Origin of the sequence: Solibacillus sp. FSL W8-0372 (assembly GCF_037969735.1) — a bacterium.
In the GTDB taxonomy this organism is placed as follows: domain Bacteria; phylum Bacillota; class Bacilli; order Bacillales_A; family Planococcaceae; genus Solibacillus; species Solibacillus faecavium.
The window spans coordinates 2287388-2345058 of the sequence record NZ_CP150204.1 but is presented as its reverse complement, the minus strand read 5'-3'; the positions used below and the strand labels follow the sequence as shown (position 1 = coordinate 2345058).

The following is a 57671-nucleotide window of genomic DNA, read 5'->3' as shown; positions in this document are numbered from 1 at the left end:
AAACCACTAAATCTAGAAAATCAATTTGCAATTTTCTCTGATATGCCGGGAATTCAAGGGGCAGACTTTTCAGAGGCATCATTTAATCATAAAGGTCAAACTTATACATTAAGTCATGTAGTGGAATCTATGCCGATGTTTTTATGGAGCTATTTTGTCATTGTCGTGCCGGATGAAGTAGTAGAAGGTATGGAAATAAGTCAAACAGCGGTAGCCATTACTCTAGAAGAAGGACCATTTGATGCACAAAAACTTCAAGATGCATTAAGTTATAGTTATAAAATAGAAGAAAACAATTACTCTATTTTATCGAGTGACTACCGGGTTAAAGAGCAGCGTCGATTATATGCTGCAGCATTCTCATCTATCTTTATAGTCGGGGCATTATACTTAGCGGTCGTCTTTATTTTACTGGCTATGGCTATTTTAGCACTAAAAATATTATCGAATCTACGTGATGATGAGAAAAAGTATAGACTGCTCAATCGATTGGGCGTAAATGAGGAGTTACAGCGAAAGACATTAGCGAAGCAAATTTTTGTGTTCTTTACGTTTCCGATAGTCGTTCCAATCTGCTTATCCATACCAATTACAATCATTCTTAATCAATTTATTGATCTGGCTGGATTTAGCGCAATGCTGAATTTTAATATAGTATCCGTTTCAATAGTAGTAGTTATAGGGATGATATACTTCCTTTATTTTATGGTTACTTTCGGACTGACGAAAAAATATGTTATCCAAAGGCGGTAGGAAAGCTAAAAGGAATGCAAATTAATATTAAAGTCGATTTTTCACAACTTCTTGTGATGAAAATCGGCTTTTTTATTATGTAAAATAAAAAACTTAGCCATTGTAAAGGTTTTGTAAATGAGATTTACGGAAAATTCATCTCATTTTCAAAAAAAGAGGCTCTTTACATCTAATTTAATAGAAATATTAACGCTATTTAACTGTAATTTAACCATTAATTTCAGAACTATCTGAAATATGGCTTCTTACTGATGTATAAATTGCCCGATTCAACCACAATTATAAAAAGTTAAGGCTAATAGAACTATTAATACAAAATATTCAGATTTTATTGAAAAGTTTTACAAAAATATGCATTACTCTCTTCATAATTTACAGAAGGTTTACATGATTCACATATGTTATTAATTTTATAAAGGTATTGTTAAGGCAGATAGAAAAAATGCAAGTTGATGGAGGATTGAAGTATGTTGAAAAAAACATGTTACTTCATTGGGTTAACAATTCTAATGGTAGTATTAGCAGCCTGCAATAGAGAAGAAACATCGGAATCAAATTCCGGCAGTGAAGATTTAATCACAATTTCAGGTTCCACATCGGTTGGACCTTTAGCTGAAAAGTTAGCAGAGAAATATGAAGATAATGAAAATGTAAAAATAGAAATTAACCAAATTGGTTCATCAGCAGGTATTACAAATGCAATTAAGGATGTTTCACAAATCGGTATGTCATCGCGTGATCTTAAACAGGAAGAAATAGATTCGGGTATTGAGGAACTAATCATTGCCTATGATGGGATTGTAGTTGTTGCACATCCTTCCAATCCTGTAAAAGATTTAACGATGGAACAAGTAAAGCAGATTTTCACAGGGGAAATTACGAACTGGAAAGAACTTGGCGGTAAAGATTTAGAGATTGTAGTCGTGTCGCGTGAGGATGGTTCTGGTTCGCGTGATGCGTTCCAGGAAATCGTAGGCTATAAATCAGGTCAGTTAATTCGCAATGCAATTGTTGCAAGCGGCAATGGCAATATTAAAACAACAGTCGCAACAAATAAACACGCTGTTGGATTTATATCATTCGAATACATTGATGAAACGGTTTCAGCTATGGATATTAATGGGGTAAAAGCAGAAGCAGGCAATGTATTAGATGGGGACTATCAATTATCCCGACCATTCTTATTCGTTCATAAAGAAGACGTTCCAGAAGCAGCAACGAAGTTTATGGATTATATATTAAGTGCAGATGGACAGAAAATTGTGGAAGCTGCTGGAGCAATTCCATTAACGAAATAATCAGTGCTGGAGGATAAATTTGTGAATATACAAGACAAAAATGAACTAGAACAGCAAATTAGTAAAGGCAATAAACGAAAATATTTTTTGGAAAGTCTTTCATCAAAAATTTTCCTGGCATGTGCGCTTTTATCAGTTGTCAGCCTACTACTAATTGTAGGGTTTGTATTTTATAAAGGCTCAAACCCGTTTATAACGGGCGGCTACAGTTTCTTTGATTTCCTTTTTGGCAATGATTGGGTGCCTTCGGAAGATAAATTCGGTATTTTCCCAATGATTGTTGCATCAATTTATGCAACAATTGGAGCGCTTATCATTGGTGTACCGATTGGATTACTGACAGCAATTTTTTTAGCGGAAATAGCGCCGAAATCAGTAGCAAAAATCGTATCACCGGCGATTCAGCTTTTAGCAGGTATTCCATCTGTATTGTACGGGATATTCGGATTGGCAATTATCGTACCTTTTTTACAGAACAATTTAGGGTTAGCACGTGGGCAAAGTTTAATTGCAGTAATTCTAGTACTAGCGATCATGATGCTGCCAACAATCGTAACAGTAGCAGAAACAGCTATTCGCGCAGTACCAAAAACATATAGAGAAGGTTCGTTGGCACTTGGTGTTTCGCAAATCGGGACAATCTTTAAAGTAGTCGTTCCAGCTGCAAAATCAGGGATTATGGCGGCAATCGTACTAGGATTAGGCCGAGCATTAGGAGAAACAATGGCCGTAATTTTAGTGGCGGGGAACTCACTCATTATTCCGACAAGCTTAACAGATAGTGTGCGTCCATTAACGACAAACATCGCGCTTGAAATGGGCTATGCAGCAGGGACTCACCAGGAGATGCTGTTTGCTACAGGGATTGTTTTATTCTCATTCATTTTAATTTTAAATTTTGTATTAGCTCGTATAACAGCGAAGGGAGCTCAGTAACATGCGACAATTTAAAGATAATATGCTCCGTGGATTACTTTGGGGTTCCGCATTCGTTTCGGTAGCTGTCCTAGTTATAATCGTGGGCTATATATTCTATAAAGGTTTTTCATACATCAGCTTTGATTTTATATTCGGTGATTATTCACCAACAGGTGGCGGCGGTATTTTCCCGATGATCGTCACAACAATATTAACAATTTTAATTTCATTAGCCATTGCAACACCAATCGGAATTTTAGCGGCTGTTTACTTACAAGAGTACGCAAAACAAGGTCGTCTAGTCCGCATCATTCGTTTTGCAACGGAAAGTTTAACAGGGATACCATCCATTATTTATGGTCTATTCGGTGCCGTATTCTTTGTAGCGATTTTAAAGCTAGGAATGTCTATTATCGCAGCATCACTAACTTTAACAATCATCGTATTACCAGTTGTTATCCGAACAACTGAAGAAGCATTAAAGACAGTACCGACAACATATCGTGAAGGTTCACTTGCATTAGGAACGACAAAATTGCAGACACTAATTAAAATAATCCTACCAAGTGCAATGCCAGGTATTTTATCAGGTATTATCCTGTCAATTGGTCGTATCGTAGGGGAATCGGCGGCAATTTTCTTAACGGCTGGTACAGTAGCGGCAATGCCAACTAGTATATTCTCATCTGCCCGTACATTAACTGTACATTCATTTTTAGTTACGCAGGAGGCTGGCGATATCGGTCTTGCAGCTGCTGTTGGTATCGTATTAATCGTCATTATTTTAGTGCTGAATTTATCGGCAACGTATATTTCAAAAAAATTAAACAAAGCAGATTATTAAAAGGAGCTAAATTAACATGACTATGATCGTATCAGAGGCATCAATCTTCAATTCAACAACAACTGCAACGACGGACGAATTTGCCACGAAAATACAAGTAAATGACTTAAATTTATTTTACGGTGAAAAACAGGCATTATACAATGTCAATTTAGATATAAAAGAAAAGGAAGTAACAGCATTAATCGGTCCATCTGGTTGTGGTAAGTCAACATTTTTGCGCACTTTAAATCGTATGAATGACCTGATTGACGGTGTACGTGTAATCGGTAATATTCATATTGATGGTGAAAATGTATATGAATCGAATGATGTTATAAAACTGCGTACAAAAGTAGGGATGGTGTTCCAAAAGTCGAATCTATTCCCAATGAGCATTTATGATAATGTAGCCTATGGTCCACGTATGCAAGGGATTAAAAATAAAAAAATTCTAAATGAAATAGTTGAGGAATCTTTACGCGGTGCTGCCATTTGGGACGAAGTAAAAGACCGTTTAAAATCTTCTGCTTTAGGATTATCCGGAGGTCAGCAACAACGTATATGTATAGCTCGTGCTATCGCAATGAAGCCGGATGTAATATTAATGGATGAACCAACTTCAGCGCTTGATCCAATTTCTACATTAAAAGTAGAAGAATTAATCACGCAAATGAAAAAAGATTATACAATTGTTATTGTAACGCACAACATGCAGCAAGCAGCACGTATTAGTGATAAAACAGCGTTCTTCTTAAATGGCGAGGTTGTTGAATATGATGATACAAATGTGATTTTCTCGACACCAAAAGATGAGCGTACAGAAGACTATGTAACAGGACGATTCGGATAAGAGGGGGATTTACGGATGATTCGCGAAAATTTCGAAAAGAACATGCTCGAGTTACAAAATAAGATGGGTGAAATGGTTGACTTGACGGTTGCAGCAATGGAAAAAGCGTTTAAAGCCTTAGAAGAACAGGACATGGTATTAGCGTTAGCAGTTATTGAAGAAGATTCGTCCATAGATGACCTGGAAAATGAGATCAATCAAATGGCAATTTGGCTGATGGCGAAAGAACAGCCTGTAGCTCGTGACTTACGTCGTATTATTAGTATGATTAAAATGTCTTCCAACATCGAGCGTATAGCGGATTTTGCCGTAAATACAGCAAAAGCGACGATCAGAATTAGCAAAACCGATTCTATATTGGCAAAAACATCCTTAGTTGAAATGAAAAATATCTCAATGGATATGCTGAAAAAATCGATGACTGCTTTCATAGAGGAAGATATTGCTTTAGCAAAAGCAGTAGGTGAGCTTGATGATAAAGTCGATCAGAAGAACCACGAAAATTATGCAGTACTGACAGATTATTTAAAAGAAAGTCCACAGGATATAGAGCAAACACTGCAGTTGCTTTTCATTAATCGCTTTGTTGAGCGTGCAGCAGATCATATTACAAATATGGCGGAATCAACAGCGTACTTTATTAAAGGGCAGTTATTTGACCTAAATTAACTAGAGAAGCGGGGAATCATTAATGACGAAAAAAATATTAGTCGTTGAAGATGACGAAAATTTAGTGAATTTACTGCGTATTTATTTAGTAAAGGACGGCTATGAAGTTCATTGCGTTAAAAATGGGAAAAATATTATGCAAGTTATTAAAGCGTTTGAACCGGATGCGATTTTGCTGGATTGGATGCTTCCCGATATTGAAGGGATCGAATTATGCCGTCAAATTCGTTTCGAGCACGATTTTCCGATCATTATGATAAGTGCCCGTACAGATGAGTTGGATATTGTGCTTGCCCTTGAGATTGGTGCAACGGAATACATTCGTAAACCGTTTGGGTTCCGTGAAATGCTCACTCGTCTTCGGATCCATTTAAAACGTCATGAAAAAGAAATTCGGCAACAGGAGCGTATATCAGAACTATTAATTGGGCCGTTCCGTGTCGATTTAGTAACCTTTAAAGTATTTAAAGATGAAGTAGAGATTCCATTAACGAAGCGTGAATTTAAATTGCTGCTGCATTTACTCGAGCAGCCTGGAAATATTAAATCACGTGAAGAAATCATTGATATACTGGACTTTACTAAAGGTGATCGGCGTACAGTCGATGTACATATCCGAAGACTACGAGAAAAAATTGAAGAACAGCCAAGCTCCCCTAAATGGATAAAAACGAAAAGCGGAATTGGATATTACTTTAATTCCCCGACAAAGGAAGTCTCTTACAACTAGTAGGAGACTATTTTTATGAGTATTCGTCATTGGTTTAAATTTAAATTGGGAAAATGCATCATTTCTTTTACAAATGAGTGAACCTCGATTTATACTAAGTGGAGAAGGTAAATGAGGAGGTATGAATATGTCTGAGCAAGAGAAAAAGAAATTAAGCTTACAGGAACTTGTGAAACAACAATTAGAAGCTAAGAAAAACAATGCCAATAACGGCAAGGGCAATTTAAAAGGTGACACTTCAACGAAAAAGATGAAAAGTCAACAAACGAAAAAAACGAGCAACACACGTCGTAAAATGGGCGTATAATTAGGCAATTTGAAACCCTGTGCAATCGAAAAATTGCATGGGGTTTTATTTTTGTAATTTTTTACATAGAAACAAAGTGATGGCTCATCACCATAACATGGGGTTGCTTTTCTAATAAAATTCCACTTGATTGGTGGGCTGCGGCAAGACAGCGATAAAGCCACGTGATACATGTCTTTATCACTGCCTTTATTACCGTTTGCGAGGCCCACCAATCCCAAAATTTTGCCCTCGTTATAAAGTGAAGTAAAAACTACCTAACCATGCCGCTTGCGCTATCGCGAGGCGGCAGAACGCACTTCATTAGAAAATCTTATTTTTCCAATTTTGTCACCGCCAACTTATAGTGGTGAATCAAAGTGATTCCAAATTGTATGTCACTCGTCTTTATAGAGGAAGGAGGCTGATTTTTTGCGACGTGAAGTTTTTGAGGACAATTACGAAGCTGTTTATAAATACATACGTTATTTAACAAATGATCAAGAGTTAACACATGATCTTTTGCAAGAAACCTTTTACCGTTTTTATCATAAAAATTATACCGAGTATGAACGTACATATTTGCTGAAAATCGCACGAAATCTTGTATATGATCATTACCGCAGGAAAAAAATTATTGGATTTTTTCAATTAAATTCAGAACCTATTGCAAAGGAAGGTTTACCAGAAGAAATCATTGAGCGCAATGCAGAAATCGAAAAGCTCTATGGCGCGTTACAAAAAATTAAATGGAACTATCGGGAAGTAGTTATCCTTCGCTATATCGAAGAATATTCGGTAAAAGAGACGGCGATGATTTTAAACTGTAGTGAAGTAAAGGTGAAAAATAATACGGCGCGCGGTTTAAAGGTATTGCGTGAATTGTTGGGAGGGGAAAAAGATGTTTGAAGAGAAGCATTTAAAAACCTTACGCAATATTAAAGTAGATGAGGAAAAAAAACAGGCTGATCTTAACAAGATAATAAGGCGCAGCAAGCAAAAGGTTGTTGATTGGCGTATATTTGCATTAATCGTCAGCATTGTAGGTATTACAATGTTTTTAATTGCAACTACTCCTCTCGATAATCAAACGGCAACAACTACTAATGATAGCCAACTAATTTCTGTTTATACAGTAAATGGAAAGGGGAATCCGAAATCCGCACTGCAGTTACATGTAAATCGGGTGACAAATGAGAAAGCATTGGATGAGATTTGGAAAGTATACAATCAACTACAAATAACTGATAAACCGGATGCAACTTCGGTAATTTATTCTTCTTACCGGTTTAATTTCAGCGACGATACATCTAAGCTGTATTATCAACATTTGGATTCTCGAAATATCTACTATGAAGATGCTTCAACAGGACAGTATTATAAATTGGAAGATGGTTCGGGTATACCGCTTATTCACTATGATCAACCGACTACCATCCACACAGTAGCGTTTTATTCACTGTTTGTTTTATTAATCGGTAGTTATGCATACGCTGATCGCCAAATGCGTGATAAATCGGATCCAAAAAGAAAGTTACCTAAGCATTCCCATACAGGACAAAGTGTGCTGACGTTATTCTATTTATTAAGCTTGCTTATCCTCCTGTTTATCACACCCCATATTCATTTTATGTGGATTGTCGGCAGCAGTCTTGCTGTAGCCGGCATCAATATTTTGATTGAAAATAAATACGGGAAAAATAATTGGCGCAAACTATCATTTTTATTGATAGGCCTTCTTGTTCCCGTTTATTTATATTCAATATTTATATTAAATTAATGGATTTGGTTTCAGAATACTTTGACAATAAATCTATTCCTTCGTACGATAATAGTAAGTAATAATGAAGAGGTGAAAAGATGTCCACAATTGAAAAAGCAAGATTACTAGATCAACAGGATCCACTTCGGAAATATGCCGATGAGTTTTATAAAAAAGAAGGTCAAATCTATTTAGACGGCAATTCACTAGGACTGCTTTCAAAGCGTGCAGAACTATCGGTACTGACCCTGCTTGACTCATGGAAGTATTACGGAATTGATGGCTGGACGAGTGGGGAGCATCCGTGGTTTTATTTGTCTGAAAAGCTCGGTGAATACTGTGCACCACTTGTTGGCGCAAAAAGTGAGGAAGTCGTATTAACCGGTTCAACTACGACGAACTTACACCAGCTACTTGCTACATTTTTCAAACCTACCGAGAAGCGGAATAAAATTTTGGCAGATGAGCTGAATTTCCCGTCTGACTTATATGCGATTGCCAGTCAAATTGCGCTACATAATTTACCGGAAAGCCATATGAAGCTCGTAAAAAGTGAGAATGGGCAAACAATTACAACTGAAGCAATTATTGAAGCAATGACTGATGATGTAGCAGTCGCTGTTTTACCGGCTGTGTTATATCGCAGTGGGCAAGTGCTGGATTTACAGGCAATTACGAAAGCGGCTCACGAACGAGACATTATCGTTGGCTTTGATTTATGCCATTCAATCGGCTCGATTCCACATCAGCTTCATGAAATTGGTGCAGACTTTGCATTTTGGTGCAATTATAAGCATTTAAATGGGGGCCCGGGATCAGTTGCAGGTTTGTTTGTCCATGAAAAGCACTTTGGTACAGCACCTGGTTTAGCCGGCTGGTTCGGCTCGGCAAAGGAAAAACAATTTGATTTAACGACAACGATTTCGACAGCGCCTCATGCAGGGGCTTACCAAATTGGGACACCTCATATATTAAGTCTGGCGCCTATTGAAGGTGCACTTTCTATTTTTGCAGAAGTAGGTATTGATGCTGTACGTGAAAAGTCGCTTGCTTTAACAGAATATATGATGGAATGTATTATGCACGAAATGCCAAATACATTTACATTCGGTAACCCGCTTGATGAAACACGAGGGGGACATCTGTTTTTAGTGCATGACGAGGCTGCTAGGATTTGTAAAGCTTTAAAGGGAAATGGAGTCGTACCGGATTTCCGTGCACCAAATGGTATCCGCCTGGCACCTGTTGCGCTATATAATTCCTTTGAAGAAGTTTGGCGGGCAGTACAAATTTTAAAAGATATTGTGATTAATAAAACTTATGAGAATCATGAGAATAAGCGAGATATTATTGCATAAGGAGTGGTTCAATGGAAAAGCGTTCGATTTCGGATTTACAGCAAAAATTAAACAGTGAAAAGGACATTCATACGGATTTTCGCGAGGATATGACATATGGCGAGTACTTAAGCTTAGACGCTATTTTAAACAATCAAAACCGCCTGTCCAATCACCACGATGAAATGCTATTTATCATTATTCATCAAGTAAGCGAGCTTTGGATGAAGCTGATTATTCATGAAATGCAAGGTGCGATTCAAGCAATTGAACGTGGTGAAATGCAGCCGGCTTTTAAAATGCTGGCAAGAGTTTCAAAAATCCAAATGCAAATTATTCAGGCATGGGATGTGCTAGCGACAATGACACCTGCAGAATATTTGCAGTTCCGAGATGATCTTGGAAAAGCATCCGGTTTCCAAAGCTATCAATATCGTTTAATAGAGTTTTCGCTTGGATATAAAACACCTCATATTCTTAAAATTTATGAGAAAGAAAAAGATGTTTTGGCCAGATTAAAAGAAGCGTATAGTGCACCGAGTATTTATGACGTTTCTATCAAAGCATTGGCAAAAGCTGGGTTACCAGTTAATGAGGCTTTGCTAAATCGAGATTTTTCGGTAGTATATAGTGGTGACGATTCTGTTGCTGCTGCATGGAAAACCGTCTATGAAAATACCGATAAGTACTGGGATTTATACCAGCTCGGCGAAAAGCTGGTTGATATAGAAGATTCATTGCAGCAATGGCGATTCCGTCATATGAAAACGGTCGAGCGTATTATTGGCTTTAAAGTAGGCACGGGTGGATCATCCGGAGTCAATTATTTGCGTCAAGTTCTTGATCATCGTTTTTTCCCTGAGTTATGGGATTTACGAACAGTGTTATAGTTTAGTTAAGCTTAGTTTAGTATGAGTGGAGTGAGGTCAATGGAGAAGAGTAAAGGACAGTGGTCAAGCAAGTTAGGATTTGTATTAGCGTCAGCGGGCGCAGCGATAGGGCTTGGGGCGATATGGAAGATGCCCTACGTAGCCGGTCAAAGTGGAGGCGGCGCATTCTTTTTAATTTTTGTAGTACTAACATTAATAATTGGTTTACCGATGCTTTTATCAGAATATATTATCGGGCGTGCCGCGCAAAAAGAAGCGGTTACTGCGTATAAAGTTCTTTCGCCAAACCCAAAAGTTTGGGCATGGATCGGAAAGCTCGGTATATTAGGATGTTTCCTGTTATTATCGTTTTATAGTGTTGTAGGTGGCTGGATTTTTGTATATAGTGGCGTCTCAGTAGTTGGTAATGTTATTGAGCCGACATTGGATCCAGGAGCATTTTTTGGACAAGTAACAGGTACACCATGGATTGCACTTTTAGGACTAGCATTATTCACAATTGCCAATGTAATCATTATCGCACTAGGTGTACAGAACGGAATTGAAAAAGCGAATAAGTTTATGATGCCGCTTTTATTTATTATGTTCTTTATTTTGGTAATTAGAGCTGTTACGCTTGATGGCGCGATGGAAGGAATCAAGTTTTTCTTGTATCCGGACTTTTCGAACATCACAGGTGAATCGATACTATATGCTTTAGGGCAATCATTTTTTGCGCTCGCAGTTGGATTTTCTTGTTTAGTTACATATAGTTCTTATTTAAAGAAAGATGTGAGCTTACCAAATTCAGCGGGGTCAGTTGTAGGGTTGAGTATTTTTGTTTCATTTTTAGCAGGTTTGGCCATTTTCCCGGTCGTCTTTGCTTTTGATATGGAAGTAGCAAGCGGACCGCCATTATTATTTATGGTATTGCCGGCTGCATTCTCACAGATGCCATTTGGAGAAGTGTTCCTTGCGATGTTTTTAATATTATTTTTATTTGCGACGTTAACTTCATCCTTCAGTATGTATGAAATTATAGTAGCAGCAGTAATCGAGAAGTGGAATATTACCCGCGCTCAAATTACGATGATTATTGGTGTACTTGTTTTTATCGCTTCAATTCCATCGACACTGACATACAGTACACTAGGTGATGTATCAATATTTGGCCGAAGTATTTTTGATTTTACTGATTTTGTTGTGTCAAATGTAATTTTACCGGTCGGCAATTTACTAATAGCAATTTTTATTATGCATATTATGGATAAAAATATTGTTAAAAGTGAGTTGTTACAGGGGAGTAAAATGGGGGAAGGCTTTTACAGAACCTATCGAATTCTAATGACCTTTGTAGTACCGGCAGTAATTGTGCTCGTTCTCGGTTATTTAGTATTTCAGTATTAGAGGTGATGCTATGTGGATTGATATTACACAAACGATGAAAAAAGGGATGCCGAACTGGCCGGGGGATACGCCGTTTTCGTTTGAAGTTGGGTATACAAAGCAGCAGACGGGCTCGGTCAATATTGGGAGAATAACAACTTCCTTGCATACCGGTACACATGTAGATGCGCCTTTTCATTTTAATAGTGAGGCTGAGACAATCGAACAATTAGACATCAATACTTATATTGGCGATTGTTATATTGTATCTTGTGTCGGAGAAGAAGTCATTACAGTTGAAATGCTATCATCCATTGATTTTCTTGGAGCAAAGCGTGTGCTGTTGAAAATGGTGAGTCAATCTTCCGAACAATTTCCGGAAAAGATACCAGTTATTTCTCCAGATGCAGCATCCTTTTTAAAGGAGCGCGGTGTTATTTTACTCGGTGTGGATAATCCTTCTGTTGATCCTTTAGATAGTAAGGAAGTATCAGCCCATCATGCACTCTATGAAAATGGAATACATATTTTAGAGGGGCTGGATTTAAGTGAAGTAACGCCCGGGCTCTATGATTTAATTGCATTACCGTTAAAAATAGAAGGCGCTGACGGGTCACCGGTACGGGCTGTAATACGGAAGAAATGATAATAGAGAGAAGCACACGAAAAAAATCGTCGTGCTTCTTTTTGTTTTGTTGAAAATATTGAATTTCTAATAAATCCATTAAATGTAAAAATATTGATTGAATTTTGAAGTTGTGAATTGTAAAATATTCCTACAAGACAATAATGGCATAGTCTTAAAATCCTAGGGGGATGAAAATTGAAAAAGAGCGTCGATAAGTTAAATTGGATTCATCAGTTAAATTGTTTTATAACAATAATTTTAGTTATATTAATAGTGTCTCCGCTTATTTATAAAAATGGATTAAATCATTCCATCCCATTCCTTATAGCGGGAGGCAGTGTGATTTTAATATCGTCGGTAACATATTTTTTAAACATATCTTACTTTGCAAAAGGATTAATATTCTCGCTACTCCCGGCAATAGTGACTATTCTATTATTTTACCTGGATGGATTCGCTATCAATAAACACTATATTTTATTTATAACATTTATTATGGCCGCCATGTATTTCAATGAGCGACTAATACTAACATTTTGGAGTATTACAACTAGTCTATATTTGTTGTTGTACATCATTGCGCCCGTGAAGTTATTAGGAGACAATGCAAGCATTCCAATTTTTATAACAGTTTTCTCTATTGTTAATGGTATCAATTATATGCTTTACCGATTAACTAAGTGGGGCAATAAATTAGTGAAGGATGCACAGGCAAAAGAAAAAGAAGCAAATGCACTATTAGAAAATTTAACATCGATCATGCATAAAATTGATGATGGTTCCGTGCAATTAGCACAAAATATTATACATGTGAATGAAAATGTACATACATTGAATGTAGCAAGTGAAACGATGTTACAGTCTTCGGATCAGATGGCAGCCGCTATTCATAGCGAGGCAGAAATGATTCAGAAAATCAATGAACAAATGGTTTTGTCCCATCAAAATATGCAAAATACAAAACAATCATCTGAATTGACTGTAGAGGAATCAACTAAAGTACAAGTCGCTATAGAACATAGTTGGAAGCAAGTGCATGAAGTAGCGAATGGTATGGATACGCTAAGTGAATCCATTGACTTGACGACAATAACGATTGACGATATGCAGGAAAGTCTGTCAAAAGTAAATGAACTACTAAACGGTATTAAAGCAATTGCAGACCAAACAAACTTATTATCTTTGAATGCCTCTATAGAAGCTGCAAGAGCAGGTGAACATGGGAAGGGGTTTGCGGTTGTAGCAGATGAAGTGAAAAAGTTGGCCGGTGAAAGTGCGGAAATCGCCATGAACATTACAGAGGTAACAAAGCAACTTCTTCAGCGCGCGACGACTGCTCGGTTAAAAGCATATGAGGGGAAGGATGCAGTGCATTCAAGTGTGGAAACTTTAAATCACATTTCAGTATCGTTTAATGGGATGAAGCAATCTTTTGATGAAATTCAAAAGAAATTAACTGAGGATATGCAGACTATTACAAATACAAACGGTATGGTCGCAGAAGCCATGAGTCAAATAGAAAGTTTATCTGCCATATCGGAAGAAAATGCAGCAATGACGCAGGAAATCGCTACTTCTATTCATGAAGAACATGAAATGATGAAAGCCATTTCAAAAGCTAGTCAAGAACTACAGCAATTACAACAGGATTTAATTGAAATTACAAAACAACGATAAGCAAATAGAGAGGCTGGGACAGAATCCAAAACCATCATTTTTCTCTGAGAGAAAAATGTGGTTTTTTGCTGTGCACAAAATTGATTTCCATTCCGGGGACGCTTTCCACGGGCGTGGCCTGAGCCTGTAGTCTCAGGCGTCACGCAATTCCCGTAGGAGTCGCCCCTTCATTCCAATCAATTTTATAAAGTATCCGTTTCTTAATAAGATATTTCTCCTTATTTAATGGAATATTCCCTTATGTCTCAGCCACTTTAATTTTGCTCCTATTTAAGGCATTCGGACAAAGTACAATTATTCAACTTCTATTGCAATCGTATCACTAACATCCCCATTACTGAACCGAGCCAAGCCTGTGATAATATATAAACCTTTTTCGCTTGGTGCATTAAAACGGGCGGTCGTTGCAATTTCCTCATAATTATGGCCTTCTAGCCACTGCTGAATTGAAATACTTGTCATACGCTTATCGTACTTGAATTCAATCTCTTCATTCGGTTGGACTTTTATATAAGACATATCCGATCCTTGTACCATTTCGTGTGGCGCGGCACTATCAACACATGTAGCATCCCCAGCAGAATGCCAGCAGTAGCTTCCACGCACCGAATCAATTATCTGATCATTTGTCACTACTGTTGCAGTAGGAATTTCAATTACTTCATTTTGCGCCAAGAAAAAGCGACCGATAATAATTACAATAATAATACCGATAATTACAAATAAACGATTTACATTTTTCAATGTGTTGTTCCCCTCCATTGCAGCTACAGTAATACAGGTTAAAATTAAAAGCTATGCAAAACAGTTTCCTGTAGTTGCATAGCTTTGCAATTACTTTTAAAATCACGATTCTATAGATTTGACATGCCTCTGTCTACATTTTACTAAAAACTAAAATATAAGTCTATTGCATTCGTGCTATAAGATTACATAACTTTACAATTATTCACTCAATCCTAACAAAGCATTAATAGTTACTGTGTAACCTCTTATAAAGAGGTGGTTTTTTATGGACAAGCAGGAACTAATATTAAAAGATTATTTACTTGAAACAATTTCGGATACTAGGCTATATATTGAATTCAAATTACCGAGTGAGTATCAGTTAGTAGAACAATTTCAGATGTCTCGAATTAAAGTGAGGAACGTATATACATTACTGGAGAAAATGGGTCTTGTTTACTCCAAAAAAGGTGTTGGCAGATTTATTAAACAGAAGCAAAAACCGCTGGATGTTGTGATGTCCGGTAATATCAGCTTCAGTAAAAAAATGAAAAATCAAACAGCCAACTATAAATCGAAGCTTACAAAATTTGAGCGTGTGGCACAAAATCATGCCATCTATACGAAGATTGATATTGGACAGGAGCCACTTTATTTAGTGGAACGATTACGTTATATAGATGATGAACCAGCAGCCATTCATCGCTCATATGTTGTCATTAGCAATATGCCGGAAATAAAGAAAATTGATAGCCGGTTAACATCAATGTACCAGTTTTATCAACGTTTTGGTGTGAAGGAGTTTCGGAGTACGTTTTCTCAGCTCTCCGTGCAATATGTAAATGAAATTGAACGGAATATGCTGAATTGTGAGGTGCTGGTACCTATAGTTAAGGTGGAATCCGACAACTGGGATGCAGAACGAAATGTGTTGCTGGAATATACTGAAATCATTTACCGTACAGACCTTTTCTATTTTCAAATATAGTGACAATACAAATTAACCCCCGGCATTTTTATGCTGGGGGCTTTCTGTTTTCTTAATAGTTTACGGGCTTGTTAGGGTTCTACATACCCACCTGGCGCCAGTTATGTAAAGCGTATTTACACTACTTTTACGAAACCTTGACACTACGCAACTTGGCAACAAGTTAAGGTGTAGTTAGAGAGGGGCGATCAAATTGAATAGAGCAGAACGTACAAAGCTATTAATCGAAGTTGGAAGAAAACAAGCTTTGGAAATGGCTGATCAAATTGCAAACACATATGAAATCGTTGAAGTACAGCCACCACGAGAAGGCCTTGTGATGGTGAAATTAAGGGAATCTGCCCAACAGTCTTTATTCTACATAGGGGAGGTACTTGTTACAGAGACGAAAGTAAAAATCCGAAATGTATTTGGAACAGGAATAGTCCGTGAAATGGAACCTGAATTAAGCAGGGCGTTGGCGATAATTGATGCTGCCTTTAAAGGTGATTTTCCTGAAACGAAACAATGGATTCCTATTATGGAGCAATTAAAAATGGAGTTGGAACTAGAACAGCAAAATATTAAGCGCTCGATTGAACGAACTAAAGTTCAATTTAACACGATGTCGCTTTAAGGAGGCACATGATGGAAACAGTACATTTTACTCAGCAAACTTTTCGTTCATTAATGGAATGCTTCTCACGTCCAGGAGATCAGCAGCGGCTAGTACAGTCACAGGAAATTACGGGGCTATATTCAGCTACCGTCTCAGCTTGCCTTACATTACTTGATGGTGAAGTGAGCTTTTATGTCGCCAATGAATGTCCAGTAATCCAAAGTGAAATTCGGGCTTGGACAGGTGCCAAATTAGTATCTGTGGATTTGGCCGACTTCATAATTATTTCTGCAGATTGCTCGGAACAACAGGCACAGCATGCATTACAGCATGCAAAAGTAGGCAATCTTATTGACCCACAGCTATCGGCAACCATTTTGTATGAAATAACAGATCACATTGGCAATGTCGTTCATTTACAAGGACCTGGCATTCAACATTCAAAGGCGGTGCAACTTAACGTTCCTGAACAATGGCTGCAGTTAAGAGAAATGAAAAATAATGAGTTTCCATTGGGAGTAGATGTTCTTCTAATCAATTCCAATTCAGACATTATAGCATTGCCACGAACAACTAAAATTCAAGAGGTGAAGCAATCATGGCATACGTAGCAGTTAGAGGCGGATCCGAAGCAATCGAAGCTTCGTTGGAGCATTTACAATATGAGCGTATTAAGCATGGGGAGCATGTAACTGTTCAAAAACTACTAGGAACGATGCGAGGTTTCCTTGACCAAATCATGTCGGAAAGCAGTCTGTATAGTGAACAATTGGCTGCCCTCGCTATGAAGCAAAGTGAAGGGAATCAGGAGGAAGCGGTATTTTTATTGCGTGCCCATCGCTCCACATTACCGAGACTTTATTATTCAACTATAACTGATCCTAGAGATATGTTTGTGTTGCGAAGAATCTCTTCAAGTTTTAAAGATATTCCCGGTGGTCAGCTATTAGGGGCATCACATGACTATTTGCATCGTCTATTGGATTTCAGTCTAATGACAGAAACAAAGGAAGATGTGCAACTGATAATAGACCAGTTTAATGCCATCGAAAAACCTGATAAGAGCAATCTGCAGCTCGAGAAATTACCAAAAGTAATGGATTATTTACGGGACGAACAATTAATTCGAACGTTTTCACTGAATGATGAGGAACCAAGTGATGTAACAAAGAAAGCCTTATCATTTCCTACGAATCGATCGCAGCGACTGCAAACATTAACAAGAGGACAAACGGGAACTGTTACGTCACTTGGTTATGCAGGGTTACGCGGATATGGTGCATCACATCCAAATGTAGGGGAAGTACGTGTCGGGATGCAGCCAATCCATGTGGAAATCGATGGTGAAGACGAACAATACTATATTGGTTCTATTAAGCTGACAGAAGTAGAGTCATTTATTCCAGTAAATATCGATGATGAACAGCAGCAAGTACTGGAATTCGATATCGGATATGGGGCTTGTTTTGGACAAAACGAAACAAAAGCCATTGCGATGTCGATTGTTGACCATGCACTGGAAACAGGGGGTAATACACCGATCCATGATGAGGAATTTGTATTGTTGCATGTTGATATTATCGAATCGACAGGCTTTATCTCTCACTTGAAAATGCCGCATTATGTTACATTCCAGTCGAAACTAGAACAAATGCGCACGATTAAAAAGGAGGGGAAACGATGAGTCGTTTACCGTTTGCATTATTGGATGAACAATCAAAGCGTGAAATTCGACGCGCTATTTTAAAAGGTATTTCCATACCCGGTTATCAAGTACCATTTGCTTCCCGTGAGTTACCTATTGGCCGTGGTTGGGGTACAGGGGGCCTTCAGTTAACGCTTGCACTTATCGGGAAAGAGGATGTGTTAAAAGTCATCGATCAAGGTGCGGATGATTCCGTTAACGCAGTGAATATTAAAAATTTAGTGCAAAAAACGACTGGAGTCGAAACGACGATACGGACACAGGAAGCGAGCCTCATCCAGTCAAGGCACAGAATTCCGGAAGTGCCATTACGCAAAGATCAAGTGCTCGTACTTCAAGTGCCGGAGCCGGAGCCGCTTAGGAAAATAGAGCGCAGTGAGTTTAAAACGAAGCGTCATCATGCGGAAAAGGAATATAGTGGTGCGTATTTAATGTTATTTGAACAAATTATGCGCTATAACCAAACTTCCCAAGGTGCTGATTACCCAGTGCTTGTCAATGATCGGTATGTAATGAATCCAAGCCCGATTCCGCGTTATGATAATCCGAAAATTCATAATAGCGAAGCATTAATTTTATTTGGAGCGGGCCGAGAAAAGAAAATTTATGCCGTTCCACCATATACAAAAGTGGCATCATTGGCATTTGAAGACTATCCTTTTGTTGTCGAGCAATTTGACGGTAAGGCATGTAAAGAAACGGGTCTATCCAACGTCTTTTTAGATGAACTAACAGATGAACAAACAGGTGAAACGTATTATATGTGCAATGACACGAGCTATATGCAAGAAATTTTACAGCAAAAGGTGGGGGCAAAATAATGGTAGAACAGCCAATCTTATCTGTTCGGAATCTTTCGAAACAATATGGGGAAGGTTGCTTGCATTGCCAGCAATCGAACCCAAAGCTAGAAAAGAATTATTGTCCAGTTTGTAAGACTGTTTATGCATGCCGTGACATTTCGTTTGATTTATATCGCGGTGAAATTTTAGGAATTGTCGGGGAAAGCGGTAGTGGTAAATCTACCTTCATGAAAAGCCTGTATTTTGATGAAAACGTCACAACAGGTGAAGGCTATTTGCAAGATTATAAAGATGGCAAGGTCAATATTTTTACGGAATCTTCCCAGATGAAGCGTCAAATCCGCAATATGTTGCTGGGGATGGTGTACCAAAATCCGATTCTTGGATTAAAAATGGACTTTTCATCATTAAGCAATATTGCAGAAAAACAAATCGCCGCAGGGAATCGTCATGTTGGGAATATGGAAGCAAGAAGCTATGACTTATTACAGCATGTTAATATTCCGCTTCATCGCAGTAAGGAAGCGCCTAAAAACTTTTCCGGTGGGATGCAGCAGCGTGTTCAAATAGCAAAGGCACTATCGAATAATCCGCCATTACTATTGCTCGATGAGGTGACGACAGGACTCGATTTATCTGTACAGGCGGATGTATTGGATTTAATCAAATCCATTCAGCGCGAATTTAATATTTCAATGATTGTCGTTTCACATGATTTAGCTGTTATTCGAATGTTGGCAGACCGCACGATTGTTATGCTAAATGGCGAAATTATTGAGCATGGCCTAACGGATCAAGTACTGGAGGATCCACAGCATTCTTATACACAGCAATTAGTCTATTCATTATTGTAGGGAGGCATATATATGCAAGCAATTATTAACGGAATCATTGTAACAGAAGAGCAGTTTTTAAGTGATCATGCCGTACTCATTGACGGCGCGTTAATCGCAGGAATTGTACCTGCAGAGGATCTGGATTTAGCTACAGTTCAGGTGATTGACGCAGATGGGGGCTATGTATCACCTGGCTTTGTCGATATTCACTCAGATTATATCGAGACAATAATCAGTCCAAGGCCTACATCCATTATGAGTTTGAAAGTGGGTTTACGTGAGAGCGAACGTATTTTAATGACGCACGGTATTACGACAATCTTCCATTCGTTATCCTTTTATGGCGATGATAAATATTCACATAAAGCAATTCGCGAACCGCAAAATGTGCAACGATGCATTGACGCCATCCATAATACACATACAGAACAACACTTAATTCGTCATCGTATGCATGCGCGATTTGAAATTGATTCAATCGATCAGATACCGGCACTTGAGCAAAATATTTTGGATGGAAAAATACATTTACTTTCATTTATGGACCATACACCGGGACAAGGACAATATCGCAATCTAGAAATATATAAAGAGACGATGCGCGGCTACCGGACTATTTCGGAACCAGAAGCGGATGTACTCATTAAAGAACAAATTGATAAAACAAAAATGACGTATGAAGAGATTGAGCGGTTGAGCTGTCTTGCAATTGAAAGAAATATTGCGGTTGCGTCCCATGATGACGATGATGTTGCCAAGCTGCAGCTTACTCAATCATACGGAACAACAATTAGCGAGTTTCCGATTACATTGGACGTTGCTAAAGAGGCGAAGCGTATGGGTCTATATACAATTGCCGGTGCTCCAAATATTTTGATGGGTGGGTCGCATTCCGGAAATTTAAGTGCGAGTGAAGCAATTCAGGCCCGTGTTATTGATATTGTTTGCAGTGATTATTATCCACCAGCAATGCTGCAGGGCATTTTTGAATTAGCGGATAAATATGAAGAAGATTTGCATCGATTGTTCCAGCTTGTCACGATTAATCCTGCTCGTGCTGTAAATTTGGATCAAGAAATCGGCTCAATTAAAGCTGGAAAGAAAGCGGACATCATCATCATCGGTAAGATGGATGACGGTTATCCTGTTGTAACCAATACGATGGTAGATGGCAAAGTGATTATGCAAACAAATTACCGATAAGGGGTGGCACAATGCTGACAATTAATGAGCTACAAAAGACGTTTACCATTCATCATCTACAAAATACGTTCACAGCGTTAAATAATATTTCTTTACACGTAAAAGAAGGGGGATTTTTAGGGATTGTCGGTAAAAGTGGCAGTGGGAAGTCCACTATATTAAAAAGCATTTATCGTACGTACGAGCCTCAAAGTGGCGAAATCCTTTTTCATTCCGAAGCATTTGGAATGATAGATCTGTTAAAGGCAAGCCCTAGACAAATTGTTTATTTACGCAAACATGAGATTGGCTATGTATCGCAGTTTTTAAATGTAATGCCACGTACAACGGCACTCGAATTAGTAACGCAATCTTTACTTGATATTGGGATTAAACGACATGATGCAGTTACACGTGCTAAAGAAGCACTGACGCATTTTGATTTGGAAGAAACATTATGGAATAGTTATCCGAATAATTTTTCCGGTGGTGAAAAGCTCCGTCTTAATATTGCCTGTGCCATCGTAAAACAACCACGCTTATTACTGTTGGATGAGCCGACAGCCAGTTTGGATGAAACTTCGAAAATAAAGGTGAGGGAATCTATTGAAAAGCTGAAAGCACAAGGTACTACATTAGTCGGAATTTTTCACGATTTGGAGTTTATGGAAGGTTTATGCGATGAAGTATTTACAATGGAAAAATACGTTAAAGGTGAGATTGCATGATAATTGACTGGCATACACATAGTCGCTATTCCGACGGCAGTGATACATTAGAAATGCTTTTTTGGAAAGCAAAACAGGCAGGAATTACCCACTTAGGTGTTGTTGATCACGATACAGTGGCACATCATAACGAAGGTCATTTACTGGCCAGGCAATATGATATGACGTTTATACCTGGCGTTGAAATTTCTGCCTATGACTTTAAACGCAGACGGAAAGTTCATTTGCTTGGATACGGATTTAAAGGACCTTGCCTAGCAATAGAAGCACTTTGTCAGCCATTATTAGCCCGTCGTCATGCGCATTCCATCTGGCAAACGAGGTGTATAAAAGATGCAGGCTTTCAGATAAATATTGAAGATGCGCTTGCCCATGCACATACGAGCGGTACGTTGTATAAGCAGCATATTATGAATGCCCTATTGGAAGAATCGTATGAAAATAAAAATTATCAAACGCTGTATCAATCGTTATTTAAAGGGTCTGGAGTGGCGGCTGGAGATATAGCCTATATCGATGTCTTTCAGGCACTTAAAGCAATTCATGCCGATGGAGGATTTGCGGTATTAGCCCACCCTGGACAGCTCGATAGCTATGAAGTTGCAGAGGAATTAATTGCACAAGGCTTAGATGGGATTGAATTAGTGCATCCAGATCATACCGAAATGGACAAGAACCGTGTGAAGCAATTGGCTGCCAAGTATAATTTGTTGTTAACTGGCGGTTCCGACTATCACGGCACATATGGTACTTCTGTTAAGCTTGGCAGCTATATAATGGATGATTTACAAAGGTCCTTAACTGTAAACCATTTGTAAAACATTATAAAGATCGTCGAAGAACCCTATTCGTTACTACAGAAACATGATTAAATGTGATTGGAAGTAGGACGCTCTAAAAATTTGGACTATTACGAAAACAAGGAGAGTTGTAATGAAAAAACTATGGAAACTACCTGTTGTTGGAATGTTAAGTGCATTACTTTTAGTGGGGTGCAATTCATCTGAAAATGAACCATCAACTGATGCGGCAAGTGCAAATTCAAAAGAACCATTAGTAGTTGTGTGGTATCCAAATGAATCTGGTTCAGAAATGGGTCCGTCACGTGATGCTTTCGGAAAGCTATTTGAAGAAGCGACAGGAAGAGAAGTAGAACATAAATTAACGACCGACTACGCAATCGCAATCGAAACAATTGCCAATGGAAATGCACAAGTAGCATTCATGGGGGCTCAGGGCTATATCGAAGCAAATAAGAAAAATGAGGCAGTTGCACCATTGGTAGTAACTTCAGGCGAATCAGGAACTCTTGATGATGCCCTTTATTATAGCTGGTTAGCTGTACCTAAAGAAAAAGCTAATGCTTACAAAGTGAATGAAGAATATGATTTGGATACGACAGAAGGGAAAAGCATCTCGTTTGTATCTCCATCATCTACATCAGGCTTTAAAATGCCGGCAAGCTCAATTATTTCACATTTCAGTGACAAAGGCTTGAAGGAAGAAGATTTGATGGAAGGCAATGCTGTGTATCCAAGTGTAGTGTTTGGCGGTTCACATCAAGGTGCAGCAGTTAATATGTTAATGGGACGAACAGATATTGCTTCCTTCTGTGATACATGTGTCGATCCATACATTGAGATAGTTGAAGGAGAAGCAAACAAACCAGGAACGGTTTACCGCGTGCGCGACAATGCAGCGCCACCATTCAATACATTACCAGGCGAGGAATTCACTTTAATCCAAGTAACACCTGTATTAAATGCACCGTTTGCAGTAAATACAGAAGTATTGTCGGAAGAGGAAGTTTCAAAATTAAAAGAAGCATTAACTTCGGATGCGACGGCAAAAAACGAAGAGATTTTCATGCCTAAGGAAAAGGAACAACCATCATTATTCTATACGTCAGGAAATGAGCGATTTTTGGAAGTAGATGATCAATGGTTCAACCCGATTCGTGAATTATCGAAATAAGTATTTAGTGGAGGCAGTGGTCAAGGTAAATTTTTCTTTGAATACAGCCTTCCTTCTTATGAATTATCTCGTAATTTATCGAAATGATCCCCCTGACAGCCCCTTTCTAAAAAAGCAATAAAGGAGAATGAGCGATGCAAACTGTACTGGAACGAACTGTAAAAGAAATACCTAGACCACTTGCCTATCATGAAACGGAAGTCGTAAAATCAGCGAAGACAATTTTACAACTAAATAATATCCATAAAAGTTATGATCAGAAAAATAGCGTGCTAAATGATATTAGTCTTTCATTAGGGGAAGGGCAGTTAATCTCCATTATCGGTCCATCTGGTGCAGGGAAATCTACCTTATTGCGTTGTATTAATCGCATGATTGAACCATCAAGTGGGGAAGTTATTTTCGATGACCAGAATATTGTGCTACTGAATAAAAAAAGACTTCGACGTACACGTGCGAAAATAGGCATGATTTTTCAGCACTATAATCTTGTGTCCCGTCTAACAGTATTTGAAAATGTCCTGCACGGTCGATTCGGCTATAAAAGTACATGGCAAGGTTTGTTTAATGTATATACCGAAGAAGAGAAGATGCTTGCTTTAAATATATTGCAGAAGTTAGGAATGGAAGATCATATTTATAAACGCTGTGATCAGTTAAGCGGTGGTCAGAAGCAACGTGTCGGAATCGCACGTGCATTAGTACAAGAGCCCAAACTTTTATTGTGTGATGAGCCGATCGCATCGCTTGATCCGAATGCCTCTAAAGTCATTATGGATCATCTGAAGGAAATTTCTGAAACAATGGGCATTACTGTATTGGTCAATTTACATCAAGTTGAGGTGGCCACTCGATATTCCGATCGGATTATAGGTCTGAGTAAGGGCTGTAAAGTATTTGATGATGAGCCAGGGAAACTCAATAAATTTGCGATTCAAGAAATTTATGGGACGAATGTGGATGAATTGATTACGGAATAGACGGAGGCAATAATCGTGGATACTGATATTTTACGTAAGAAGAAATGGCGAACAACAATTATTTTTATATTATTAATTGTCTTAACGTATAGTTCTGCTGTGATAACAGAGTTTAGCTTAATCGAAGGAATTATAGCCATTCCGGGGACAGTAATTTGGATGGCGGTTAATTTAATCCCAAGTAGTGAAGCACTGGAAAACTTACCGAAAGTGCTTGAGCGACTATGGGAAACGATTGTGCTATCAATATTTGCAACAATGACTGCCACGATTTGTGCCTTGTTTTTTGCAATGATGGGTTCCAAAACGACACAAGTCCAGCATTTTGTAGGAATCGCAGCGCGTTTTGTTGCTTCCATATTCCGAAATATTCCGGTGGTGGCATGGGCATTAATGTTAGTTATTTCATTTGGACATAATGTGATTACTGGGTATTTCGCGCTCTTTTTTTCAACGTTTGGTTTTTTAGTACGAATGTTTATTGAAACGATTGATGAGGCGAGTTCGGATGGTGTGGAAGCTTTAAAAGCAACCGGTTCTACGTACTTGCAGGTTGTGTTTAAAGGTGTTTTACCGGATACGATGCCACAAATGCTAAGCTGGGTATTTTATATGATTGAAACGAATATTCGAAGTGCTACATTAGTGGGGATTCTGACAGGTACGGGGATTGGTTATTTATTTGATATGTACTATAAAAGCTTAAATTACGAAATGGTCGGCCTTATTACTATTACGATTGTACTTGTAGTATTTGCAATTGAATTTGCATCGAACAAAATAAGGAGGGCGATTTCATAATGCAAGCAGTACCATCTATTAAAAATGTTAAAGTGAAAAAGGGTCGGATCCAAATTCAGCAAGTTTCAAAAGCTTCGATCGTAATGCGCACCGTTTGGATTTCGCTCCTTGTCTTTACATGCATTTGTCCGTTCCTCTTGAATTATGGGGCAATTGAATGGTCGACTGCCATTTCAATGACATTAGGTAATTTGAAAATGATGTTTTTACAGCCGGCATTCAATCAAATTACTTTTGCAACAGCGATGAGCCAAATTCTGATTACGCTCGCTCTTACATTTCTGACTACAGTATTAGGTGCAGTCATTTCATTTTTCCTTGCAATTGCCAGTGCAAAAAATTTAGGCAATGCAAAAGTTTCACATATTATTATTGCGGTGAACTCGTTTATCCGGGCAGTACCGACTGTTTTATGGGTACTCATTTTTGCCATTGTGGCTGGTCTCGGTGCAGTAGCTTGTGTGCTTGGAATGATGCTACATACAATAGCTTATTTGACAAAAGCTTATTCCGAATCGATTGAAGAAATAGGCGATGAATCAATTGAAGCATTACGTTCTGCTGGAGCAAACTGGTGGCATATTATTCGGCATGCCGTAATTCCGCAGTCTTCGTCATTTCTTGTCTCATGGACATTTTTACGATTTGAGACGAATTTTGATATTGCGATCGCAATGGGAGCAGCAGCTGCGGCTGGTGGTATCGGTTTCGAGCTGTTTATGGCATCGAACTTTTACTTTGACTTGCACGAAGTAGGTATGATTACATATTGTGCACTCATTATCGCGCTCATTTTAGAATTTTTTTCAGTACGAATCAAGCGACGTTTAATGACAAAAAGCTAGAAACTAAACAGCGCAGTCCCATACTAGCACTTGGTAAGTGGACTGCGCTGTTTTGTCTAAATAACTGCTAAAAAGAAACGTGCTATCATAATGTGAAAGAGTACGAAAATAATAACGTGCCTACAAAAAGGATAATATTGTCATATTATGATATTCTTAAAACAGGAGGTGCAAATTTATGGACTATACCGAGTTGAAAAAATTTAAAATGCGTTATTTTATTCTGTTTGCGGTTTTCTTATTTATAGCGAGTATTGTATTGGTGTTTGCAGTCGATTTCCCGGATAGCGAGCAATGGATTACATTTATTATGTCCATTTGTTTGTTGTTGTATATTGTCTATCAAACAAAGAAATGGAATTTTACGTATAATGATCAGCCAATGAATACAATCATGTCAAAAGGACGTTGGGCAAGATACTTATCGATAACCACTTGCTTTCAGTTGATTACCGTTGTATTTACAGCGATTGTAGTAACACTTCTGTATCTCATGTTTGAAGAACTTTTACGCAACTTATTTTTATTTGATCCGATGATTGATTTGGAAGAAGTGCAGCCATCATTACTCGTTTATATTTTGTTTTTCATCAATATTTGTATTCTCGCGCCACTTTATGAGGAGCTTTTATTCAGAGGGATTTTACTTCGACGTTTTACATTGAGATGGAGTCCGCAAAAAAGCATTATAATTTCATCAATAATTTTTGGGATTATTCATCTTAATCCGATTAATGTAGTGTTTGCTTTTGCATTAGGCTGTGTGCTCGGCTATGCGTATTTAAAAACAAAAAATATATTTGTTCCGATGTTATTACATAGTTTCAGTAATTTTCTTGCATTCCTTCAATATGTATATACAAATCAAACGGCCGAACTTGATTTACCTTCGACAGAAGCAGCACAGCGTGAACTGTTAATAAACGGTATTTTGTTTATAGTATTGGCAGTCGTTATTATAATTTTGCTTGTTAAATATTATAAGCGTTTCCGGCAATTAAAAAATCCGGTACCGAAAGTTGTGGAGCAAGAAGAAATTGATCCTATTTAAGCTATAACTAGACACAAAAAACCGCCCCTGTTTGCTTTTCTAGCAACATGGGCGGTTTTGTAGTTCTTATGCAAAAAATTCTTTTGTTCCTACACGTTCAGCATTTGTCCGAACACGCCTTGTTTTTCAATAAGCTGTTGGCGCTTTCCCTGTTCGATAATTTTCCCTTGATTCAGTACGATGACATAATCGACTTTGCGAATCGTATTTAAACGATGCGCGATAATAAAGCTAGTACGGTTTTCCATCAGCTTTTCAAGGGCTTCTTGAATATGGAGCTCAGTCACAGTATCGATACTGCTTGTCGCTTCATCTAATAATAAAATTTTTGGATCTGCAACAAAGGCACGTGCAATCGATAGCAGCTGTTTTTGTCCTTGTGAAATCTGGCTGCCATCCGCACTTAATATTGTGTCGTATTTATCCGGAAGCTTATCAATAAATGAATGGGCATTAGCTTTTTTGGCTGCCTCGTATATTTCCTCATCTGTTGCATCAAGTTTCCCGTAGCGGATGTTTTCCTTTATCGACATTTCAAAAAGAAACGGATCTTGCAAGACGAATGCCATTTGGCTGCGCAGACTTGCCTTTGAAATCTCTTCAATATCCATATCATCAAAAACGATTTTCCCATCTGTCTTTTCATACAGTCCTGTTAACAGCTGCATAATTGTCGTTTTACCAGCACCAGTTTGCCCAATTAATGCAACTGATTGTCCTGCTTTCACCTCAAAAGACACATTCGATAATGTAGGGGAGGATGCCTGTGCATCATATTGGAATGAAACATTTTGAAAACGGACATTACCAAGTATTTCAACATCTTCTCCAACGGTTTTATCTTCTTTCTCATCCATGATTAAAAAGACGCGTTCAGCACCAGCTAGAGCAGATAGGACGGTGTTAAACTGGTTTGCCAAATCATTCAGTGGACGGGTGAATTGGCGGGCATATTCTGTGAAAATAATAATCGTTCCGATAGAAATATGACCATAGTAAGCAAATAAGCCTCCTGCAAATGCGACAATTGCAAAACTTAAGCTATTTAATGTGTTCATGACTTTTGGGATGAAGCCGGAATAGGTTAATGCCCAAAAACCAACAGTGCGAATGCGGGTATTCTTTTCATCAAATTGGCGCAGCATTTCGTTTTCCTGTGAAAAAGCTTTTACGACATGCTGACCTGTAATCGATTCTTCAATTAAACCATTCATTTCCCCAATGGCTGCTTGCTGTTGTTTAAATAACAGGCTCGTTCGTTTTGTAATCCAGCGCATACTATAAAACATGAGTGGTACGATCAACATTGTAATGAGTGTTAGGGCAGGGCTTAGCCAAAGCATGACTGCCACAGTACCTGTTAATGTTAATATACTGGACACGACCTGGATAAAGGCACTATTTAATGTTGCGCTGATTGTTTCGATATCATTAGTCGCGCGGCTCATCAATTCTCCGTGCTTTCTTTTATCAAAAAAGCGAAGGGGAAGCTTGAAGAAATGCCCGTATAACTGCGTACGTATACGAAATACTGTTTGTTGGGCAATACTGACCATCCAGTAATTCTGGAAGTAGCTTGCTAAACTGTAAAGTAAATAAATAACCGCTAACCCATAGAGCCAATATTGCAGCTGGCTTAACGAACTGCCATCGATAAATTGATCAATTAGTCTCCCGATAATAAACGGTCCGATTAAGGCGAGCGCAGAGCTTAATACGACGAGAAATAGCACTGCAAATAGCAGTATTTTTTGCTCAGCAACAAAATCAAGAATACGCTTTAATGTGTACGTCCAGTTTTGGGCACGCTCACCTTTTTTCTTCTTTCCGCTTGCATTTTTTATTTGTTCTTTCGTGATAATTGGTTCATAGTTGAAAAACTTCATTCGGCAAGCACCTCCTGCTGTGAAGCAACGATTTTTGCATACAAATCGTTTGTTTCCATTAACTCTTCATGTGTGCCAAAACCATGGAGCTCACCTTCATTAATAAGTAGTATGCGGTCAGCCGTTTGTGCTGTCTGGATTTTCTGTGTGACAACGAGCATCGTTAAAGCTTCACCATCGAGCGCTTCCCACAGTTTTTGCTCAGTCGCGACATCGAGCGCTGATGTACTATCATCCAAAATGAGTAATGAAGCTGGCTTTAGAAGGGCACGTGCAATGGCAAGGCGTTGTTTTTGACCACCCGATAAATTAATGCCGCGTTGTCCAATCACTGTCTCATACTGTTCATCAAAGCTTTCAATGGATTGATGGATTTGTGCTTTTTTCGTCGCGTCAATAATTTGCTCAAGCGACGCATCATTTTGCCCCCAGCGTAAATTGTCTACAATTGTCCCTGAAAACAGAAGTGATTGCTGCGGGACATAGGAAATAGAGCTACGCAATTGTTGAAGTGGAATGTCTTTTATATTGCGTCCATTTATATAAATCGCACCATTATTCGGCTCGTAAAAGTGTTCGATCAACTGCAAAATGGTCGATTTTCCTGAGCCTGTTGCGCCCATAATCGCTATTTTTTCACCGCTGTTAATTGTAAATGATAGATTCTGAAGCGTATACTGTTCCGTTGTTGGATAATGGAAAGAAACATTATCAAAGGAAATTGAGAAAGCTTCAAGTATTGGGGCTTCATTTTTCTCTACTTCTTCTGTACCTTCATTGATATTTAAAATTTCCTCAATACGTTCAGCAGAGGCTTTTGCGCGGGCATACGCAATAATAATAAATGAAAAAATAGAAAACGATGCGGTCATACGGAATGCATAGTTAATTATTGCGGCCAAGTCCCCGGCAAGAATATCATTTTCCCGGATCGCATCTGCGCCAACCCAAATTACAATAAGTAAGCTAATATTCATTACAAATTGGAGAACAGGCAGTGCAATTTCCATGACACGCGTCGCTTTGATCGTATCAAACTTCAAATTTTCTGCGACCGTTAAAAAGCGACTTTCTTCATACTGTCCGCGCATATATGCTTTAATCAATCTTACAGCCTGAAGTCCTTCCTGAAGCTGTCGATTCACAAAATCAAGTCTATGCTGAACACGTGCAAACAATTTGATGCCTATCGATACCATCCATACGAGGAAGATGAGTAAAAACGGAAAACTTACACATAAAATCAAGGCAAGTTTTGCATTGATGATGAATGCCATGATTAGTGAACCAATTGTCATTAATGGGGCTTTCATTGCAATGCGCAACATCATAAATACAATATTCATCGTTTGCGTCACATCACTCGTAAGGCGGGTAATAAGACCTGATGTCGGGAACGTTAAATATGTAGCCATTGTCAGCGATTGAATTTTACTATAGAGTGCCTTACGTAAGTCGAAGCCGAAGCTATGTGCGACATGTGCGGAGAAAAAGGAGTTTAACACACCACTTATAAAGGAAAACAGTGCCAATACAAATAAACAGCCACCCCAGAATGCGACATTGGATAAATTTTCTTCTAGTAAACCTTCATTAATCATCTTCGCCATGAAAAGTGGCTGGATTAAGTCACTTGTAAGCTCTAAAAGCATTAGGAAAAAGGCAATTGCGGCAGGCCATTTATAGCGCCTCATAAATTGAAAAATAGTTTTCATGTAATAACCTCTCATGTTGAATTTACTGGATTTTAACTTCTATTAAATGAGCAATCTCCTTTCGTAAGAAGTTAAGTTCTATAGCAGATGATATAGATTTTAAATTTTTTGAATCTTGCATATTTGATATCTATTATGCCATTTCATGTAAATGAACTCAATAAAATTATTTCGAGAGTCTAAATAATAATAAAAAAAGGGGTTGATTTGAATGAACTTACATTCAAATCAACCCTCTGTTTTCTTAATCATGCACCAAAGTTTGGGCAATGGCTGGATTTTTTTCAACTTCATGTAGCTTATTGAATGAAGCAATAGCCACTTCAACCATTTCGTCTTTTGGCTCTTTTGTCGTTAATAGTTGCAGCCATAAACCTGGATACCCTAAGTAACGTAAAACAGGAATATCACGTACCGCGTTTGTAGCCTGTAATACTTCGAATGAGATACCTATTACAACAGGAATTAATAATATACGACTTACGAGGCGGACCCAAAGAGGATCTACTGGCACGAAGAAGTATGTAAACATTCCGACAATTACTGTGAATAAAATGAAGCTTGATCCACATCGATAGTGCAGGCGGGATTGCTTTTGTACATTCTCGACCGTCAATTCAAGACCGGCTTCATAGCAGTTAATTACTTTATGCTCTGCTCCGTGATATTGGAATACACGTTTAATTAAAGGTGTCATCGCGATAATTTGAAGGTAGGCCAATAATAAAACTAATTTAAAGCCTGTTTCGATAAAAATCTGTATTGTTTTGCCGGGGAACCAAGGTTTTAGAAATTCCGCTAGAAACATAGGTACCAATGTAAAAACAAATTTCCCGAATAGGAACGATAATACACCAATAACGGCTACCCCTAAGATCATCATTAACTTAGATGGTTCCTCACCACTGCTTTCTTCTTCTTCGCCTGGTGTTACTTCATAGCGGTCTGAAGCAAACTGTAAATGCCGAGATCCAAATCCTGCCGACTCAATTAATGCCACAACACCGCGAACGAATGGAATTTTCTTTAGTTTTTGATATATAGGCTTTTTCTCTTTTTTAACGTGGAAATAATCAATGGAATCATCATTTCGACGAATTGCAGTTACCATATGATCTTGCCCTGTGAACATGACACCTTCTAAAAGCGCTTGCCCACCATATACTGGCGCATTATTACTCACTTGCTGCACACCACTCTCTAATTAAATTTCTAATTTTACACTTTAATATAGAAATGAATCTAGCCTTTTCTATGTAAAGTTTCACTTTCATATTGTACTAAATTTTGGGGAAAAGCACTATCGATTCGAATAGTTTTTTTTGCAAACGGCAATACTGAAACAAAAAAAGAGGAGTTTTGATTAGAATGCATTTATTAGTAACAGCGATAGTCGCAGCACTTTTAGGGACAATTAGTTTAAAAGGGTTGCACTTTTTCAATCTCATTTCATGGCACCCTGTATCTTTTTTAAAAAAATATGAATGGTTTGAATGGACTGCCTTTGAACGATGGGCTGTTCTGTTTTTAATCCTGGTAGTATGTGTATATGTGATAACGCTTCTGGCACAGTTTTTTTTCAAGGCTCCACCTTTTTTATTTTCGCTTATTTTAGGGCTAGTTGTTGCTTTAATTTTGGAATGGCTGATATTAGACCTTCCGATTGAATTTTCATCGCTGAAAAAGCTATCCATTCCTTTTATTATTGTTGTTTTAACAATCATGCGCTTTATTGTTGAAACTGCCCAGTATAAGAAGTTATATATATTTCGCTAGGCGAAAGTATTGATGTCTGAAAAGTCTGTGATAAAATAGGGGCAGTATGAAAAAAGGGAGCGCATATTGATGAAGCTACTTATTTTAAATGGTCCAAATTTAAATCGTTTAGGAATGCGTGAACCGGAAATTTACGGAGCTGAAACATTAGACGATGTAAAGGTTAAATGCGAAGCACTGGCAAGTTCGTTTGATGCTTCAATTGATTTTCGGCAGTCTAATCATGAAGGGGTCCTCATTGACTGGATTCATGAGGCGGCTGATACAGAAGTTGATGGTATTGTTTTTAATCCTGGTGCATATACACATACAAGTATCGCGCTACGGGATGCAATTGCTTCTGTAAATGTACCGGTAATCGAAGTGCATATTTCCAATATCCATGCACGCGAAGCATTTCGTCACGAATCAAAATTGGCTGCACAATGTATAGGGCAAATTTGCGGACTTGGTACATTTGGCTATGAGCTGGCCATGCGCAAGTTTTTACAACAATAAAAAGGGGAATGAGAAATCGTGAAACTAACAAAATTGAGACAGGCATTAATCGAACATAATGTAGATGCAATATTAATTACAAATGAATATAACCGTCGTTATATGACAGGCTTTACTGGAACTGCAGGAGTGGCAATCGTTTCACAAAACGACGCTGTATTTATTACTGATTTCCGATATACTGAGCAGGCCTCAGAACAAATTAAAGATTTCCGCATTGCCCAGCATACAGGACCGATTTTTGAAGAAGTAGCGAAACAAGCAGAGTTAATGGGTGTGAAATCATTGGCATTTGAAAAGGATGCGATGCATTTTGGTACATATGAAGTATATAAAACTACAGTAAAAGCTGATTTTATCCCAGTTTCAGGCTTAATCGAAAAAATTCGCTTGATTAAGACTGCGGAAGAGATTAATATTATTAAGGTTGCTTGTGAAATTGCAGATGATGCATTTACACATATTTTAAAGTTCATCAAGCCTGGAATAACAGAGCTTGAGGTTTCGAATGAATTAGAATTTTACATGCGTAAACAAGGTGCTACAAGCTCTTCTTTTGATATTATTGTTGCAAGTGGTTTGCGTTCAGCATTGCCACATGGTGTCGCGACAAATAAAATTATTGAAACGGGCGATTTTGTAACTCTTGATTTTGGTGCTTACTATAATGGATACATTTCGGACATAACACGTACAATCGCTGTAGGACAACCTTCAGAGAAGTTGGTTGAAATGTACAATACTGTACTCGAGTCTCAGCTTCTAGCACTTGAAAAAGTTGGTCCAGGCATGACAGGGATCGAAGCAGATGCAGTGGCACGTGATTACTTAAAATCAAAAGGCTTAGGCGATGCATTTGGTCACTCAACAGGTCATGGTATCGGCTTGGAAGTACATGAAGGACCTGGGTTATCATTCCGATCTGATACTGTGCTAGAGCCAAATATGGTTGTAACAATTGAACCGGGTGTCTACATTCCTGGAATTGGTGGCGTTCGAATTGAGGACGATATTTTAATCACAAAATCGGGTAATGAAGTACTAACACATTCGACAAAAGAATTAATTATTTTATAATTTGGAGGAAATAATTCATGATCTCAGTAAACGATTTCCGTACAGGCTTAACAATTATCGTTGATGGTAACTTATTCCGCGTACTTGAATTCCAACACGTAAAACCAGGTAAAGGTGCTGCATTCGTACGTTCTAAATTACGTAACCTACGTAATGGTAACGTGACAGAAAAAACATTCCGTGCTGGTGAAAAAGTAGAAAAAGCGATGATCGACAACCGTAAAATGCAATATTTATATGCACAAGGTGACGAGCACGTGTTCATGGACATGGAGTCTTACGATCAAACTACTCTATCTGAAGCGCAAATAAAAGATGAGTTATTCTACTTATTAGAAAACATGGAGCTTCACATCCAATCTTACCAAGGTGAATTAATCGGTATTGAATTACCGAATACAGTTACTTTAGAAGTTGCTGAAACAGAGCCAGGTATTAAAGGTGATACAGCTTCAGGCGGTACTAAACCAGCTAAAATGGAAACGGGCTTAATGGTAAACGTGCCATTCTTCGTTAACCAAGGCGACAAACTAATCATCAACACAACTGAAGGTTCTTACGTTTCACGCGCATAATCTGCACGTGTACGTGAATTTTTGTATAGGGATACTGCATTTTATGCGGTATCTCTATTTTTTTGTGACAATCTATAGTAAAGGGAATATAAATAACCCTTTCCATCCATTAGAAATTATAGATAATTAAGGGGGGGATTAGTATAATTAAAAAAAGGGGTGGGACAATGATGAAATCAAGGTTTTCGATTGAAAAACCAATCATACAAGCACCGATGGCAGGTATTACAACTCCTGAATTTGTTGCAGCCTGTTGTGAAGCGGGAATATTAGGTTCGATTGGAGCTGGCTATTTAAATGGCGATGAGACGAAGGGATTTATTCAAAAGGTAAAATCATTAACGAATAAGCCATTTAGTGTGAATTTGTTCATCCAGGAGGAGCCTGGAATTGATGTGAGTGTCCTTCAAGATGCACGTGAGGCACTACAGCCAATTTATGATGAACTCGGCATACCAAAAATACAACGTGTTATTTCAACAGAAGTTTTCGAAGGGCAAGTTCAGGCGATTATTGATGAAGGTGTGAATATCGTATCGTTTACATTTGGCATTCCGGACGAAGATACTATTAAGAAATTGAAATCGCATGATGTGTATTTGATTGGCACAGCGACAACAATCGAAGAAGCCGTTGAGGTTGAAAAGGCAGGGCTAGATGCAGTTGTTTTACAAGGGCGGGAAGCAGGCGGTCACCGCGGCACTTTTACTGAACCTATCGAACTCATTGCTACGGCCGATTTAGTGAAGACTGTACAGGGAAAAGTATCGATTCCGATTATTGCTGCTGGAGGCATAATGACAAAAGAGCATGTAACTAGCATGTTTGACTTAGGTGCTTCATTTGTACAAGTTGGTACAGTATTATTAACGGCTCATGAGTGTGGTGCTGCAAAAACTCACAAAAATGCCATTTTGAATTCTTCACAGGAGTCCACAACATTGACTAAGGCATTTACAGGAAAATATGCACGTGGCCTGAAAAATAAATTTACTGAGCAGTTAAAGGATGCTACAGTGGCACCTTATCCTATCCAACATTATTTAACATTACATATTCGGAAAGAGAGTGCCAATCAAAATAACCCTGAATACATGTCCCTATGGATGGGGGAAAATAGCTATTTGGCTAAAGAAGGAACGATAAAAGAGATTATCGGGCATTTATATCTTTAATAGGAAAATCGCTGATGACGAAGGATAAAATCTTTCACATTGGCGTTTTTTGTGCTTAATTCATTATGAATTGCATATAGTTTCGTTAAGGAAGGAGGGCTTTATTGGAATTACAAGATGTGCTTCGTGTTGCAGGGATTGGGTTGATTATCGCACTTCTTCATTTATTCTTCGAGCATTTAGGAAAAAAAGAGTTTTCATTTTTCTTATTCTTTATTGCGTATTTATATATGACGATTGAATTAATCCGATTTTTGCGCTTGTTCTTTCAAGAGATTGTCGTATTTTTTCAATGGTTGACAGCAGTCTAGCTAAATGATTGCCTTATTTGCTAGTGTCATTTACTTAGTTCTGTTTTTATTTTTAAAACAGACAATGGACAAGTTGCACTCGATTATCGTCGTCATCGCATTTTTTATTTTTTTCCAATTTATTCTTCGCGAACAATTAATTCCACTTTGGCAGCGACTGGCCGTTATTTTTAATAGTGTTCCCTATAGTAAGGGACTATTGTTTACGGCATTGCTATTCCTGATGAATGAGTTGATCTGCCAGCTATTAGAGCAATATGAGTATGATGCATTTGCAACGCTGGTTACATTGTCCGTCCGTATGACAGCAGTTTTATATTGGATCAATCTTTTGCAACCTAAGTTTCAAGTGTTAATCCAACTATTAGAAAGGCTACAGTAATGGAAACGTTCTTTTCAATCTTTACCGAGCCGTTTCAATCTTTGTTATTTTCATTATTGCTTGTTGCAATCTACATTTTATTGTATTTGCTGTTAATTGCCCTAGTACCGAGTGAAGCCGTGTTAATAGAGCAGTTATTTATCCTGCTTTTCATTGTGGTATTTGCGCAAAATGTAGTCGATGCTTTTGTCGTGCTATATGAATTAATCGCGTTGCTTCAAAATTTTTTCATGGCTATATTACCGATTATGACGTTCATGCTGTTGACGATTCAAACAGTTTTTACAGCAATCGCCTGGAATCCTATTATTATTATATTTGTTCAAATTATTTTATTTGTCAGTACGAACATTTTAATACCAGCTCTTATCCTCGCCCTAGTTTTCGATGTATGTACGAAAATATATCCGGCAATTTCCTTTACTAAAGCTGCAGACCTTATTCGCTCTTCCATATTGAGCGTCATGATTGCTTCTGTCGTGGCACTCACATCTATTCTTACATTATCCGGCATTGCATTTATCCAATTAAACGATGCATTAAAATCTCCTATAAAAAAATTAATAGAACAAAATATCCCTTTAATCGGAAGTCTTATTGTAGAAGGATTGTCCTTTTTCCAAAAAACCCAATCAACTGTTTCGACTTTTATTGGACTCTCCTTTTTAACAATCGTTTGGGGGGCGGCCTTTTATCCTGCAACCGTATTGCTCTTACATGCCCTGCTCTTTAAGGTGATGGGCGCAGTTGCCGAGCCTTTTACAAATATGCGCTTAAGCAGTTTGTTTGATGATGTCGGAAAGACGCTGTTTGTTTTATGTGCAGTCGCATTTTTGCTCGGCTTTGCCATTATGTTTATCGTGCTATTATTTATTTTCTTTATGCAGATGTCCATGGGAGGAAAAACGTGATTCAATTATTTCTATTTATTTTGCTGGGGAGCAGTTTGCTTGTGTTTGCAGATGAAAAGCAGTGGCAAGTCTATGTGAAGCTTGCCCTATATTTATTTGTGACAAGCACAATTCTTTCATTCTTTGCATAACCGAGTTCATTCGTTCATACATTATGTTGAAATCTAGTAGAGAAGGGGGCGCATACGCTTAATAATGTGGAAAAGAAACAAGCGAATCGTCCTATCATTTTAATCTTCATTGCCGTTGTATTTATTCTTTGTTTATTCTTTCTTCTACCACAATCAGAGAAAGGGGAAAAAAATCGCTCAAATGAAGAACAGCTCGCAAATTTATTAAGCGAAATTGATTCAGTCGGACAAGTACAGGTATATTTCCACTATGATCAACAAAGGGAACAACAGTTTTTAGCTGTAACACAACAAGAGAAACTATCAGGTGTCATTATTGTGGCACAAGGAGCAAACAGGGCCGACGTGAAAATCATGCTAAAGGAAACAGTGGGGCATGTTCTTCAAATTCCGGCGCATCGTATTCAAGTGGTACCAATGCAAATTAAGGAGGAAAATAAGTGAAAGTGAAAAAGCGAACAGTATGGTTTTTAACATTAGTAAGCCTAGTTGCGGTAATTTCTGTATTCTACATTTTTGAAGACAATACACCGAATATCTTAACTATTTTTTCTGATGAAGCTATTAATGAAACGGATATTTTAGGTGTTAACAAAGAGCTAACTCAACCAGTAAACTCAGAAAGTGATTTATTCCAGGAAGTGCGCCTTGAGCAAGCAAACAAACGAAGCCAATTGAAAGCGCAATTAACACAAAAAATTGCATCCGATGAATACAGCGCGGAAGAAAAGAATACAGCATTCAATGAAATGGATGAACTTATTAAGTTGGAGTCTTCAGAGGCAATGTTGGAAATGCTTATTAAATCAATCGGATATTCCGATGCACTTGTTCGGATTGATGAAGAAAAAGTAATGGTGACAGTAATGTCTGATGAGATTTCAAAACAGCAGGCAAGTGAAATTATGTACATCGTTCGTTCTGAATTTAATGACTATGTAAACGTACAGGTAAAGTTTGAACCTTTTAATTAATTGATCGTCTTATAAATGTAAATTACAAAGCTGTGTTATATAGCAGTTGGTTATTTATTTCTTTGTTTTAATATACATTTGTTCTGTTTTATGCCTATTTTTATGTAATTTAAAATAAAGTATTTCAAAATAGTCGGAAAAATTATAAAATAGGGTTTGTATTGTTATTACTTTTTTAAAGGGAGAGTTAAGAATGTTCAAAGTTCAAGAAATCCGAGAAATTATTAAATTAGTAGATGCATCATCTATCGACGAGTTTGTTTATGAAGCGGACGGCGCAAAGGTTAAATTAAAGAAAAAGAATGGTGTAACAGAAGTAGTAGCTCCTAAAAAAGTAGAGGAGGCACCAGTAGCGCAAGTTGCAGCACCAACTCCAACAGCGGTAGCATCAATCCCAGCACCGGCTCCTAAAGTAGAAACTCCAGCACCAGTGGAAAACGCAGCTGATTTACATAAAATCACTTCTCCAATGGTCGGAACTTTCTATCAATCTCCAAACCCTGAAGCAGCACCTTACGTAAAAGTAGGCGACAAAGTAGGCGATGAATCAATCGTTTGTATCGTAGAAGCAATGAAGTTATTCAACGAAATCGAAGCTGAAATTAAAGGTGAAATTGTAGAAATTTTAGTACAAGACGGCCAATTAGTAGAATATGGTCAACCTTTATTCCTAGTAAAAGCTGAATAAGGAGCGTAACTATCAATGAAAAAAGTATTAATCGCAAACCGTGGCGAAATTGCGGTACGTATTATCCGTGCATGTAAAGAGCTTGGTATTCAAACTGTTGCAGTATATTCAGAAGCTGACGCAGATGCGTTACACGTAAAGTTAGCGGATGAAGCATATTGCATCGGTCCTAAATTATCGAAAGATTCGTATTTAAGTTTCCCGGCTGTTTTAGGGGTAGCACAAAAAACAGGTGCTGACGGAATCCATCCCGGATATGGCTTCCTGGCGGAAAACGCAGCATTTGCAGAGGCTTGTGAAAACGCGGGTATTAAATTTATCGGTCCTTCTTCGGATGCGATTAAAATTATGGGAATTAAAGACGTTGCACGTGACACAATGGAAGCGGCAAACGTTCCTTTAGTTCCTGGTACTGGTATTGTACCGGATATCGAAACAGGTAAACAATGGGCGGCGAAAATCGGTTACCCAGTCATCATTAAAGCAACTGCTGGTGGTGGCGGTAAAGGAATCCGTGTAGCACGCACTGAAGAGGATCTTGTAAAAGGTATTGAGATTACTCAAAAAGAAGCTGCTGCTGCATTCGGCAACCCTGGTGTTTACTTGGAAAAATTCATTGAGTATTTCCGTCACTGTGAAATTCAAGTGCTTGCAGATAGTTTTGGCAATGTTGTTCATCTTGGTGAGCGTGACTGTACGGTACAACGCCGTATGCAAAAGCTAGTTGAGGAAGCGCCATCACCGGCACTTTCCGAAGAGCGTCGTGCACAAATGGGTGAAGCAGCTGTGAAAGCAGCGCTTGCTTGTAACTATGAAGGTGCAGGTACAATTGAGTTCATCTATGATTATCAGGAAGATAAATTCTACTTCATGGAAATGAACACTCGTATCCAAGTAGAGCATCCTGTAACAGAAATGATCACAGGTGTTGACTTAGTTCAGCAACAATTAAAAATTGCTTCTGGTGAAAAACTGCCATTCAAGCAAGAAGATATTAAAATCAACGGTTGGGCAATTGAGTGCCGTATTAACGCTGAAAACGCATACAAAAACTTCATGCCTTCAGCAGGTACGGTAGAAACGTATGTTGTACCAGGCGGATATGGGGTTCGTATTGATTCTGCTGTATATGCAGGCTATACAATTCCACCATATTACGATTCAATGGTAGCAAAACTGATTGTACATGCTGACACGCGTGAGGAAGCAATCGCCAAAATGGATCGTGCTTTATCAGAGTTCGAAGTAGCTGGACCTGGAATTAACACTACAATCCCATTCCACCAAGCTTTAATGAACAACGACGTATTCAAATCAGCGAAATTCAACACGAAGTTCCTTGAAGAGAATGATATTTTAGGCGTGAATGTGAAGGCTTAATCGTGGCTATGACGCTATACTAACCGTTCATTGAGCGGGAAGGCTGTTCGTTTGTCTTACGAGACTATATATCATATTTATGTAAAGTGGAATAGGATGCGGAATAGAATAAAAGCGGAATGCCGTAAATTTTTACCCTCTAACGAGAAATTGTTAGGGGGTTTTTTCTTATCTAAAAAATGTAATCATCGGTTAGGAATTTTTGATATGGAAAATTCACCGAGAAAGCCGACAGGAGAAAAGGTAAAGTAGACGATCATGGACCGGCAATTATTAACCAGGACGCACCATTACTTAAAACTGATGCATACCTATAAAATTTCGCTACATTTTTTCTGAACTAGCCGATTAATTCTCCTCAATATCGTCGATTAGCATTTGCCTTAACTTTCGTTTGCGCTTGATATGCCAAATCAATCCTTTAGTTAAGTGCTTCTTAACGTCAGCATCATCGGTATTAGCGATTAAAATCCGTAATTTTTTGGTGCGTACTTTATGGAGTCGTATATCGTCTAAACATTTCCTTCTTTCAATTGCATCCAAGTTAACACCTCATTTAGTTGGGTTAACATTATCATACCGCAGATACATTTACACTTATTCATGCACAGTGAAATTTGACTAGACAGGTATTTATCTGTCTCGAATCACCTTAATTTAACGTAAAAATAATAGTAGAAACTCAATGCGTTATAAAAATTGTAGTAACGACGCAGGTTTGACAGGAAAAACTGTTGGATATTGGAAGACTATTTTATATGGTTATAATTCAGAATTCGTTTAAAAAATAGGAATGAATGAATGGATAAGAGGAAATAATGTTTATATACAGTTAATTTAAATTGATCTATAAATAATGGAATTTAATTCTGACAATAAAGAAAATTAAGACTTTATCCATATTTATGTAAATAGATTGCAATTCACTTTATAAACGAATATTATATATAAGTTGTTTAAAAATGTTCGTGTTTTGAAAGAGGGATGCAAATGTTTCAATTAAAAGAGAATGGGACTACCGTAAAGCGTGAATTGTTTGCGGGATTGACAACTTTTTTAACGATGGCTTATGTCATTATTGTCAATCCGATTATTTTATCAGCTGCCGGTGTTCCAATTGACCAAGTATTTATGGCGACTATTATCGCCGCTGTTATCGGAACAGGGTGGATGGCGCTTTGTGCAAATTATCCAATAGCTGTTGCACCAGGGATGGGATTAAATGCATATTTCACCTACACAGTTGTCCTAACGTCAAATGGAGAAATTAGCTATACGACAGCATTTGCTGCTGTATTTGTTGCAGGTTTAATATTTATTATTATTAGCTTAACACCGTTTCGTGAAAAGCTTATCATTGCTATACCGGAAAATTTAAAATTAGCCATTACAGCGGGTATTGGACTTTTCATAGCATTTATTGGTTTTAGAATGTCAGGGATTGTTATAGCTAACGATTCAAACTTAGTTGGATTTGGTGATGTAACTAATCCTGCAACTTTACTGACTTTTGTCGGGTTATTCGTAACAGTTGCATTAATGGCTCGGAAAGTAAATGGCGCAATTTTTATCGGGATGATTGTGACAGCAATTATTGCGTGGTTCACAGGTCAGCTAACGATCGATAAAGTTGTGGCCCTTCCTCATCTACCGGAAGGGATCATTGTATTTGATCCGGTAACTGCCATAAAAGAAGTATTTGAATATGGATTATACGGCGTTGTATTTTCATTTATTTTAGTTACATTATTTGATACAACAGGAACCTTAATCGGTGTTTCGAAGCAAGCAGGATTATTGAAGGATGGGAAGTTACCTCGTGCACGCAAAGCGCTTATTTCTGATTCACTGGCTACAACAGTTGGTGCGATGTTCGGTACTAGCCCTTCAACAGCGTATTTGGAATCAGGCTCTGGTGTAGCTGTTGGTGGCCGTACAGGTTTAACGGCGTTAACAGTTGCTGTACTATTTATCTTCGCTTCATTTTTCGGTCCACTTGTCAGCTCCTTATCTGGTGTTGCGGCAATTACGTCACCGGCGCTGATTATTGTAGGAAGTCTAATGATTAGTGTTGTAAAGCACATAAATTGGGATGAAATAGAAGATGCATTTCCTGCGTTTTTAGTTATTTTATCGATGCCGTTAACTTCAAGCATTTCAACAGGGATTGCTTTAGGATTTATCAGTTATCCACTTATTATGCTAATTAAAGGTCGTGGACGTGCAGTACATCCACTTGTTTATATATTTGCGATTTTATTTGTATTACAGTTAGCTTATTTACCACACTAAATTTAAGAAAAGTGTTGTTTCTTTTGAAACAACACTTTTTTGTTTTTGAAATACAATTTCTTACCATTATTTAATTGGATTTAATTCACTTAAAATTGAGTACATTTTTTTTACGTTTCTCTAAATACTAACAAAGAGTAAATTAATGAAGGAAGTGATAATGTGTCAAGAAAGAGAATTAAAAGAATTGCGTTTATTTCATTTTTAGTCCTTTTATTTTTATTTGCGGCATTCTATGTTTTCCACACCCTCGGGGCAACGAATGCAAAATCTTTAGAAAAGGGACGCCAGTATTATGAGGAGACAGGACATATTATTTGGGATATAAAAACAGATGAAAAAGTTGTTGCACTTACATTTGATGATGGGCCACACCCAAAGTATACTGAGCAGATCTTGGATTTGCTCGAACAATATGAAGCGAAGGGAACTTTTTTCATCGTGGGACAGCACGCTGAAAAAACTCCCGAAGTTGTGCTTCGCATGTCTGAAGAAGGACATGAAATTGCAAATCACACATTTACCCATCCGAATTCAAAATCAGTCTCCCGCATTGTAGAGGAAATTAATCAAACATCCGATGTTATTTTTAGTATTACGGGAGAAAAGCCAAATTTATTTCGACCAGTTGAAGGATACTATACGGAGGATATTGTAAATGAAGTCGTAAAAAACGGCTATAAGATTGTGATGTGGTCTTGGCATCAGGATACGGAAGACTGGAAAGAACCAGGTGTTAATAAAATTGTCAACACAGTGTTAAAAGGACTAAAGAATGGCGATGTCATATTGTTTCATGATGGTGGAGGAAATCGGGAGCAAACGGTAAAATCATTAGAGAAAATCCTGCCGGAACTTAAAGAAGACGGATATAAATTTATTACGATTTCCCAAATGCTTCATTTACAAAATGAAGAAAAGCACCAAATTGTAGAGGAGTGAGGGAAATATGTACCGACTTGCAATAATTGTTTCGACCGCATTCTTATGGACTTTTACACCAATAGCACAAGCATCTTCGGAAGCCGGTAATCCACCGACGAAAGAGGAATTGGTGCAAAAAAGAATGAGTTATTATATGAAGCACGAAAATGTATTGATGCCATGGTATTATTTAGCGGCCGTTGATCAATTTGAGCGCAATATCCAGGAGGTTCGAACGGATATACCGATACGCGAATCGGTCATTGCTATTCAATTTTCAGATGAATTTTGGTCCGGGGCTTTGAATCCAGCCGAAAATGATACATCACCACTTTCCATTGCCTATTTTAAAGGGTTGGGAATTGATGGTGATGGGGACGGAATTGCGGATAAACAGAATGATGAGGATGTATTGCTATCAATGGCCAACTATTTAAGACAGTATGGCTACGGTGAGGATAATTTTAAATTGGCTTTATGGGATTATTATAAAAATGAAATATCGGTCAATCAAATAGTTGTATTGGCGAAATTGTATGAGAAGTTTAGAACAATTGAACTGGACCAGCATACGTTTCCAATCATGCTTGGAGCAGACTATAGTTATAGAGGTACATGGGGAGCCAATCGAGGATGGGGTGGAAGGCGAAACCATGAAGGAACGGATATATTTGCTCCTTACAATACCCCTGTACTTTCTGCTTCCTATGGTGTAGTGGAAGTGATGGGATGGAATCAATTTGGAGGTTGGCGTATTGGCATTCGAGATAATCATAATTCATATCACTACTATGCACACCTAGGCTCTTTTGAAAAAGGCTTACAGGAAGGTGATATTGTAAAAACTGGACAAGTTATAGGATATGTTGGAAGTACTGGGTACGGAAAAGAAGGTACAGCAGGGAAATTTCCTCCGCATCTCCATTATGGAATTTATAAATTCAATGGGCGGACAGAATGGGCGTTTGATCCTTATCCTGCCCTTACTAAATGGGAAAAAGAAGCGAAAAACGCCAAAAAATAAAGCGGTGGAAGTTCATTATACTTATTATTTACACCCTTCCTTACCTATAAAAGTAACGGTACTAAAAGAAAATTTCTGAATAGACTAGACAATCTTTGCTTTTATAGATAGGGGAAATAAAATGAAAAAATGGATTATTTACTTCTTTATAAGTGTAAGCATTTTATCGGGTTGCCAACCGAATTTGCAGGCAAAGGATAAGGGAGATAATGAAAAAAATAAACCAGTTTTGGACGTAGTAACCGATTTCCAGTTATCTACTTCTGAAATCGCTGCGGGGGAACAACAGTTCATCTATCCTGTTGTGATTACTTTAATTGATCCGAGAACTTTACAAATTGTTAAATCTTTTTCTCCTCAATTGCTTGGTTTCGGGGTGGATGATAAATTGTACCAAAACAAAGTTGAAGAAATAGCAAGGAAGTTGGCTAGAGGTACGAAGGATATCCCTGGATATGATCAACAAATGGAATTGGATAGAGTGGACGTTAACGGTGATATTGTCAAAGGGAATCCGGGAATCCTTTTAAAGGAAAGTGAATTAGTGGAAAAAATAATTGCTTCTTCATATAAAGGCGAAGATATTTTTTTGCCCTTATATTTGCTAGAGAGTAATTATAACGCTGAGGACATTCCCTTAATGAATGATGTTACTGTTGCTTCATTTACAACATATTTCTCCTCGTCTGAAACAGGGAGAAGCAGAAATATCGAGCTTTCCGCAAATGCGCTCGACAACATAATAGTAGGGGATGGGGACACCTTCTCATTCAATACAATGGTTGGTGAACGATCGGTGTCAAAGGGCTACCAACCGGCCCCGGAAATTATCAATAAGCAGCTTGTAATGGGTATTGGCGGAGGGATTTGCCAAACGTCATCCACATTATTCAATGCGGTGGATCAACTTGGAGTTAAAATGAAAGAAAGGCACCATCATTCTCTAAACATCGGCTATGTTCCCACCGGTAGAGACGCAACGGTTTCATATGGTACCTTGGATTTTAAATTCCAAAATAATAGCGGGGCGCCGTTTTTAATTAGAACGTTTTATTCGAAAAACACGCTTACCATTGAAATACGGACTACACATCAATATAAGGAAGTATTAAAAAAGTCTTAATATATGGGCTGCTCTCAACTCGGGAGTAGCTTTTTATTTTGTCACCGGTGTACCTTGATGAAAAAACATACGCCATGTTCCATTTTCATTGCGCCAAAGTGAGCTTCGATTTTGTTGTTTACCATTTGTTAGATTTATTGTGATGAACCTTGTTTGAACTATATCGTCCGTAAGTAGTAGCGCTTCAAAGTCAGTGACGTCATAATAGATTTTGTTAATACCTTGTTCGGTTACATTTTCAAGTAGAAATTTTTTATCCATAATGCCACCAGAGGAACCAAATTCTTTGAAATCTTCGCTTAAATAAGCTGTAAAATCACGCTTACGGTAAAGCATGAGCTGTTGTTCTAACTGTAAAAACTGTTCCTTTAATGATTTCATTACGATACCTCCGTTTTAATGCTGAATAGTTGAGCATATTGTTTGTAAGGAAATAATACGAATTTATGAACTGATAATCAAGATATAAAACGGGAAAAGACTAAAAATTCCGGAAATCTTATTGTATTAGTCAAACCATTTCACTACATGGTATGATTTTGATTTAATGTTATAAAGAAGGTGAAGATATGTGGGAATCGATTAAATGGTTAATACCGTCTGTTACTGTACCTACATTACCAGATGCATTAGCTGCTGCTGCGATTTTAATCGTTGGTATACTTATCATCCGATTAATTATTCGCCCGCTTCTATTTAAAATAGCGGATTTGTTAAATAAAAAAGGTCATCCGGTAATGAGTGATATTGCAAAGAGCGTATATCCATCATTACGTAATGCGCTTATTTTCAGTTTAATTGTAATAGCAGTATCGCTTTTAGTGGAAGTATGGCTATTTGACAATGAAAAGCTAAGTATTTATATTGATTCGGTTTATGTGTTTTTTGCATTTTATGCACTTTATGATGTGTTAAGTTTTTATTTGAAAAATCCACATCGTTTTGAAACGGGGAAAGACCAGGATATTTTAACACCATTTTTCTTGCGGATTAGTAAAGTTGCTGTTATGACTATTGCAATGTTTACAATTGCTTCATTGTGGAATTTTAATTTAAATGGGTTTTTAACAGCACTTGGATTAACCGGGGTAGCGCTGGCTTTTGGTATTCGTGATACACTGGCTCATATTTTTGGCGGGATGAGTGTTGCGCTAGATAAACCATTTCAAGTTGGCGATTGGGTAATGTCCAGTGACGAAAAAATTGATGGGACAATTGAAGATATTAATTTACGAAGTACTCTTATTCAGACGTCCGATAAAGGTCTCGTCTATGTACCGAACTCCTATTTGGTGAATCGCCCTATATACAATTTATCAAAACGCACACAGCGGAAAGTAGAGCATTACTTATTTCTTTCAAATGACAATAGCGAGGAGACAATTGTTAAGTTCATTGAAAGATTACGTAAGCAGATTTCACTGCATCCGAAGACATCAAAAAATGTCATCCATGTAGCAATGGATGAGCTTAGGCCGAATAGTTGTCGTATTCTCATCCGTTATTTTGTCGATACGAATGACTCGGAGATTATGCTGAAAGTAAGACAGGATATATTATTTGCTGCAAAGCATTATTGTGAGGAGTACGACGTTAAACTAGTAGACCCAAACCAGGGGCAATTTGTTTGGAATGACTGAGAATAAACATTCCTGTTAGAAAAAGTGGCGTATCCATTCTACATGAAGTGTATAATTGTAGTATACTGAACATAAGGATTTAAAGTAAAAGCGTTAGAAATCCATTAGTTTACATAAGAGAGGATGTATCGCAAATGGCTGAGAAACAACATGTAGCATTTGTTCAACCTACACCAGTTGGCAAAGAAGAGCTAGGAAAGATTGAAGTAGCGCCAGAAGTAATTGAAGTAATTGCAGGTATAGCTGCAACAGAAGTAGAAGGAATCGCAGCAACACGCGGAAATTTCGCATCAGGTGTTGCCGAGCGTTTCGGTAAAAAAGTACATTCTAAAGGGATTAAATCGGCTATGTCAGAAGAGGGTAATATTGTCATCGATGTCTTCTGCAGTGTGAAATATGGCTTTGCGATTCCAAAAGTAGCAAAAGATGTACAAACAACGATTCGTCAAGCTATTCTAAATATGACAGCTATTGAAACGAGTGAAGTGAATATCCATATTACGGGTGTTCAGTTCGAAAACACAAAAGACGCAGAATAATAATATGCACCAAGTGACCGAGCTTATTTTCCAATAAAGCTCGGTTTTTTGTTGTGCACGTCCAAATATGCATTGTTGAACTCATTTTTTCCTGCTTTTATGAATTTATGTGTAGGGACAGGGTAAAAATAGGGTATAGAATAACAGTTTTGTATAGTTAGGAGGAAACGTTAATGGGAAACTTTTCAGCAACAGCTAGAGAACAAATGAAAAAAGTATTCCAAGAAGAAACGTTTGATCTTTTTGTGATAGGAGGCGGCATTACAGGGGCAGGTATTGCGCTTGATGCTGCAACACGAGGATTGAAGGTAGGATTGGCAGAAATGCAAGATTTTGCAGAAGGAACGAGTAGCCGTTCAACGAAGCTTGTGCATGGAGGATTGCGCTATTTGAAGCAATTTGAAATTAAGGAAGTAGCACAACTAGGACGTGAAAGAGCAATTGTATATGAAAATGGGCCTCATGTGACGACACCTGTATGGATGCTGCTGCCGTTTCACAAAGGTGGGACGTTCGGTACATTCTCAACGGCGCTTGGTTTGAAAGTATACGATATTTTAGCGAGCGTTAAAAAGGATGAAAGAAGATTTATGCTTTCTGCAGATGAGACTATTGCCCGCGAACCACTTATTAAAAAGGATGGTTTACTTGGAGGGGGAGTCTATGTGGAATATCGAACAGACGATTCCCGGCTTACAATTGAAGTGATGAAGGCGGCAGCCGCTAATGGAGCAATGGCAATGAATTATTTGAAAGTGGTTGGATTTGAATCAACTAACTTAGCCTTTTCCACAGTAAAGGTAGAAGATCAATTAACGGGTGACCAATATGCCATTAAAGCAAAGAAGGTAGTAAATGCGGCAGGTCCTTGGGTGGATGACGTACGAAAATTAGATGGAGAGTTCAATAATAAACACCTTATTTTATCGAAAGGTGTCCATCTTGTTTTTGACGAGGAAGATTTCCCATTACAGCAGGCAATTTATTTTGATACGGAAAATGACGGAAGAATGATTTTTGCGATTCCCCGTGATGGAAAAACTTATGTAGGGACAACGGATACTTTTTATGATGGTGATCCAAAGGATATGGATATTACAAAAGAAGACCGTCAATATATTTTGGATGCGATTCATTATATGTTCCCTCAATTGCAAATAACTGAAGAAAAAATAGAGTCCGCTTGGGCAGGTGTCCGACCACTTATTCATGAAGAAGGGAAAGCTCCTTCCGAAATTTCAAGGAAAGATGAAATATGGCAGTCTGAAAGCGGGCTTATTACCATTGCCGGTGGGAAACTGACAGGTTACCGGAAAATGGCTGAAAAAATTGTGGACTTAGTTGTTTCACAGCTAAATGAGGAATATCAGCAGTCATACGGGAAGTCCATTACAAAGAACCTCCCTATTTCAGGCGGGGATATGAGTGGCTCTAAATATTTTGAACGATTTGTCAGTAAGCGTACTATAATGGGACAGCAATATGGGTTAACAGAAGATCAAAGCCGCTATTTAGCGAAGTTTTACGGAACGAATGTCGATAAGGTATTTCATTATATCTCACAGGCTAAAGGAGATTTACCGCCCATTGTATATGGTCAGCTTTATTATGCGATGAATGAGGAATTTGCATGTACCCCTACAGACTTCTTTATTCGCAGAACGGGTGCGCTACTATTTAATATAGATTTGGTAAGACGCTATAAAGAAACCGTAATAAATGAAATGGCCGAATATTTGAACTGGACAGAAAATCAAAAGCAGTACCAAATACAACAACTCGAAAACGAACTAAAAAACGTAACAATATCCAACAAATAGAGGTGGAGTGAATGTCGACATTTTTAGCTGAACTCGTAGGTACGATGATATTAATTGTATTAGGTGGTGGAGTTGTTGCCGGCTCTTTGTTAAAATTTTCTAAAGCCGAAAATGGCGGTTGGGTCCTCATTACGATTGCCTGGGGTTTTGCTGTGGCAATTGCAGCATACACTGTTGGAGGGATTAGCGGTGCTCATATAAATCCGGCATTAACTATTGCGTTCGCGACAATTGGCGAATTACCATGGACTGATGTTCCGATGTATATACTTGCTCAATTAATAGGCGCTATCATTGGGGCAGTGATTGTTTACTTTGCGTATTTGCCGCATTGGTCAAAAACAGAAGATGCAGATGCCAAGCTATCCGTATTCGCAACAATACCCGCTATTCGTCACCCCTTATCAAATATTGTTACGGAAATGATTGGCACGTTCATATTATTGTTAGGGATTTTGGCGCTCGGTGGCAATTCACTGGCAGATGGAATTAATCCACTGCTTGTAGGGATAATTGTTATGGCTATTGGTATGAGTTTAGGTGGACCTACTGGATATGCAATAAATCCGGCACGTGATTTAGGTCCACGTATTGCCCATTTTTTACTGCCCATTCCAAATAAGAGAGACTCAGATTGGTCATATGCTTTTGTACCAATTTTCGGTCCGATTATAGGAGGGGTAACAGGCGCATTATTTTACAAACAATTCTTTTTGAATGAAAGTACAGTGACATTTTGGGTATTTGCTGCATTGTTTATTGTCATTTGTATTGCAGCTTTCATTACACAACCGAAATCCACTACAAAGGAGATTACATGATGGAAAAATATATTATGTCATTGGATCAGGGTACGACAAGCTCGCGTGCCATTTTGTTCAACAAAAAAGGAGAGATTGTTCATGTAGCACAACAGGAATTCAGACAGTACTTTCCGAAATCAGGATGGGTTGAACATAATGCAAAGGAAATCTGGAGTTCAATCTTAGCTGTAATTGCGAAAGTGCTTTCCGAAAATAATATAAAGTCTACCCAAATTGAAGGGGTCGGTATTACAAACCAACGTGAGACGACTGTTGTATGGGATAAACATACAGGGGAACCGGTCTATAATGCGATTGTGTGGCAATCACGCCAAACTGTAGGAATTTGCGATGAATTAAGAGAAGCCGGACACGATACTCTTTTCCGCGATAAGACCGGACTTCTTTTGGATGCTTATTTTTCCGGAACAAAAGTGAAATGGATTTTGGATAATGTAGAAGGTGCAAGGGAAAAAGCAGAAGCGGGCGACCTATTATTCGGAACGATAGATACATGGATTATATGGCAGCTGACAGAAGGTGCGGTTCATGTAACGGACTATTCGAATGCTTCCCGTACTTTAATGTACAATATTTATGAACTGAAGTGGGATGAACAGCTTCTTGAAATATTAGGTGTACCACAATCGATGCTACCTGAAGTCAAACCGTCCTCTGAAGTATACGGAGTAATTTCCGGTAATCACTTCTTCGGTCATCAAGTGCCGATTGCGGGTATAGCGGGTGATCAGCAGGCTGCTTTATTCGGTCAGACCTGTTATGAGAAGGGTATGGTGAAAAACACATACGGTACTGGATGCTTTATGCTTATGAATACCGGAGAAGAAGCGGTGAAATCAGAACATGGACTGTTAACAACGATTGCTTGGGGCTACGACGGGAAAGTAACATATGCACTAGAAGGAAGTATTTTTGTGGCAGGTTCAGCTATCCAGTGGTTACGCGATGGTCTGCGTATGTTCAGGAAATCTTCTGAAAGCGAAGCATATGCCAAGCGAGTGGAAGATACGGAAGGTGTCTATGTCGTACCCGCATTTGTAGGATTGGGAACCCCTTATTGGGATAGCGAAGTGCGCGGAGCTGTATTTGGTTTGACTCGTGGAACATCGAAGGAACACTTTATTCGTGCAACATTGGAATCGCTCGCTTACCAAACACGTGATGTACTGTCGGCGATGGAATCCGATTCAATGATTAAACTAAAAATGCTGCGAGTAGATGGTGGTGCTGTAATGAATGACTTTTTAATGCAGTTTCAATCCGATATACTCAACGTGCCGGTTGAGCGCCCTTCAATAAATGAGACTACCGCACTTGGCGCAGCCTACTTGGCCGGTTTAGCTGTCGGATTCTGGGAAAATACTGACGAAGTCCAACAACATAGACAGCTCGATCGTCAATTCGAACCTAAAATGGATGAAGAAAAACGTGAAAAGTTATTTACCGGCTGGCATAAAGCAATAAAAGCTGCCCAGGCATTTAAATAAGGGGCTGTCAGTCTCATACCTTTTACGAATTATGCTATAATATGTCATAGTCTAGTTGAGGAGTTAATAAACATGAGTAAAGATTATATTCGTATGGCAAATGAAGAGGATTTAACCTTAATAACCGCCTACTTTAAACAAGCATTAGCGCATTATGAAGAGGTAGGGGAGTTAATGGCGATGCAGGACATCCGATATTTCCTGGAAAATATGGAGCATTTTCAGTTCTTTGTACTAAAGGAATCGATAGAGCAAATTACTTACCTATTTGAATTCCCAGGTTCGGAAAACGACAAGCGTGAAACCGGTACACTGATGATTCCGCTTCAGAACAATTAGTAATTTAAAATCTTGTATATAAAGTATAGGAACGACATGTTGTTTTACTTAAACATGTCGTTTTTTTAGCGCAAATTTCACCATTTTAAGATAGTTTACACAAATCTCTTTTTACCGCCAAAAAATTTCGGTCAAACTGTGCTATGCCTTGCAAAATATGCTATGATAACAAGTAATGCTACTTATGAAGGAGAGCTTTAATTTATGAAACGAACAGAGGCGCGCCAAAAAGCGTTGCAAGCTTTGTTTCAGTTAGACAGCACAGAACTTTCAATAGAAGAGGCGATTGGTCATGTTCTTGAAGAAGAACAAAAATCGAATGCCTTTTTAGAACAATTAGTTCGTGGGACAACTGAAAACTTGGAAGCAATTGACCAAGCGCTAGAAAAAAACTTGGAAAAATGGACGATTAGCCGTCTACCAAAAATTGAGAGAACTGTACTGCGATTAGCCGTATACGAATTATTGTATGAGGCAGAAACACCAAACAAAGTTGTAATGAATGAAGCAATTGAGCTTTGCAAAACATTCAGTGACGAAAAATCAAGCAAGTTCGTCAATGGTGTACTTTCGAAATTTACTGAGCAATAAATCAATAAATGTATACAAATCTATAAAGATTAATATATGAGATTTAAATTGGTTGGTTGTCAATAATTTTGGTGACCTTCCAAATTGTCGTGATCACTGGAAGGAGTAACAACATGTCAAGTATAATTATCAATGGTAAAGAAATCGGTCAGGAAATTCGAACAGGAGTTGCGGCACGTGTCCAAGTGCTTAAAGCAAAAGGGGTAACACCTGGATTAGCAGTTATTTTAGTGGGGGATAACCCGGCTTCAAAAACATATGTTGCCAACAAGCAAAAGTCTTGTGAGCAAATTGGTATGTTTTCAGACTTAATCAAACTCCCGGAAGATATTTCCGAACAAGCTTTACTTCAACAAATTCGTGAATTAAACAATCGTAAAGATATTCACGGTATTCTTGTTCAACTCCCTTTACCGAAGCATATCGATGAAGATAAAGTTATCCAAACAATTTCCCCGGAAAAAGACGTGGACGGTTTCTCGCCGATTAGCGTAGGGAAAATGATGTTAGGACAGGATACATACTTGCCATGTACACCTTACGGGGTGATGAAATTACTTGAACACTCCGGAATTGATGTTGCCGGAAAGCATGCGGTCATCGTAGGTCGTAGCCATATCGTTGGGAAGCCAATGGGGCAACTACTACTGCAAAAAGATGCAACCGTTACATATACTCATTCAAAAACACCTGATTTGCCATCTTTCACGAAACAAGCGGATATTTTAATCGCAGCAGTTGGCCGTGCGAACTTTATTACAAGTGAGCACATTAAAGAAGGTGCGGTTATTATTGATGTTGGGATTAACCGTGATGAAGAAAATCATTTATGCGGAGACGTGAACTTTGATGATGTTCAGGGAATCGCTTCTCATATTACACCAGTGCCAGGCGGTGTAGGTCCAATGACAATTACAATGCTATTGGAAAATACAGTGCAGGCAGCTGAAAAAGAGTTAGAACGTCAAGCGGAATAATCTAACTTCAAAAATCACGATTTTGACGTAGATCAAAATCGTGTTTTTTCGCTTAAATAGGCAATAATTAAATATAATAATGAGTTGAATGTTACTTTGTAGACTCATCACTGTGAAAAAACTTTGTCCATAAAAGGCATAAAAAAACAAAATTATTGAAATATCCTATCGTAAAGGAGCAGTACGTATATGACTTCGACTTCTTATTTATCCGTAAAAGCATTAACGAAATATATTAAACGAAAATTTGATGCCGATCCCCATTTACGTGATGTGTATGTAACGGGGGAGCTTTCGAATGTAAAAGTACATAGTTCAGGTCATATTTATTTTACGTTAAAAGACGATAGTGCACGTATAACATCTACAATGTTCCGTACACAAGCTTCCAAACTTTCGTTTAAACCTGAAGAGGGGATGAAAGTATTCATACGTGGAGATGTCAACGTATATGAGGCAAGCGGTGTATATCAATTATATGCCCAAACGATGGAGCCAGATGGAATTGGTGGTCTTTTCGTTGCCTTTAATCAATTGAAGGAACGACTTCAAAAAGAAGGATTGTTCAATCAAAATTTTAAACAGCCGATTCCACAATATCCAAAAACGATCGGGGTTTTAACAGCTACTACCGGTGCAGCAATTCGGGACATTTGTACGACGATTAAACGACGCTATCCACAGGCGGAAATATTAATTTACCCAACGCTTGTTCAAGGGGCTGGGGCAGCGCCAAAAATTACAGAAAATATCTATTTGGCGAATCGGCATGCTCTTTGTGATGTTCTTATTGTCGGACGTGGTGGTGGATCAATTGAGGACTTATGGGCATTTAATGAAGAAATCGTGGCGCGGGCCATCTTTGAAAGCCGCATTCCAATCATTAGTGCTGTAGGACATGAAACAGATACGACGATTGCGGATTTTGTCGCGGATTTACGTGCTCCTACTCCAACGGCGGCAGCAGAACTGGCTGTACCTAATCAGCAGCAGCTTTATCAGCAAATTTTACATCATCAATCAATTCTCCATCAAATGATGACATCGCGTCTCAATTTTGAGCGTAATCGATTAACAAAATTACAAAATTCTTATCCACTTGCAACACCTGAGCGATTATATCGTCCTTTTATTGAAAGACTGGCCCAAACGGATGCTGCACTGCAAAATGCAACAAAGCTATATTTGCTGAATGAAAAATCAAAGCTACAAACGATCGACAGTAAAATGAAGCTACATTCGCCGAGTTATCAGTTATCGGCAGCGAAACAGCAATTGAGCCATCAAACAGAGCTATTGACGCAGCGAATGCAGCAGCAACTCGTACAAAGCAAAGTCGCTTTTACTAACCAATTGCGTATGCTGGAGGCATTAAATCCACTCGCTCTTATGAGTAAGGGCTTTAGCGTAGCATATAAAGAGGAAAACGTAGTAAAATCAATTCATGAGTTAGAAAAAGGCGACACTCTTCATGTAACGTTTCAAGACGGATTTGCAGAAGCAAAGGTCGAAAAAAAGCATGTGAATAAGGATGGGGAAGTAAAGTGACAAAACCAACATTTGCGACAGCAATGACAGAACTGGAAGAAGTAGTACGCAAGCTTGAGCAAGGTGACGTGCCTTTAGAAGAAGCAATCGATCTATATAAAAAAGGTATGGAACTTTCCAAGCTGTGCCATGACACACTTCAAAGTGCAGAACAGCAATTAATTTCAATCGTTGGAGAAGATGGTGAAAAGAAAGCTTTCCAACAGGGAAATGGAGAAGACTAACTAATGGAAAACGCGTTAAAACAATTTACCTTGCAAAATATTCCACAAATTGAAGCGACGATGTATAAGCTTGTTGAAAAAATTCAGGCACCTGCCCATTTAAAAGAATCAATGCTTTACTCATTAAAAGCAGGCGGAAAACGAATTCGTCCATTATTTGTTGCAGCGGTTTGTGAAATGTATAATCAACCACTGGAAGCAAGCTATACAGTTGGCTCAGCAGTTGAAATGATTCATACGTACTCTTTAATCCATGATGACTTGCCTTGTATGGATGATGATGATTTACGTCGTGGTAAACCTACGAACCATGTTGTGTATGGAGAAGCATTAGCAACTTTGGCAGGAGATGCATTAAATACAATTGCGTTTGGTGTCATTGCTCGGCTGAACGATATTCCTGCTGAAAAACGAATTGAACTAATAAATTTATTAAGTGTTGCTGCAGGTGCAGAAGGAATGGTCGGCGGACAGATTTTGGATATGGATGGCGAAAAACGTCTACTAAATTTACAGGAGCTCGAAACAGTTCATGTAAATAAAACAGGTGCATTATTACGCTTCAGTATCGAATCAGGTGCAGTTTTAGCAGGTGCTAGTGAGTCAGATCGACAAGCTTTAGTCGAATATGCACACCATATTGGTTTAGCGTTCCAAATCCAGGATGACATTTTAGATATTGAGGGAACTTCAGAACAGCTAGGTAAAACAGCAGGTAAAGATATTGTAAGTGAGAAAAGTACATACCCTGCATTACTAACGTTAGAAGGGGCAAAAAACAAACTTAATGAGCATTACGACCTGGCAATTGAAGCATTAAGAAAAATCGACATTGATACTTCCTTACTTCAACAATTTGCGCAATATATTGTGAGACGTAATAACTAAAATGTGTTAAACTTTTTTCTTGGGTTGTACATTGATATAATAGAAAAATCACAAAGGTGAATAAACTGATGAAAAGGTGCGTGTAGAGATGGATTTAACTAAAATTTCTAGTCCATCCTTTTTAAAAGACTTGAATAAAAAGCAACTAGAAGCGCTGGCAGGCGAAATTCGCGCTTTTCTAATCGAAAAATGTTCAATAACTGGTGGTCATATTGGCCCTAATTTAGGCGTAGTTGAGCTGACGATTGCATTGCATAAAGCTTTTAATAGTCCAAAGGATAAATTTTTATGGGATGTTGGACACCAGGCATATGTCCACAAAATTTTAACAGGTCGGGCGAGCCAATTTGACACTTTACGTCAATTTAAAGGGCTATGCGGTTTTCCAAAGCTTGTTGAAAGTGAACACGATATGTGGGAAACAGGGCATAGTTCTACATCTTTATCTGCAGCGATGGGTATGGCAGCAGCTAGGGATATTAAAGGGGACAAAAACTTTGTTGTTCCGATTATTGGTGATGGTGCTTTAACAGGTGGTATGGCGCTAGAAGCACTGAACCATATTGGGCATGAAAAAACAAATATGATTGTCATTTTAAACGACAATGAAATGTCGATTGCACCAAACGTCGGAGCACTTCATGACGTATTGGGCAGACTTCGTACTGCAAAGGAATATTCTCGTGCTAAAGAGGACTTGGAATCATTAATCAATAAAATTCCTATGGTCGGAGGTAAATTGGCAG

The 57671-nt window shown here is 38.2% G+C and carries 64 protein-coding genes (2 of these 64 running past the window's edge); 58 read left to right on the top strand and 6 right to left on the bottom strand.

What is annotated here, in order from left to right:
* The 15 genes from MKY13_RS11805 to MKY13_RS11735 all read left to right on the top strand — a co-directional run.
* On the top strand, positions 1–753 hold the end of the coding sequence (locus tag MKY13_RS11805) for an ABC transporter permease (RefSeq protein ID WP_339212857.1). Its footprint begins 1206 nt before the window's first position; 753 of the gene's 1959 nt are visible here — the last part of the coding sequence; the start codon falls outside the window, past its left edge; the stop codon is at positions 751–753.
* A gap of 467 nt (positions 754–1220) precedes the next feature.
* Positions 1221–2051: a phosphate ABC transporter substrate-binding protein gene (locus MKY13_RS11800; protein WP_339212855.1), complete on the top strand. Its 831-nt coding sequence runs from the start codon at positions 1221–1223 to the stop codon at positions 2049–2051.
* Between the two features lie 21 nt (positions 2052–2072).
* Positions 2073–2987: a phosphate ABC transporter permease subunit PstC gene (pstC, locus tag MKY13_RS11795; protein WP_191700078.1), complete on the top strand. Its 915-nt coding sequence runs from the start codon at positions 2073–2075 to the stop codon at positions 2985–2987.
* A 1-nt stretch (position 2988) separates the two neighbouring features.
* Entirely contained in the window at positions 2989–3813 is an 825-nt protein-coding gene (pstA, locus tag MKY13_RS11790) for a phosphate ABC transporter permease PstA (protein ID WP_191700076.1), read from the top strand.
* A 16-nt stretch (positions 3814–3829) separates the two neighbouring features.
* Positions 3830–4645: a phosphate ABC transporter ATP-binding protein PstB gene (gene pstB / locus MKY13_RS11785; RefSeq protein WP_225231236.1), complete on the top strand. Its 816-nt coding sequence runs from the start codon at positions 3830–3832 to the stop codon at positions 4643–4645.
* A gap of 15 nt (positions 4646–4660) precedes the next feature.
* Complete coding sequence (gene phoU, locus MKY13_RS11780; RefSeq protein WP_339212853.1) at positions 4661–5314, top strand: phosphate signaling complex protein PhoU; 654 nt, start codon at positions 4661–4663, stop codon at positions 5312–5314.
* Between the two features lie 22 nt (positions 5315–5336).
* Entirely contained in the window at positions 5337–6044 is a 708-nt protein-coding gene (locus tag MKY13_RS11775; RefSeq protein WP_191700072.1) for a response regulator transcription factor, read from the top strand.
* A gap of 127 nt (positions 6045–6171) precedes the next feature.
* Positions 6172–6351: a hypothetical protein gene (locus tag MKY13_RS11770; protein ID WP_191700070.1), complete on the top strand. Its 180-nt coding sequence runs from the start codon at positions 6172–6174 to the stop codon at positions 6349–6351.
* A 411-nt stretch (positions 6352–6762) separates the two neighbouring features.
* Complete coding sequence (locus MKY13_RS11765) at positions 6763–7239, top strand: sigma-70 family RNA polymerase sigma factor (RefSeq protein WP_191700068.1); 477 nt, start codon at positions 6763–6765, stop codon at positions 7237–7239.
* Complete coding sequence (locus tag MKY13_RS11760) at positions 7232–8110, top strand: hypothetical protein (protein WP_339212851.1); 879 nt, start codon at positions 7232–7234, stop codon at positions 8108–8110. Before MKY13_RS11765 ends, MKY13_RS11760 begins: the two co-directional genes overlap by 8 nt.
* Before the next feature lie 80 nt (positions 8111–8190).
* Positions 8191–9450, top strand: coding sequence for a kynureninase (kynU, locus tag MKY13_RS11755; protein ID WP_339212850.1), 1260 nt, complete (start codon positions 8191–8193; stop codon positions 9448–9450).
* Between the two features lie 11 nt (positions 9451–9461).
* Positions 9462–10319: a tryptophan 2,3-dioxygenase gene (gene kynA, locus MKY13_RS11750; protein ID WP_339212848.1), complete on the top strand. Its 858-nt coding sequence runs from the start codon at positions 9462–9464 to the stop codon at positions 10317–10319.
* Positions 10320–10358: 39 nt separating this feature from the next.
* Positions 10359–11705: a sodium-dependent transporter gene (locus MKY13_RS11745; protein ID WP_339212846.1), complete on the top strand. Its 1347-nt coding sequence runs from the start codon at positions 10359–10361 to the stop codon at positions 11703–11705.
* A gap of 10 nt (positions 11706–11715) precedes the next feature.
* Entirely contained in the window at positions 11716–12330 is a 615-nt protein-coding gene (gene kynB, locus MKY13_RS11740; protein ID WP_339212844.1) for an arylformamidase, read from the top strand.
* Positions 12331–12897: 567 nt separating this feature from the next.
* The gene (locus tag MKY13_RS11735; protein ID WP_339212842.1) at positions 12898–13989 is read left to right on the top strand and encodes a methyl-accepting chemotaxis protein; all 1092 of its coding nucleotides are present in this window, start codon (positions 12898–12900) and stop codon (positions 13987–13989) included.
* 294 nt (positions 13990–14283) lie between these two features.
* On the opposite strand, the gene MKY13_RS11730 is transcribed toward MKY13_RS11735, so the two are convergent.
* Positions 14284–14733 carry a cAMP-binding protein gene (locus MKY13_RS11730; RefSeq protein WP_339212840.1) on the bottom strand — a complete coding sequence of 150 codons (450 nt, stop codon included), beginning with the start codon at positions 14731–14733 and terminating at the stop codon, positions 14284–14286.
* A 268-nt stretch (positions 14734–15001) separates the two neighbouring features.
* Here MKY13_RS11730 and MKY13_RS11725 point away from each other — a divergent pair, with 268 nt between their 5' ends.
* From MKY13_RS11725 to MKY13_RS11660, 14 genes are all read left to right on the top strand, one after another.
* Positions 15002–15703, top strand: a complete 702-nt coding sequence (locus tag MKY13_RS11725; protein ID WP_339212838.1) for a GntR family transcriptional regulator — start codon at positions 15002–15004, stop codon at positions 15701–15703.
* Between the two features lie 193 nt (positions 15704–15896).
* Positions 15897–16319, top strand: a complete 423-nt coding sequence (phnG, locus tag MKY13_RS11720) for a phosphonate C-P lyase system protein PhnG (RefSeq protein WP_339212836.1) — start codon at positions 15897–15899, stop codon at positions 16317–16319.
* An 11-nt stretch (positions 16320–16330) separates the two neighbouring features.
* Complete coding sequence (gene phnH, locus MKY13_RS11715; protein WP_339212835.1) at positions 16331–16912, top strand: phosphonate C-P lyase system protein PhnH; 582 nt, start codon at positions 16331–16333, stop codon at positions 16910–16912.
* Positions 16900–17985 (top strand): carbon-phosphorus lyase complex subunit PhnI, encoded by a 1086-nt coding sequence (locus tag MKY13_RS11710; protein ID WP_339212833.1) that lies wholly within the window; start codon positions 16900–16902, stop codon positions 17983–17985. The genes phnH and MKY13_RS11710 overlap by 13 nt, the downstream gene beginning before the upstream one ends.
* Positions 17982–18827, top strand: a complete 846-nt coding sequence (locus MKY13_RS11705; RefSeq protein ID WP_339212831.1) for an alpha-D-ribose 1-methylphosphonate 5-phosphate C-P-lyase PhnJ — start codon at positions 17982–17984, stop codon at positions 18825–18827. The genes MKY13_RS11710 and MKY13_RS11705 overlap by 4 nt, the downstream gene beginning before the upstream one ends.
* Positions 18827–19663 (top strand): ATP-binding cassette domain-containing protein, encoded by an 837-nt coding sequence (locus MKY13_RS11700; RefSeq protein ID WP_339212829.1) that lies wholly within the window; start codon positions 18827–18829, stop codon positions 19661–19663. Before MKY13_RS11705 ends, MKY13_RS11700 begins: the two co-directional genes overlap by 1 nt.
* A 12-nt stretch (positions 19664–19675) precedes the next feature.
* The gene (phnM, locus tag MKY13_RS11695; RefSeq protein WP_339212827.1) at positions 19676–20848 is read left to right on the top strand and encodes a phosphonate metabolism protein PhnM; all 1173 of its coding nucleotides are present in this window, start codon (positions 19676–19678) and stop codon (positions 20846–20848) included.
* Positions 20849–20859: 11 nt separating this feature from the next.
* A complete protein-coding gene (phnL, locus tag MKY13_RS11690; protein ID WP_339212825.1) occupies positions 20860–21555 on the top strand; it encodes a phosphonate C-P lyase system protein PhnL in 696 nt (231 codons plus the stop codon).
* Positions 21552–22373: a PHP domain-containing protein gene (locus MKY13_RS11685; protein WP_339212823.1), complete on the top strand. Its 822-nt coding sequence runs from the start codon at positions 21552–21554 to the stop codon at positions 22371–22373. Before phnL ends, MKY13_RS11685 begins: the two co-directional genes overlap by 4 nt.
* A 115-nt stretch (positions 22374–22488) precedes the next feature.
* Positions 22489–23529 (top strand): PhnD/SsuA/transferrin family substrate-binding protein, encoded by a 1041-nt coding sequence (locus tag MKY13_RS11680; RefSeq protein ID WP_339212821.1) that lies wholly within the window; start codon positions 22489–22491, stop codon positions 23527–23529.
* Positions 23530–23663: 134 nt separating this feature from the next.
* On the top strand, positions 23664–24509 hold the full coding sequence (gene phnC / locus MKY13_RS11675) for a phosphonate ABC transporter ATP-binding protein (RefSeq protein ID WP_191700035.1): 846 nt from the start codon (positions 23664–23666) through the stop codon (positions 24507–24509).
* A 15-nt stretch (positions 24510–24524) separates the two neighbouring features.
* Positions 24525–25310 (top strand): phosphate/phosphonate ABC transporter permease, encoded by a 786-nt coding sequence (locus MKY13_RS11670; protein ID WP_191700034.1) that lies wholly within the window; start codon positions 24525–24527, stop codon positions 25308–25310.
* The gene (locus tag MKY13_RS11665) at positions 25310–26155 is read left to right on the top strand and encodes an ABC transporter permease subunit (protein WP_191700033.1); all 846 of its coding nucleotides are present in this window, start codon (positions 25310–25312) and stop codon (positions 26153–26155) included. Before MKY13_RS11670 ends, MKY13_RS11665 begins: the two co-directional genes overlap by 1 nt.
* A gap of 178 nt (positions 26156–26333) precedes the next feature.
* Positions 26334–27206: a type II CAAX endopeptidase family protein gene (locus MKY13_RS11660; protein WP_191700031.1), complete on the top strand. Its 873-nt coding sequence runs from the start codon at positions 26334–26336 to the stop codon at positions 27204–27206.
* An 89-nt stretch (positions 27207–27295) separates the two neighbouring features.
* Here MKY13_RS11660 and MKY13_RS11655 read toward each other — a convergent pair whose 3' ends face one another.
* The 3 genes from MKY13_RS11655 to MKY13_RS11645 all read right to left on the bottom strand — a co-directional run bounded on the left by MKY13_RS11655 (position 27296) and on the right by MKY13_RS11645 (position 31939).
* A complete protein-coding gene (locus MKY13_RS11655) occupies positions 27296–29092 on the bottom strand; it encodes an ABC transporter ATP-binding protein (protein ID WP_191700029.1) in 1797 nt (598 codons plus the stop codon).
* Complete coding sequence (locus tag MKY13_RS11650; RefSeq protein ID WP_191700028.1) at positions 29089–30807, bottom strand: ABC transporter ATP-binding protein; 1719 nt, start codon at positions 30805–30807, stop codon at positions 29089–29091. Before MKY13_RS11650 ends, MKY13_RS11655 begins: the two co-directional genes overlap by 4 nt.
* Before the next feature lie 244 nt (positions 30808–31051).
* Positions 31052–31939: a DUF1385 domain-containing protein gene (locus tag MKY13_RS11645; protein ID WP_339216916.1), complete on the bottom strand. Its 888-nt coding sequence runs from the start codon at positions 31937–31939 to the stop codon at positions 31052–31054.
* Between the two features lie 236 nt (positions 31940–32175).
* On the opposite strand from MKY13_RS11645, the gene MKY13_RS11640 reads away from it, so the two are divergent.
* The 13 genes from MKY13_RS11640 (at position 32176) to accC (ending at position 40685) form a co-directional block, all read left to right on the top strand.
* Entirely contained in the window at positions 32176–32583 is a 408-nt protein-coding gene (locus tag MKY13_RS11640; protein ID WP_191700026.1) for a DNA helicase, read from the top strand.
* A 69-nt stretch (positions 32584–32652) separates the two neighbouring features.
* Positions 32653–33081, top strand: coding sequence for a type II 3-dehydroquinate dehydratase (aroQ, locus tag MKY13_RS11635; RefSeq protein WP_191700024.1), 429 nt, complete (start codon positions 32653–32655; stop codon positions 33079–33081).
* A gap of 15 nt (positions 33082–33096) precedes the next feature.
* Positions 33097–34158, top strand: a complete 1062-nt coding sequence (locus MKY13_RS11630) for a Xaa-Pro peptidase family protein (protein ID WP_339216914.1) — start codon at positions 33097–33099, stop codon at positions 34156–34158.
* 17 nt (positions 34159–34175) lie between these two features.
* Complete coding sequence (gene efp / locus MKY13_RS11625; RefSeq protein ID WP_191700023.1) at positions 34176–34733, top strand: elongation factor P; 558 nt, start codon at positions 34176–34178, stop codon at positions 34731–34733.
* 167 nt (positions 34734–34900) lie between these two features.
* Complete coding sequence (locus tag MKY13_RS11620; protein ID WP_191700021.1) at positions 34901–35908, top strand: nitronate monooxygenase; 1008 nt, start codon at positions 34901–34903, stop codon at positions 35906–35908.
* Between the two features lie 104 nt (positions 35909–36012).
* The gene (locus MKY13_RS11615; protein ID WP_008404269.1) at positions 36013–36219 is read left to right on the top strand and encodes a hypothetical protein; all 207 of its coding nucleotides are present in this window, start codon (positions 36013–36015) and stop codon (positions 36217–36219) included.
* Positions 36220–36223: 4 nt separating this feature from the next.
* Positions 36224–36601, top strand: coding sequence for a pyruvate formate-lyase (locus MKY13_RS11610; RefSeq protein WP_191700019.1), 378 nt, complete (start codon positions 36224–36226; stop codon positions 36599–36601).
* Complete coding sequence (locus MKY13_RS11605) at positions 36601–37512, top strand: stage III sporulation protein AE (protein ID WP_339212817.1); 912 nt, start codon at positions 36601–36603, stop codon at positions 37510–37512. Before MKY13_RS11610 ends, MKY13_RS11605 begins: the two co-directional genes overlap by 1 nt.
* On the top strand, positions 37509–37643 hold the full coding sequence (locus tag MKY13_RS11600; RefSeq protein ID WP_263617017.1) for a hypothetical protein: 135 nt from the start codon (positions 37509–37511) through the stop codon (positions 37641–37643). Before MKY13_RS11605 ends, MKY13_RS11600 begins: the two co-directional genes overlap by 4 nt.
* A gap of 66 nt (positions 37644–37709) precedes the next feature.
* On the top strand, positions 37710–38087 hold the full coding sequence (locus MKY13_RS11595) for a hypothetical protein (protein WP_191700016.1): 378 nt from the start codon (positions 37710–37712) through the stop codon (positions 38085–38087).
* Complete coding sequence (locus MKY13_RS11590; RefSeq protein WP_191700014.1) at positions 38084–38617, top strand: SpoIIIAH-like family protein; 534 nt, start codon at positions 38084–38086, stop codon at positions 38615–38617. The genes MKY13_RS11595 and MKY13_RS11590 overlap by 4 nt, the downstream gene beginning before the upstream one ends.
* A 193-nt stretch (positions 38618–38810) precedes the next feature.
* Positions 38811–39305, top strand: a complete 495-nt coding sequence (accB, locus tag MKY13_RS11585; protein WP_191700012.1) for an acetyl-CoA carboxylase biotin carboxyl carrier protein — start codon at positions 38811–38813, stop codon at positions 39303–39305.
* Between the two features lie 15 nt (positions 39306–39320).
* Positions 39321–40685 carry an acetyl-CoA carboxylase biotin carboxylase subunit gene (gene accC / locus MKY13_RS11580; protein WP_191700010.1) on the top strand — a complete coding sequence of 455 codons (1365 nt, stop codon included), beginning with the start codon at positions 39321–39323 and terminating at the stop codon, positions 40683–40685.
* Positions 40686–41033: 348 nt separating this feature from the next.
* Here the strand turns inward: accC and MKY13_RS11575 are convergent, their stop codons facing one another.
* Complete coding sequence (locus MKY13_RS11575; protein WP_339212813.1) at positions 41034–41228, bottom strand: hypothetical protein; 195 nt, start codon at positions 41226–41228, stop codon at positions 41034–41036.
* Positions 41229–41675: 447 nt separating this feature from the next.
* Here MKY13_RS11575 and MKY13_RS11570 point away from each other — a divergent pair, with 447 nt between their 5' ends.
* From MKY13_RS11570 to MKY13_RS11555, 4 genes are all read left to right on the top strand, one after another.
* Entirely contained in the window at positions 41676–42977 is a 1302-nt protein-coding gene (locus MKY13_RS11570) for an NCS2 family permease (RefSeq protein ID WP_339212811.1), read from the top strand.
* A gap of 162 nt (positions 42978–43139) precedes the next feature.
* Positions 43140–43919, top strand: coding sequence for a polysaccharide deacetylase family protein (locus MKY13_RS11565; RefSeq protein WP_191700005.1), 780 nt, complete (start codon positions 43140–43142; stop codon positions 43917–43919).
* Positions 43920–43926: 7 nt separating this feature from the next.
* The gene (locus tag MKY13_RS11560; RefSeq protein WP_191700003.1) at positions 43927–44925 is read left to right on the top strand and encodes a M23 family metallopeptidase; all 999 of its coding nucleotides are present in this window, start codon (positions 43927–43929) and stop codon (positions 44923–44925) included.
* Between the two features lie 121 nt (positions 44926–45046).
* Positions 45047–46048 (top strand): VanW family protein, encoded by a 1002-nt coding sequence (locus tag MKY13_RS11555; protein WP_191700001.1) that lies wholly within the window; start codon positions 45047–45049, stop codon positions 46046–46048.
* Positions 46049–46081: 33 nt separating this feature from the next.
* Here the strand turns inward: MKY13_RS11555 and MKY13_RS11550 are convergent, their stop codons facing one another.
* Positions 46082–46429, bottom strand: coding sequence for a DUF4440 domain-containing protein (locus MKY13_RS11550; RefSeq protein ID WP_191700000.1), 348 nt, complete (start codon positions 46427–46429; stop codon positions 46082–46084).
* A 188-nt stretch (positions 46430–46617) separates the two neighbouring features.
* Here MKY13_RS11550 and MKY13_RS11545 point away from each other — a divergent pair, with 188 nt between their 5' ends.
* From MKY13_RS11545 to dxs, 12 genes are all read left to right on the top strand, one after another.
* Positions 46618–47688, top strand: coding sequence for a mechanosensitive ion channel family protein (locus tag MKY13_RS11545; protein WP_191699999.1), 1071 nt, complete (start codon positions 46618–46620; stop codon positions 47686–47688).
* A gap of 134 nt (positions 47689–47822) precedes the next feature.
* Positions 47823–48227, top strand: a complete 405-nt coding sequence (locus tag MKY13_RS11540; RefSeq protein ID WP_339212805.1) for an Asp23/Gls24 family envelope stress response protein — start codon at positions 47823–47825, stop codon at positions 48225–48227.
* 173 nt (positions 48228–48400) lie between these two features.
* On the top strand, positions 48401–50047 hold the full coding sequence (locus tag MKY13_RS11535) for an FAD-dependent oxidoreductase (protein ID WP_191699996.1): 1647 nt from the start codon (positions 48401–48403) through the stop codon (positions 50045–50047).
* Between the two features lie 11 nt (positions 50048–50058).
* A complete protein-coding gene (locus MKY13_RS11530; RefSeq protein ID WP_191699994.1) occupies positions 50059–50868 on the top strand; it encodes an MIP/aquaporin family protein in 810 nt (269 codons plus the stop codon).
* Entirely contained in the window at positions 50868–52358 is a 1491-nt protein-coding gene (glpK, locus tag MKY13_RS11525; RefSeq protein ID WP_339212801.1) for a glycerol kinase GlpK, read from the top strand. The genes MKY13_RS11530 and glpK overlap by 1 nt, the downstream gene beginning before the upstream one ends.
* A gap of 72 nt (positions 52359–52430) precedes the next feature.
* The gene (locus MKY13_RS11520) at positions 52431–52697 is read left to right on the top strand and encodes an aminopeptidase (protein ID WP_191699990.1); all 267 of its coding nucleotides are present in this window, start codon (positions 52431–52433) and stop codon (positions 52695–52697) included.
* Between the two features lie 204 nt (positions 52698–52901).
* Entirely contained in the window at positions 52902–53288 is a 387-nt protein-coding gene (gene nusB, locus MKY13_RS11515) for a transcription antitermination factor NusB (protein ID WP_191699988.1), read from the top strand.
* A 113-nt stretch (positions 53289–53401) separates the two neighbouring features.
* On the top strand, positions 53402–54265 hold the full coding sequence (gene folD / locus MKY13_RS11510) for a bifunctional methylenetetrahydrofolate dehydrogenase/methenyltetrahydrofolate cyclohydrolase FolD (protein WP_191699987.1): 864 nt from the start codon (positions 53402–53404) through the stop codon (positions 54263–54265).
* A gap of 189 nt (positions 54266–54454) precedes the next feature.
* The gene (gene xseA, locus MKY13_RS11505; RefSeq protein ID WP_339212796.1) at positions 54455–55813 is read left to right on the top strand and encodes an exodeoxyribonuclease VII large subunit; all 1359 of its coding nucleotides are present in this window, start codon (positions 54455–54457) and stop codon (positions 55811–55813) included.
* On the top strand, positions 55810–56037 hold the full coding sequence (gene xseB, locus MKY13_RS11500; RefSeq protein WP_191699983.1) for an exodeoxyribonuclease VII small subunit: 228 nt from the start codon (positions 55810–55812) through the stop codon (positions 56035–56037). The genes xseA and xseB overlap by 4 nt, the downstream gene beginning before the upstream one ends.
* Before the next feature lie 3 nt (positions 56038–56040).
* The gene (locus tag MKY13_RS11495) at positions 56041–56925 is read left to right on the top strand and encodes a polyprenyl synthetase family protein (protein ID WP_339212793.1); all 885 of its coding nucleotides are present in this window, start codon (positions 56041–56043) and stop codon (positions 56923–56925) included.
* Positions 56926–57013: 88 nt separating this feature from the next.
* Positions 57014–57671 carry the 5' end (the start) of a 1-deoxy-D-xylulose-5-phosphate synthase gene (gene dxs / locus MKY13_RS11490; RefSeq protein WP_191699979.1) on the top strand. Its footprint extends 1238 nt past the window's final position, so only the first 658 of its 1896 coding nucleotides appear in the window; its start codon is at positions 57014–57016; its stop codon lies off the right edge, out of view.

Coding starts and splice junctions, on each gene's coding strand:
- MKY13_RS11775 (WP_191700072.1), top strand. CDS start 5,337: ATGACGAAAAAAATATTAGTCGTTGAAGATGACGAAAATTTAGTGAAT.
- kynA (WP_339212848.1), top strand. CDS start 9,462: ATGGAAAAGCGTTCGATTTCGGATTTACAGCAAAAATTAAACAGTGAA.
- glpK (WP_339212801.1), top strand. CDS start 50,868: ATGGAAAAATATATTATGTCATTGGATCAGGGTACGACAAGCTCGCGT.
- MKY13_RS11610 (WP_191700019.1), top strand. CDS start 36,224: ATGATTGCCTTATTTGCTAGTGTCATTTACTTAGTTCTGTTTTTATTT.
- MKY13_RS11555 (WP_191700001.1), top strand. CDS start 45,047: ATGAAAAAATGGATTATTTACTTCTTTATAAGTGTAAGCATTTTATCG.
- MKY13_RS11645 (WP_339216916.1), bottom strand. CDS start 31,939: ATGTTCACAGGGCAAGATCATATGGTAACTGCAATTCGTCGAAATGAT.
- MKY13_RS11760 (WP_339212851.1), top strand. CDS start 7,232: ATGTTTGAAGAGAAGCATTTAAAAACCTTACGCAATATTAAAGTAGAT.
- MKY13_RS11550 (WP_191700000.1), bottom strand. CDS start 46,429: ATGAAATCATTAAAGGAACAGTTTTTACAGTTAGAACAACAGCTCATG.
- MKY13_RS11640 (WP_191700026.1), top strand. CDS start 32,176: ATGCATTTATTAGTAACAGCGATAGTCGCAGCACTTTTAGGGACAATT.
- MKY13_RS11680 (WP_339212821.1), top strand. CDS start 22,489: ATGAAAAAACTATGGAAACTACCTGTTGTTGGAATGTTAAGTGCATTA.
- accB (WP_191700012.1), top strand. CDS start 38,811: ATGTTCAAAGTTCAAGAAATCCGAGAAATTATTAAATTAGTAGATGCA.
- phnC (WP_191700035.1), top strand. CDS start 23,664: ATGCAAACTGTACTGGAACGAACTGTAAAAGAAATACCTAGACCACTT.
- aroQ (WP_191700024.1), top strand. CDS start 32,653: ATGAAGCTACTTATTTTAAATGGTCCAAATTTAAATCGTTTAGGAATG.
- MKY13_RS11725 (WP_339212838.1), top strand. CDS start 15,002: ATGGACAAGCAGGAACTAATATTAAAAGATTATTTACTTGAAACAATT.
- MKY13_RS11520 (WP_191699990.1), top strand. CDS start 52,431: ATGAGTAAAGATTATATTCGTATGGCAAATGAAGAGGATTTAACCTTA.
- MKY13_RS11560 (WP_191700003.1), top strand. CDS start 43,927: ATGTACCGACTTGCAATAATTGTTTCGACCGCATTCTTATGGACTTTT.
- folD (WP_191699987.1), top strand. CDS start 53,402: ATGTCAAGTATAATTATCAATGGTAAAGAAATCGGTCAGGAAATTCGA.
- MKY13_RS11770 (WP_191700070.1), top strand. CDS start 6,172: ATGTCTGAGCAAGAGAAAAAGAAATTAAGCTTACAGGAACTTGTGAAA.
- MKY13_RS11530 (WP_191699994.1), top strand. CDS start 50,059: ATGTCGACATTTTTAGCTGAACTCGTAGGTACGATGATATTAATTGTA.
- MKY13_RS11650 (WP_191700028.1), bottom strand. CDS start 30,807: ATGAAAACTATTTTTCAATTTATGAGGCGCTATAAATGGCCTGCCGCA.
- phoU (WP_339212853.1), top strand. CDS start 4,661: ATGATTCGCGAAAATTTCGAAAAGAACATGCTCGAGTTACAAAATAAG.
- nusB (WP_191699988.1), top strand. CDS start 52,902: ATGAAACGAACAGAGGCGCGCCAAAAAGCGTTGCAAGCTTTGTTTCAG.
- MKY13_RS11540 (WP_339212805.1), top strand. CDS start 47,823: ATGGCTGAGAAACAACATGTAGCATTTGTTCAACCTACACCAGTTGGC.
- phnM (WP_339212827.1), top strand. CDS start 19,676: ATGCAAGCAATTATTAACGGAATCATTGTAACAGAAGAGCAGTTTTTA.
- MKY13_RS11660 (WP_191700031.1), top strand. CDS start 26,334: ATGGACTATACCGAGTTGAAAAAATTTAAAATGCGTTATTTTATTCTG.
- MKY13_RS11620 (WP_191700021.1), top strand. CDS start 34,901: ATGATGAAATCAAGGTTTTCGATTGAAAAACCAATCATACAAGCACCG.
- pstA (WP_191700076.1), top strand. CDS start 2,989: ATGCGACAATTTAAAGATAATATGCTCCGTGGATTACTTTGGGGTTCC.
- MKY13_RS11685 (WP_339212823.1), top strand. CDS start 21,552: ATGATAATTGACTGGCATACACATAGTCGCTATTCCGACGGCAGTGAT.
- phnL (WP_339212825.1), top strand. CDS start 20,860: ATGCTGACAATTAATGAGCTACAAAAGACGTTTACCATTCATCATCTA.
- pstB (WP_225231236.1), top strand. CDS start 3,830: ATGACTATGATCGTATCAGAGGCATCAATCTTCAATTCAACAACAACT.
- MKY13_RS11535 (WP_191699996.1), top strand. CDS start 48,401: ATGGGAAACTTTTCAGCAACAGCTAGAGAACAAATGAAAAAAGTATTC.
- kynU (WP_339212850.1), top strand. CDS start 8,191: ATGTCCACAATTGAAAAAGCAAGATTACTAGATCAACAGGATCCACTT.
- MKY13_RS11570 (WP_339212811.1), top strand. CDS start 41,676: ATGTTTCAATTAAAAGAGAATGGGACTACCGTAAAGCGTGAATTGTTT.
- phnH (WP_339212835.1), top strand. CDS start 16,331: ATGGAAACAGTACATTTTACTCAGCAAACTTTTCGTTCATTAATGGAA.
- MKY13_RS11665 (WP_191700033.1), top strand. CDS start 25,310: ATGCAAGCAGTACCATCTATTAAAAATGTTAAAGTGAAAAAGGGTCGG.
- accC (WP_191700010.1), top strand. CDS start 39,321: ATGAAAAAAGTATTAATCGCAAACCGTGGCGAAATTGCGGTACGTATT.
- MKY13_RS11705 (WP_339212831.1), top strand. CDS start 17,982: ATGAGTCGTTTACCGTTTGCATTATTGGATGAACAATCAAAGCGTGAA.
- efp (WP_191700023.1), top strand. CDS start 34,176: ATGATCTCAGTAAACGATTTCCGTACAGGCTTAACAATTATCGTTGAT.
- xseA (WP_339212796.1), top strand. CDS start 54,455: ATGACTTCGACTTCTTATTTATCCGTAAAAGCATTAACGAAATATATT.
- MKY13_RS11700 (WP_339212829.1), top strand. CDS start 18,827: ATGGTAGAACAGCCAATCTTATCTGTTCGGAATCTTTCGAAACAATAT.
- MKY13_RS11655 (WP_191700029.1), bottom strand. CDS start 29,092: ATGAAGTTTTTCAACTATGAACCAATTATCACGAAAGAACAAATAAAA.
- MKY13_RS11495 (WP_339212793.1), top strand. CDS start 56,041: ATGGAAAACGCGTTAAAACAATTTACCTTGCAAAATATTCCACAAATT.
- MKY13_RS11800 (WP_339212855.1), top strand. CDS start 1,221: ATGTTGAAAAAAACATGTTACTTCATTGGGTTAACAATTCTAATGGTA.
- kynB (WP_339212844.1), top strand. CDS start 11,716: ATGTGGATTGATATTACACAAACGATGAAAAAAGGGATGCCGAACTGG.
- MKY13_RS11605 (WP_339212817.1), top strand. CDS start 36,601: ATGGAAACGTTCTTTTCAATCTTTACCGAGCCGTTTCAATCTTTGTTA.
- MKY13_RS11745 (WP_339212846.1), top strand. CDS start 10,359: ATGGAGAAGAGTAAAGGACAGTGGTCAAGCAAGTTAGGATTTGTATTA.
- MKY13_RS11710 (WP_339212833.1), top strand. CDS start 16,900: ATGGCATACGTAGCAGTTAGAGGCGGATCCGAAGCAATCGAAGCTTCG.
- MKY13_RS11545 (WP_191699999.1), top strand. CDS start 46,618: ATGTGGGAATCGATTAAATGGTTAATACCGTCTGTTACTGTACCTACA.